This window comes from Pseudomonas sp. BP6 (genome assembly GCF_017875935.1).
Classification (GTDB): Bacteria; Pseudomonadota; Gammaproteobacteria; order Pseudomonadales; family Pseudomonadaceae; genus Aquipseudomonas; species Aquipseudomonas putida_Y.
On the sequence record NZ_JAGINI010000001.1, the window covers coordinates 2,103,950 to 2,160,745 of the forward strand.

Here is a 56,796-nt window from a genome sequence, read left to right on the forward strand (position 1 = left end):
TCGCCCACCCGCAGGCTGGCCTGCTCCAGGCCCTGCGCTGCTGCGTTGCCGAGCAGGCCACGGGCCATCCCCATGGCGGTAAGGATGGGAATTCCGCCTTGCAGCAGGATACCCAGCGAGCGATAGAAACGCGCCAACTCGTACATCATCAGGCGCTGATGCAATGCTGGCAGACGCCGCAGTTGGCAGGAGGCCCAGTGTCGTACACGCGGGTGCCGGCGCAGCAGCCAAAGTGTCGCCACCCCGACGACGGTGCCCAGCGCCAGCGGCAATTGCTGGGCATGCAGAAACAGGCCGACCTGCATCAGCACCCGTGACAGCCAGGGTAGCTCGGTGCCCATGCCCTCGAACACCTGGCTGAAACGCGGTACCACATAGCCGAGCAGGAACAGCACCACACCACCCCCCACCAGCAACAGCAGCAACGGGTAGACTGAGGCACCCACCAGCTTCTGGCGGACCAGGTCCAGGCGCTGGCGATAGCTGATATAGCGGGTGAGGGCGTCGCCCAGAGCACCGGTGCGTTCACTGGACTGCACCAGCGCCACATACAACGGCGGGAATACCCTCGGTTGCTGGCCCAGAGCCTGGGACAGCGAGCGGCCCTCGTACAGCTGGCGTACCAACTCGGCGAGCACCTTGCGCGCTGTCGCTGCCGGGCTCTTCTCTGCCAGGCTTTCCAGTGCGTCGATCAGCGGCAGGCCGGCATTGAGCAAGGTTGACAGTTCCTGGCTGAACAGCACCAGGTCGAACGCCGCTTCACGGCGCCAGGCCATGCCGCGCAAGGCGCCGCCGCTGCTGCGCAGGCTGAGTACACGCAGGCCTTGGTCTTCGGCCTGGCGGCGGGCGTGGTCGGCGTCCTCGGCGTCGATCTGCAACTGCACCACGCCCTGCCTACCCAGGGCCTTGAGGCTGTAGCGCATGGCCGCTCTCCTTACTGCCAACTGGTGATTTCGGCGTTTTCCCCATCACCACCCGGCTGGCCGTCCTTGCCCATCGACAGCAGGTCGTACTCACCGCCGTTCTCGCCAGGTTGCCGGTAGATGTAAGGGCGGCCCCACGGGTCTTGTGGCACGGCCTTCTGCAGGTACGGGCCGGTCCAGCGAGCCTCGCCACTGGGGGCGACCACCAACGCCTGCAAGCCTTGTTCGCTGTTGGGGTAGTGGCCGACCTCCAGGCGGTACAAGTCCAGGGCCTTGCTCAGCCCCTCGATCTGCGCCCGCGCAACCTTGGCCTCGGAGCGGCCGAGCTGACTGAAGTACTTGGGCGCGACGATGCCGGCCAGCAGGCCGAGTACCACCAGTACCACCAGGAGTTCAAGCAGAGTGAAGCCACGTTGCGGGTTGGTTCTGCGCTGCATGGTGAAGCCCTCCACTGCTATGGGGACACGCGTTGACATGCACCATGCAACAGCCGTGCACGTCTGCCCCGGGGCCTTGCGCCATGGGGCACAGGAAGCGGCACAGTGCTTGCGTCGTGGTGACTGTCCTCGGGTTTTCCGGGGCATTTCCCCCACTTCGGGGCCACGACGAAGAGGCGACCGGCATGCGTGGACTCATCCTCGGTTTGATCTGGCTGGCGGCAGGTGTTGCCCACGCCGATGTGTACATCTCAATCGATGCCAAGGGGGGCTACGTGCTGAGCAATGTCCATAGACCAGGGCGCCACTATGAGAGGGTGATCAACGAGCCGCTGGCCCAGGGTGGGCCGGTCAAGGCGCAAATGATCACTGGCCGCCCTTACGCCGAGGTAGTCGCCACGGCTGCGCGCATCCACAATGTGCCGCCGGCGCTGCTGCACGCGGTGATCAAGGCCGAGTCTGGCTACAACCCCAAAGCCCGTTCGCGGGCGGGGGCAGTGGGGTTGATGCAACTGATGCCGGACACCGCCCGCGAGATGGGGGTGCAAGACCGGCTGGACCCTGAAGACAATGTGCACGGAGGGGCGCGCTACCTCAAGCAGATGCTCACCCTGTTCGACAACGACATCACCTTGGCCGTGGCGGCCTACAATGCCGGCCCGGATGCTGTATTGCGGCGCGGTGCCGTGCCGCCGTTTGCCGAGACCCGGCGTTATGTGCCCACGGTGCTGCGCGAGTATCGCAAGTTGCAAGGGTTGAATGACGACTCGCCTTTGTAACAACTGGCTTGCAGCTCACGCATTCCCACAGGGGTCACACCATCCTCAGGCTGTATCGGGCAGGTGAAGTGGGGAGGGAATAAATACCCTTCGGCAGATGCCATCAATTTAATACTATGGTTTCCCCAAGTCTGGGCTATAACCTTCTAAAGGTGCCCAGCTGAGGTGTCCGTTATGGACGTCGCCCCTCGTTCCGACACTATTGACGTGCCTGCCGGTAGCGAGTTGGCCGCCCCGCGCAGGCCATTCAACCTTCTGCGCTGGTATGCCTGGGTCAGTCTAGCCATCATTCTCTCGGTGGCTGCCGGGCTGGGGCTGATTTCCAGCCGCTTCATCATCGACGAGAGCGTCGAGCGTGACGCGTTACTCACCGCACAGTTCATCACCTCCATCGCCGATGCCGAAGTGCGCCATGTGTCGATCCCCAATGTGCGTACCATGGGCGAACTGCTCGATCCGCGCACCGACCGCAATAACTTGCCCGACGTCGACCCGGATGCCCGGCGCAAGGCCCGCGGCGAGTTTCTTGACCATATCGCTCACCTGCCCGATATGCTGCTGGCCAATATTTATGCCTTGGACCGCACTGTGATCTGGTCCAGCAACCCGGCACTGATCGGCCAGTTGATCGAAGGCGATGAAGACCTGAATCGGGCTTTCGAGTACAAGATGCGCGTTTCGGCCAGCTACCACAGTTTCGAACATGCCCGCTCCGAGCAGAAGTTCATCACCCCGCCCAAGCAGCTATTGATCGAGAACTACATTCCGCTGTTCGATGCCGATGGCGAGCAGGTCACAGCGATGGTCGAGATCTATAAAGAACCCCATGACCTGATCGCACGCATCGAGCATGGCCTGATCCTGATCTGGTTGGCCATCACCGTCGGCGCTGCACTGGTCTATGTCGGCCTTTACGGCATCATGCACCGCGCCGCCCGGCTGCTGGCGGTGCAGCAGAAGCGGCTGATCAACAGCGAAACCTACGTGGCACTGGGTGAGGTGTCGTCGGCGGTGGCCCATAGCCTGCGCAACCCGCTGGCCAGTATCCGCTCAAGTGCCGAACTGGCACAGGCGTTCGACGAAGGCCCGGCGCAACGCCAGGTCAACGATATCATCAGCCAGGTCGACCGGATGTCGCAGTGGATCCGCCAGATGCTGCAGTCACTGCGCCCGCTGAACGACGAGGCATTGGCGGTGGACTTGCCGCAGGCGTTGCAGGAAAGCCTGCAGACCTACGCTGTGCCGCTGGCGCGCGGTGGAGTAAGCCTGGACTTGCAACCGTTACCGAGCGTGCAGGTGTTGGGGCACCCGGTATTGCTGCGCCAGGTATTCAGTAGCCTGATCGCCAATGCCCTGGAGGCGATGGAGCAGGGCGGGCGGTTGCGTATCGAAGTGGTGCGTCATAACCGACGCAGCCTGACCTTGCGCCTGTCCGACAATGGCAAGGGCATGAACGACGCGCAGCAGCGCATGGCCTTCCGGCCATTCTTCACCACCAAACAGGGTGGGCTGGGGGTGGGGCTGGTGCTGGTGAAACGCATCATGGAACGCTTCGGCGGTGCGGTTCGGCTCAGCAGCAGCGAGGGCCATGGCACGAGGGTCTCGTTAAGTTTTCGACTGGCTTGAACTCGTCAAACGACATTACTTAAGTGTTGTAAGATATTGATATTAAAGAAATTAACTTTTTGTGGGTGAAAATGCCCCAGTTGTGGGGGATATCCTTCTGATTGGGATTAATAAGTGCTTGTAACCTACTAAAAAATAACAGTTTTAATTTTTCAGATTCTGCTGGCTAAGTTTTTGCAGTGAAATGTGTGAAGCGCAATACGCTACAAATGGCAGCTGCGACTGCCCGGGTGGATTGCTACCCAGTGGCTACTGCCATTGGCCTTGATGCAGTTCTGAACGTACGCCCAGCGCGGGAACCACGCGATGCAGATGCTGGAAAACGAAGCGCCCGACAAGGTCAGTGCGACCGCCAGCGGACGGGTCTTACCTTTGCGTGAATTCAACTTGCTGCGCTGGTTCTCGGTTATCAGCCTGTTGATCATTACCTCGGTGGCAGGTGGGCTGGGGTACGTTTCGACGCGCTTCGTGGTGCGCGACAGTGTAGAGCGCGATGCCATGCTCACCGCGCAGTTCATTCAGGCAATGGCCCAGGCCGAAGTGCGTCATTCGCAATTACCGCCTGGCACCACCATGGGCGAGTTGCTGGACCCGCGACTGGACCTGCAGTACCGGCAGTTCACCCCGGCCTTGGCCGAGTCGACCCGGGTCGAGTTCCTCGATCATGTCGAGCACCTGCCGGACACCTTGCTGGCCAACGTTTATGCCCGCGACCGCACCATTGTCTGGTCCACCAACGCAGAGCTGATTGGCAAGCGGATAGAAGTTGATGGTGATCTTGAGCGCGCCTTCCGCTCGCGCAAGGCGGTGTCGGCCAGCTATCACAAGGTTGCGGATGATCGCGAAGAGCAGAAGTTCCAGCGCGAACCACGCTACCTGTTTATCGAGAACTACATCCCGCTGTTCGATAGCCAGGGTGAGCAGGTACTGGCCATGGTGGAAATCTACAAGGAACCGCAGGATCTGATCCGGCGCATCCAGCGCGGCTATTTGCTGATCTGGGCCTCGACCCTGGTAGGTGGCGCGTTAATTTACTTCGGGCTGTTCTGGATCGTGCGCCGTGCGGCGCACATGCTGCACCTGCAGCAGGAGCGGCTGGTGGCAAGCGAAACCTATGTGGCGCTGGGTGAGATGTCTTCGGCAGTGGCTCACAGCATGCGCAACCCGCTGGCCAATATCCTCTCCAGCGCCGAACTTGCCCAGGAAACCGCCAACCCTGCTGCGCAGAAGAACATCACTGACATCATCAGCCAGGTCGACCGCATGTCGCGTTGGGTGCGCGACCTGCTGGTGTCGTTGCGTCCGTCCAGTGAAGAACCCGAGGCCGTGGACCTGGTGGCGGCCATCGAAGACACCCACCTGGCCTTCGCCCAGCAGATCGAACGCAACGGCGTGCGCTTCCATTTCGAAGGGCCTGACGTGCAGTGGGTGGTCAGCCAGCCGCTGCAGCTCACGCAGATTCTCAACAGCCTGTTTTCCAATGCCTTGGAGGCCATGCCCGCTGGCGGGATGCTCAATGCCCAGGTCAATGTGCAAGAAGGCCTGCGCGCCGAGTTCGTGCTGACCGACACGGGCAAAGGCATGAGCCAACAGCAGGAACGGATGGTGTTCAAGCCGTTCTTCACGACCAAACAGGGTGGCCTTGGCGTGGGGCTGGCCCTGGTCAAGCGCATCATGGAACGTTTTGGCGGCTCGGTCAGCCTGAGCAGCCGCGAAGAGGAAGGAACCCGCGTCAGCCTTACATTCAATATTGCAGCGGGAGGGGAACATGGAGCACAGCATCCTGGTCGTCGAGGATGATGAAATCCTTGCCGACAACATTCGCACTTACCTCAGCCTCAAGGGCTACGATGTCATCGTGTGCCACAGCGCGGAACTGGCGCTGGAGCAGATCAAGCGGGCGCAACCTGACGCGGTGCTGACCGACAACTCGCTGCCAGGCATGAGCGGGCATGACCTGCTGCGTACCCTGGTGGCCCAGGCACCGGACCTGAAGGTGATCATGATGACCGGCTACGGCAATGTCGAAGATGCCGTGCAGGCGATGAAGGAGGGCGCCTTTCATTACCTGACCAAACCGGTGGTACTGGCCGAGCTCAAGCTGACCCTGGACAAGGCCCTGGCAACCGAGCGTATGGAGCGCACGCTGTCGTTCTACCAGGAGCGCGAGGCGCAGAAGTCCGGGTTGCAGGCATTGATCGGCGAGTCGCCGGTGATGCTCACCCTCAAGCACACCCTGCGCCAGGTGCTCGATGCCGAGCGGCGCATGGCCAGTGACGACCTGCCACCGGTGCTGATCGAAGGCGAGACCGGTACTGGCAAGGAGCTGGTGGCCCGTGCCCTGCATTTTGATGGTTCGCGCAGCAAAGGGCCGTTCATCGAGTTCAATTGCGCTTCGATCCCTGCCAACCTGCTTGAGGCCGAACTGTTTGGTCATGAGAAGGGCGCTTTCACCGATGCCAAGGAGCGCCGGGTGGGGCTGGTGGAGGCTGCCGATGGCGGCACCTTGTTCCTTGACGAGATCGGCGAAATGGACCTGGTGCTACAGGCCAAGTTGCTCAAGTTGCTGGAAGACCGCAGCATCCGCCGGATTGGTGCTGTGAAGGAACGCAAGGTCGATCTGCGGGTGATCAGCGCCACCAACTGTAACCTGGAACAAATGGTGCAGCAGGGCAAATTCCGCCGTGACCTGTTCTTCCGCCTGCGCATTATCGCCCTGAAGGTGCCGCGCCTGTATTCCCGTGGGCAGGACATACTGCTATTGGCGCGGCATTTCCTTGCCCACCATAGCCGCCGTTATGGCAAGCCGAACCTGCGCTTTTCGGCCGAGGCCGAAAGCCTGATGCTCGGTTATAGCTGGCCTGGCAATGTACGAGAATTGCGCAACATGCTGGAGCAGACCGTGTTGCTGGCGCCGAACGAGGTCGTGCAGGCGCATCAGTTGAACCTGTGCATGACCTTGGTTGACGAGCCGTTGGCGCAACAGCCGATGGCGGCCATGTTCGAAATGCCGCGGCACGAGCCAGAGCCGGGTACAAGTCTGCCTGACATGGAGCGTGACCTTGTCTGCAAGACCCTGGACCGTACCGACTGGAACGTGACCAAGTCGGCACGGATGCTTGGGTTGTCGCGGGATATGCTGCGTTACCGGATCGAGAAGCTGGGACTGACCCGGCCTGACAAACGTCAGTGGTAGTACAGGCAGGGTCGTCAGGGGTTGCCTGTGCCCGTGCTGCCTTCTCCTTGCCGTCCGGTACCTTCCGACCTGCTGCCATCCATCCCCGGCAGATTGCGGTTGTCATTCTGCATGGCTGGCGGGCTTTGTGGTTCGTTGCCCTGTATGCGCGGGTCGGTATCCCGCGGCAAGGGCTTCTCGATCGGGTTGAGGGTGCTGTCCACGCCTGGCTGTGGCGCTGTATTGTGCGGGTCGTCGGGGTAGGTCGGGCCTGTGCCGATAGCAAAAGCCAGCGGCGAGGCGAGCAGGGCAATCGACAGGATGATTGAGCGGGGCATGGCAGGCTCCTTTGCTATACGGGTAGGGCTCATACATCCCTTTGGCCTTACCCGAAACGTGAAGGTGCCATTACCCCGATCAACGGTCACACCACCAGTGACAGCAACATGATGAAAATGATGCCGACGATGGACAGGATCGTCTCCATCATGCTCCAGGTCTTGAAGGTTTCTGCAACGGTCATGTTGAAGTACTGCTTCACCAGCCAGAAGCCGGCGTCGTTCACATGGGACAGGATCAGCGAGCCGGCACCAGTGGCCAGTACCAACAGTTCACGGTTCACCCCCGGCACCAGGTCGATCACCGGGGCCACGATGCCCGCGCCGGTAATGGTGGCGACCGTGGCGGAGCCGGTTGCGATGCGGATCACCGCCGCCACCAGCCAAGCCAGCATGATCGGCGAAATTTCCGCCTGCACGGCCATTTGCCCAATCACGCTACCCACACCGGTGTCCACCAGCATTTGCTTGAAGCCACCGCCAGCGCCGACGATCAGCACGATGGCGGCAGTCGGTGCCAGGCTCTGGTCGAGCATCTTCATGATCTGTTGGCGATTGAAGCCGCGGGCCGAGCCGAAGGTGTAGAAGGCCAGCAGCAGGGCGGCGAGCAGGGCGGTGATCGGGTGGCCGATCAGGTCCATCCACTGGCGCACGATGTGCTCGGCAGGCAGCACCACGTCGGCGAACGTTTTCAGCAGCATCAACGCGACCGGCAGCAGCACGGTGATCAGTGTGATGCTGAAGCTTGGCAGGTTGCCCTGGTCGGAATCCTTGGCGATCTGGTCCATCAGTTCCTGGGACGGGTTGCCCGGGATGTAGCGGGAAATGAAGTTACCGAACAGAGGACCGGCGATGATCGCGGTGGGCAGTGCAACGAGCAGGCCGTAGAAGATGGTTTTGCCAATGTCAGCGTGGAAAATGCCGATTGCCAGCAAGGGGCCCGGGTGTGGTGGCACCAGGCCGTGCACCACCGACAGGCCGGCCAGCAGCGGAATGCCGATTTTCACCAGCGAGACGCCAGAGCGCCGGGCGACGATGAACACCAGTGGAATCAGCAGCACAAAGCCGATTTCGAAGAACAGCGGGATGCCCACCAGGAAGGCGGCGAACATCATCGCCCAATGCACGTTCTTCTTGCCGAAGGCGCGGATGAGGGTTTGCGCGATCTGGTCGGCACCGCCGGAGTCGGCCATCAGCTTGCCGAGCATGGTGCCGAGGGCGAGCACGATCCCGACGAAGCCCAATACGCCGCCAAAACCGTCCTGGAACGATTTCATGACCTTGGCCACCGGCATGCCGGAGGTCAGGCCCAGGAAGCCGGCCGCGAGGGTGAGGGCGACGAAGGGGTGAACCTTGAAGTGGGTGATCAGCAGGATCAGCCCGACGATGGTAACCAGCGCGTCGAGTAGCAGGAAGGTATCAGTAGCCAGTCCGAACATGGTTTGAAGGCCTCGGTCTTATCGTTGTTTTGGGCGTAGCTTTATGGAGTCTTTGCCCGCTTTACGGGTCGGGGTAGCGCTGTCTTTGGTGAGACGGAAAAACCGCCGAGGTCAGGCGGTTTGCGCCAGGCCCGACTCACCGCAGCGCTTTAGCCAGCGGTCCACCGCTTCGGCCAGTGCTTCGATCGGTTGGGTGGCGTCCAGTGCAAGTGTCAGTGGTTCGCCGCGTGGCGATTCCAGGGCAGCGAACTGGCTGTCGATGAGGCTGGCCGGCATGAAGTGCCCTGGGCGAGCCAGCACGCGTTTTTCAGCCTCGGCAGGCGACAGTTCGAGGAACACGAACACCAGCCCGGGCATGGCATCGCGCAGGGTATCGCGGTAGCTGCGCTTGAGTGCCGAGCAGGTCAGGATCGGGCGTTCCCCGGCCTGGGTGGTGGTTTGCAACTCTTCACCAAGGCGGACCAGCCAGCCGGCTCGGTCGCTGTCGTCCAGCGGGATGCCAGCGCTCATCTTGCGGATGTTTTCGGCAGGGTGGAAAGCGTCGCCTTCGATCAGGCGGCCGCCGCTTCTGGCAGCGATGGCGGCGCCGATGCAGCTTTTGCCACAACCGGCCACGCCCATCACCACAATGGCGGACAGGGGAGAATTCATCAGTACCTCCTGCGGGTGAGATAGCGCTGTCTCGCCGTTGACGAACAGCCACCTCCCCGGTGTTATTGGTCTTGTCCTTACGCAGTATGGACGCCTGGTGGCAAGCGCGTGGTGGCTGCTACCAAAGATTACATTGCCTGCATCCTGAGACAGCGCTACCTTAGTGGCCGTTCCCTATCCTTGCAAGTAGTAAAATTACAACATTCATGTCCCGCATCGGCTCCCGTACTACAGGTCGTCCCACCCTGGCTGAAGTTGCCAGGCTTTCCGGGGTTTCCCCAATTACCGCTTCGCGCGCTTTGCGTGGGGTCAGCACGGTTGCGCCCGCCCTGGTGGAAAAGGTCATCGCCGCGGCGGCGAGCCTCGGCTATGTGGCCAACCCGGCCGCCCGGGCGTTGGCCTCGGCACGCAGCCAGTCGGTGGTGGTATTGATCCCGTCGTTGTCCAACCAACTGTTCATCGACACCCTTGAGGCCATTCACGAGGTCATGCGTCCGCGTGGGCTCGAGGTGCTGATCGGCAACTATCACTACGACCTTGCCGAAGAAGAGAACCTGATCCGCAATTACCTGGCCTATCAGCCTTGTGGCATTTTGTTGACCGGTTTCGAGCGTAGCGATGCTGCCAGGCAGATGCTGGCTGCCAGCGGTGTGCCGTGTGTGCACATGATGGAGCTCAACGGCGAGACAGGGGCTTTGTCGGTCGGTTTCTCGCAGCATCAGGCCGGACGTGCTGCTGCACGGCACCTGATCGAACGCGGGCGCAAGCGTCTGGCATTCATTGCTGCGCAGCTGGACCCTAGGGTGATGCAGCGTGCCGAGGGTTTCCGTCAGGCGCTGGCAGAGGCCGGTTTGCAGGCCGCCGAGCTGGAAGTGTTGGCGCCGGAGCCATCGTCGATTGCCCTGGGCAGCGCGCTGTTCAGCCAGCTGATGCAGCAGGCGCCGGATGTCGACGGCATCTTCTTCTGTAACGACGACCTGGCCCAGGGCGCGGTGCTGCAGGCCTTGCGTCAAGGGGTGGAGGTGCCACGTCAGGTGGCGATGGTCGGTTTCAACGATTTGCCGGCCTCGGCGCACATGGTGCCGCGCCTGACCTCGATTCGTACACCACGGGCTGCGGTGGGTCGGGGCGCAGCGCAAGCGCTGCTGGCGTTGCTGGATGGCAAGCGGGTGACGAATGCGCAGCAGGATCTGGGCTTTGAGTTGATGGTGCGCGAGAGCACCTGAGAGTGCCCGCCAAGGCCTTCTCGCGCGACTTCCACAGGAATGATTGGCCCAAAACAGATGTGGAGCGGGTTTACCCGCGAAGCCGGCGACGCGGGGCATGGCACCGGCTGTGCCGGTGTTCGCGGGTGAACCCGCTCCTACGGGGGCGCTAACGGATGGATTTTGGTAAGCGTCCGGCGAACACTCAGCAGAGCGGAACCTGACGCATAGCGTACACGTGAGTCAGTTTCGCGTGCTTTGGCATGACTGAAGGAATGCGAGGCATGGACATTTTTCGAATCCATGCCAAGAATCAAGTCAATCAGGCATGCACACTCGTAGTCGATGGCCATCCGGATCGAGTGCCACGAATGTCAGACCAAACACTGCGTGGTGAAGCGCCTGCTCAATGTGGACGCCTTCAGCCGTCCATTTTTGATGAAGATCTTCTACCTGCGTTTCCGTCTCAACCAGAAAGGCAACCTCGGTACGATGACCGCTACCTCCGCTTTTGTAATCCTTGGCATTGGTCGACCAGAGGCCCAAGGCCGTACCATTATCAAGCAAGAACGAAACATAACTGGGGAATGCCGACTGCGGCTTCCGTTCAAGCAACTTTTCATAAAAGTCACAGCTTTTCTGAGGGTCTTTTACGTACAACAGGAATAGGTTTGGGCTTGCCATGAAATATCCTCGAACATTGAGGCTCAGATGCTATTCGACTCTGCTGACAAAAAATGTCAGCATTGACGCATGACCCGTACTCAACGACTTCTTTCTCTCGTACAAATTCTGCGCGCGCGCCGTCATCCAGTGACTGGACAGAGGCTTGCGGAGGAGATGTCAGTAAGTCTGCGCACTGTGTATCGCGATATTGCTACATTGCAGGCTCAAGGCGCCGACATTCGGGGTGAGGCTGGTATCGGCTACATACTCCGTCCAGGATTCGTTCTCCCACCTCTTATGTTCAATGAGCAAGAGCTTGATGCACTGATGCTTGGCATGCGTTGGGTAGCACAGCAACCTGACGCGTCGTTGGCTCAAGCAGCGCTCGACGTATTGTCAAAGGCAGAAGCGGTACTACCATCAGCTGTTGCTGGTAGATTGTTCAAGACGCCATTATTCGCTGCATCCTCTCAATCTCGTGGTGCATATGGATTTGACGCCAAGTGCTTACGCGATGCCATACGGCTGGAGACGAAAATTCGCTTAGTCTATGTGAGTGAAAAATCCGTAGAGACGGAGCGTACCGTTTGGCCGCTGGGAATTGGATATTTTGAAGATATGGAAATCCTAGCTGCATGGTGTGAATCTCGCAGGGACTTCAGGCACTTCCTATTAAATCGAATTCAATCCCTAGTACTCCTCGATGCTGACTTCAAAAACCAAGGAGGGTGGCTGCTGGCCAAGTGGCGAGGCTCGCGTTTGGATGTAGTTCCATGAACTAATTTCAATGGGGCAGGCATAGATGAATCAGGCCAGCCTCCACTGGTGAGGCAGCAGTTGCCCGATCATACTGGCCCGCTGCGTCGGCAGCCGCGTCAGCACATCTTTGAGATAGGCATACGGATCATGCCCATCGCAAGTTTCTAGGTCGGGATACCTTTGTCGATGACCTGCGTTGGCACTGGCGAATGAATTAGGGTTTCGCACTGACGGCGGGCCTACTTACCACGCTTATGTTGCTCGACGGTAAATACGCCCGGCGTGTAGTCCAGCTTCTTGCTGACGTCTTCACCAATGCGTTGAAGTCGGTAGCCACAGGCGCACAGGGTGTTTTCAGGGTCGTGACGAATTAGGTTACGCGGCAACTGCCTGAATCTTCTTGCTCATCGCCTCGACCTGAGACTGCAACTGCAACGCCTGTGCTACCTAGGCACGAAGCTGTTCCGGGGTCATCTGGTCGAGGTTGGGCAAGGAAGTCATGCCGCCGATTGTTCCAGAGCAGGTACTGGACGACGACATGTAGAGCGGCCAAATGGCCGGCGTTTACAGCATGCTGATCACACCGCCTGCACCGAGCAGCCTTCGGGATCTGAGGCTGGCCATTTCACCGTGATCATTTGCTCGGCCATGGGTAACTCGATGATCACTGACGCCTCAAGGGTGATCGCGTCCGCTTAAAAAGACGCAGACACCATCGCCCTTAATGCTGGAGTCCGGAAGGTGAGCTCCCCGGGCGCTGCGGATTTTTCGCCTTGCAAGTGATCGCAAGGAAACCGGCCTGCCTAAAGACAGGCGCTGTAGGTGTAAGAGCGAGCTTGTTCGCGATGCGCCGCGCGAACGGCGCTGGATCTATCAGGCGCCACAAATGCCACGACTTGCAAACGGCGATCTATGCTCAGAAAACCGCGCATAGGGAGCCCCGTGTCATGTTCGATTTCCATCGCAAGTCTGATTTGGCAGAAATCCAGCGCAGCCGCCAGGCGTTGGCCGATGCGCAAAGCAAACTGGCTGCTATCAGCCGTGCCATGGCGATGATCGAGTTCGCCCCCGACGGTACTATCCTCGACGCTAACGAGCGTTTCTGCCAGGCCATGGGCTACAGCGCCGACGAGCTGCGTGGCAAGCACCACCGGCTGTTCTGTGAGCCGGACTATGCAAAAAGCGCCGAGTACCAGCAACTGTGGCGCGAGTTGGGGCAGGGCAAGGCAATCAGTGGTACGTTCGAGCGCATCGACAAGGCAGGGCGCGAGGTCTGGCTGGAAGCCAGCTACATGCCTGTGCTGGACGAGCACCGGCAAGTCACCAGCGTAATCAAGGTGGCATCGGACATCACCCAGCGGGTAATGCTGGAGCACGAGAGCGAAAGCCTGCTCAAGGCCATCAGCCGCTCCATGGCGGTGATCGAGTTCACCCCGCAAGGCCGGGTGATCAAGGCCAACCAGAATTTTCTCGACACCATGGGCTACCGCCTCGATGAAGTGGTTGGCCGCCACCACGGGCTGTTCTGCCTGGCGCATGAACGCGAATCGGCCCAGTACCGCGAGTTCTGGGCTTCTCTGAACCGTGGCGAGTACCATTCACACCGCTTCGAACGCGTCAACAAGCAAGGCCAGACCGTTTTCCTGGAGGCCTCCTACAACCCGATCTTCGACAGCAAGGGCCGCCTGTGCAAAGTGGTCAAGTTTGCCAGCGACATCACCCAGCAGGTCTGCACCCAGCAAAGCGCCGCCCATGCTGCCCATGCCAGTTCGGTGCAGACCGATGCCTGCGCGCGCAAGGGTACCGAAGTGGTGCAGCAGGCAGTACAGGTAATCGAGCAGATTTCCCAGGAGCTTAACGACGCAGCGCGCAGCATCGATGCGGTAAACAAGCAGTCGGATGTGATCGGGCAGATTGTGCTGACCATCCGTGGCATCGCCGACCAGACCAACCTGTTGGCCCTTAATGCAGCTATCGAGGCAGCGCGTGCCGGCGAGCACGGGCGCGGCTTTGCCGTGGTGGCCGATGAGGTGCGCAACCTTGCCGCGCGAACCAGCAAGGCCACCTTGGAAATTGTCGATGTGGTGCGGCAGAACCACGACCTGTCGCTATTGGCAGTGGCCAGTATGCAATCGAGCCTCAACCGCACCGGTCACGGCGTGGCGCTGGCCAATGAGGCGGGCACGGTGATCATGGAAATCCAGCAAGGCTCACGGCACGTCGTGGATGCCATCAGCCAGATCAGCTCGACGCTGCAATTGCATTGAGCGCCTCGCGCATCTCGTCAAGCAGTGCCTGCAGGCTGACTTGCAATTGCGCGCGTTGTTCGGCGGTCGGCAGTCCTTTCGCGTGGGCGTGTTCGATAGCTTCACAGTCTTTGACCACGGTGCGCACCCTGATCATTTTGGCGCCACCCTTGATGCGGTGGGCCAAGGCACGCACTGCGTCATCAGGGGCGTCTGTTGCCAAGGCGCGCAGGGCGGCCAGGTCTTCACCGACGCTGATCGACAATTGCTCCAGCAAATGCCGCGTCAACTGTTCGTCGTCTTGGGTCAGGTGGCGCAATTCGGCCAGGTCGAACCCACTATGGCAGGGGCCCGGTGACGGCTGCTGAGGGCGTACCTGTGGCAGATGGGCCTTGAGCGTGCGCAGGCCAATCGGCTTGAACAGGCATTCGTCCATACCACTGGCCAGGCAGCGAGTACGCTCCTCGGCCTGGGCGTTGGCGGTCACCCCAAGAATACGGCCTGCCGGCAGGCCGCCCTCGCACTCCAGGCTGCGAATGCGCCGGGTGAGCTCATGTCCGTCCATGACCGGCATGCTGCAATCGGTGATCACCAGGTCGAAGTGCGCGTCCTGCCAGCGCGCAAGGGCGATTTCGCCATTCTCCGCCAGTGTCACATGGTGCCCCAGGGTTTGCAGTTGCCTTTCCAGCAATAACAGGTTGGCCGGGTAGTCGTCGACCACCAGGATATTGAGCGGGCCGCTGCTGGTTTCATGTGTCGTGAGTTGCTCTTCCGCTTGTGTCGGTGCTGCGCAGACGGGCAACTGCAGGTTGACTTGTACCCGGGTGCCAACGCCCTCGACGCTCTGAAGGGTCAAGGAGCCGCCCATCAGTTCGGCCAGGGTGCGGCTGATGACCAACCCCAGGCCTGCGCCCTGACGTGCCCTTGGGCCATCGGCCTGAACGAAGGCACTGAACAGCCTCGCCTGGTCGGCGGGGCTGATGCCGATGCCGGTGTCGCGCACATTCAGCTCGATAGCCAGAACGCCCTGGCCGGCAACTTTGGGCAGCAGCAGGCATGCCTGCACTTCACCACGGTCGGTGAACTTGATGGCGTTGCTGATCAGGTTGGACAGAATTTGCTTGAGTCGCAGTGGATCGGCCAGCACCCATACCGGCTCCGCAGGCAGCTCGCCGTGCAGATGCAACCCTTTGGCCCGGGCATTGCCTTCGAACACCCGCAGCGTGGCGCGCACCAGTTCGACCAAGTTGGTAGGCACAGGCTGTAGGCTGATGTGCCCGGACTCGATGCGGGAAATGTCGAGAATATCGCCAATCAGCTCAAGCAGGCCAATGGCTGAATCATGGGCGGTCTGTAGGGTCTGGGCGTCGCTGCGGCCGCTGCGGCTATCTTCCAGGGCCAGTTCCAGCAGACCGATCACGGCATTCATCGGGGTCCGGATCTCATGGCTCATGGTGGCCAGGAAGGTGCTTTTGGTCTGGCTGGCCTGTTCGGCATCGTCCTTGGCCTGGCGTAACTGCTCCAGCAGCCCGCGACTGAGCGCAAGCTGTGCCTGCAGCGCGTGCTGTGCCTCGGTTCGCTGGTTGATCAGCTTGCGTAGGTAGCTGTTCCAGAACACCACCCCGGCCAGCAGCAGGGCCGACAGCACCAGTACCTGCAAGGCCAGGGTGCGGTAGTCGCGCCATGGGCTGTCGCTCACCAGTGTGCTGGTACGCCAGCGGTTGATCAGCTGGTCGAGTTCTTCAGGTGGAATGCTTAGCAGCGCCTTGTCGAGAATGGCCTGCAACTGGGGCTGGTCGGCGGCTACGGCAAAGGCGGCAATGGCCGGGGCGTCGTCGAGCACGCCGGCGATGCGCAAACGTTCCTTGAATACATGGCTGATGTAATAGGTAGCATTGATATGGCTGCTCAGGGCTACGTCTGCAACACCGTTGGCCACGGCCTCCATCTGACCGAGTGGGTTGTCAACTTCGACTATCTCGGCCTGCGGGTATCGCTGTTGCAAAACGGCCTGCTGCGGTGAGCCGCGCACCAGGGCGATGCGCTTGCCATCCAGGGCCTTGGCCTGTGCAGATGATTCGCCTTCGTTGCGGGTGACAAGCACGCGCGGGCTGACCAGGTAGGGGCGGGTGTAGCGCAGTTGCTTCAAACGGTCGGCGCCATAGCCCAGCGCTCCGATCATCTGTGCCTCGCCGTGTAACAGGCGGTCGATCATGACCTGCGATGAAGCACTCTCGACGGGTTTGAACTGCAGCCCCGTGCGCAATGAGATCTGCTTGAGCAGGTCCAGGGTGATACCGCTAGGGCGGTGTTGAGCATCGTTGAACGTCAGAGGTGCCAGCGAGGTATTGACCAGTACACTGATAGTGGGGTGGTCGGTGATCCAGGATTCTTCTTCTTCGCTCAAGGCAGTGAGGTGGCGCTGCAGCAGCAGGCTGGTATTACCACTGCTCCAACGGCGCAGAATGTTCAGACGTTCACTTTCGCTTATGCGTGACAGCGCCTTGTCCACCAGCCGATGCAAGCGCGGGTTGTCGCTGGCGATGGCGAAGGCAAAAGCCTCTGGGGCCAGTTGGGAAAAATGGTCGATTTTCAACGTGCCCTGAAAACTTTTGCCGATCATGTAGTCGGTGCTGATGGCATCGCCCAGATAGGCGTCTGCCTCGCCCAGCACCACGGCAGCGAGCCCGGCCAGGGTCGAGCGGTACAGGCTCAGTTGCGCCTTGGGGTACTGGGTACGAACGCTGACGGCCGGCAGGTAGTGATCGACCATCGCCAGGCGCAGGCCGGCGAGGTCGGGCGTACTTTTCAAGCTGTGCCCCTCACGGGTGACGATTACGGGCAGGTCGTCGGCATAAGGGGTGCTGAGGCTAAGCTGGGCGTCCGCCGCTTCGAAGGCGTTGGAGCTACCCAGCAGGTCAATACGGCCATCACGCAAGGCAGTGATGGCCTCGTGACGGCTGTTAAAGCGGCGAACTTCAATAGGTATGTCAAGCTGTTCGCCGATGATGCCGGCGTAGTCTGCGCTTAACCCCTCATAGTCATGCTGACTCACATTGATTTCAAACGGGGGGTAGTCGGGGCGCGCACTGCCCAGTACCAGGTGTTGGCGTTGTTTCAGCCAGTGGCGATCATCGCTGGACAACGTCAGCGGGGCAGAGGCGCTGATTGAGCGCGCCAGCAGATGGCGTGGCTCGCTGCTGGCCTGCAGCACCGGGGACTTGGCCAGAGCAATAGCCAGAAGGACGCTCGCCAGCAACTGTTTCATGGCAGCCGAGCGCTCAATAGACGTTGTTACGCTTGGCCAGGTCGACCATTTCCACCAGCGACTCGGTCTTGAGCTTTTCCATGATACGGCCCCGGTAGGTGCTGATGGTCTTGGCGCTGAGGTTCATGCAAGTGCCGATGTTCTTGTTGTTCTCGCCGCGCGCGAGGCGCCGCAGCACTTCCATTTCCCGGTTGGAGAGACTGGCCAGGCGCACTGGCTCGCTCTCCAGCGAGTTGCTGTTGACCGACATTTGCGGAAAGGTCGAATAACCCTTGATCAGGGCCTTGAGAGCGAACAGCAGTGCCTCGTGGTCCTCTTCCTTGGTGACGAAGGCGCCTATCCCGGCATCCAGGCAGCGGCGCACATACAGATCGGTGGCCTGGCCGGTCAGCACCATGATCTTCGGTGCCGGCTCCAGGCTCTGCAATCGCTTGATGACTTCCATACCGTCCAGGCCAGGCAGGCCGATGTCGAGAATGACCACGTCCGGGCGCAGTTCACGGGCTACCTGAGCCACTTCACTGCCATTGCCGACCTCGCCGACGACATGGAAGCGCTCGCGCTCGAGCAGTAGGCGCAGGGACAGCCGGACAATAGGGTGGTCGTCGACGATCAGCACGGTTGTCATGGGGAAAACTCCTGTAGGGATGTGGTCCGCTTCCTGGAACACTCAGGAATACGTCTGCAAGTGGGGTTATCGGAAGCGCTGCACGATACGACCATTCCCGAGGTTTGGTAATGCCGAGTATAGAAGTGTTGAAATCCCTATTACTTATTGTTGAGAAATCCTACAAGAAACAGGAAAGGCATCACCCTGAAACAGCGGTGATGCCGGTTCTTTGCAGTTATTCAGGCGCAGGCAGCGTGCGGTTTGTGTATACGCAGTGTGGAGGCAGGGTTGTTGGTCAATGCCTGCCCGACCCGCGTCGGGCGGGCCACCAACTGCCCGGTACAATTCGGGCAGCGGCCTTGGAAGCGGATTTCGGCACAGGCACGGCAGAACGTGCATTCGAAGGAGCAGATCAGGGCGTCGGGGCTGTCACCCGGCAGGTCGGCATCACAGCACTCGCAGTTGGGGCGTAACTCCAGCATGGGCATGGCTCCTGTTCGCAGGCGGGAACCCGGAGTCTGCTATGCCCGAGGCAGCGCTGGCAATGCTCAGTCGCCAGGACGGTACAGGTGGGCATGCCCGGCTCGGTACAAGGCCGACTCGGCGAACGGCGTATCCCCCAGTACGTGGCCTACCAGGATCAGCGCCGTGCGGCGGAAATCCTTGGCCGCTACGCGTTCGACAATATCACCGAGGTTGCCGCGCACCCAGTCCTGGTCTGGCCAGGTGGCCCGATGCACCACCGCAACCGGGCAGCTCGCGCCGTAGTGCGGCACCAACTCATCGACAATGCGCGACAGGTGCTTGACCCCCAGATGGATTGCCAGTGTGCTGCCATGGCGCGCCAGGTCATCCAACTGCTCACCAGGCGGCATGGGCGAGCTGTCGCCATAGCGGGTGAGGATCACCGTCTGCGCCACTTGAGGCAAGGTCAGCTCACAGCCGAGCAGGGCGGCGCTCGCTGCCGTGGCGGTAACGCCGGGGATGATCTGGTAATCGATGCCCAGCGCCTGCAGGTGGCGGATCTGCTCACCGATGGCACCGTAAAGGCTGGGGTCGCCGCTGTGTACCCGCGCCACATCCTGCCCTTGTTCGTGCGCGCTGCGCATGGCGGCGATGATCTGCTCCAGATGCAGTTCGGCGCTGTTGATCACGGTTTCGGCCTGGTGGCCTTCGAGCACGGCGGCGGGTACCAGTGAACCGGCATAAATGATCACCGGGCACTGACGAATCAGCCGTTGGCCCTTGACCGTGATCAGTTCCGGGTCGCCGGGGCCGGCACCGATAAAGTAGATGGTCATGCTAAGTCCTGGCAAGAAAGAGGGTACGAAACGCTCAGCAGGCCAGGGCGAGCGTCGCCGGGCCCAGTACCTGGCGCGTCAGCAGCAACCTGGCCGTACCCTGCCGCTGGCTGGCCAGGGCCAGTGCGGCGCTCTCGGCGACGCCCCAGCAGCCACTGTGTTGGTGGGCAGCGGCGGAACGGTGGCTGAGCAGTGGTTCATAGAGTTGCAGTTGCGCGCCATGGTACAGCACCAAGGGCAAGCCGAGGTGCTCTGCCAGTTGTTGCAAACCCGGTTCGTCGGCCTTCAGGCTGATGCTTGCGATGCCGCGCAGGTCGGCCAACGCCAGGCCCTGGTTGTCCAGTGCCTGGCACAGCAAGCGTTGCAAGGTATCCGCCGGGCAACCCCGGCGGCAGCCAAAACCGGCGTAGAAGGCAGGCATCAAGCCTGGCTGGAACGGCGGAACAGCCAGGCGCTGAGCAGGCCCAAGGCCAGCCAGAAGGCGGCGTTGGTCAGCCAGGAGGCTACTTTGAACTGGGTTTCCAGTGCTTCGGGGGCGAGGCTTTCGTGCACCTCAGGTTGCGGTGCACCGATCACATGAGGAATGACCAGCAGCACGGCGCCCAGTGCCTTCAGCAGCCAGTGGCGAGCGAACACCAGCAAGGCCAGGCCCAGCGCTGTGGCACTGGCTGTACCGACCCACCAGGTCTGGCGTTGCCCCAGGTCGGCGGCTGCAGTACCTGGCAGTTCTGGTGGCAAGCCCAGGGTTGGGGCCAGGCAGAACACGGCGAAGCCAGCCAACCCCCACAATGCGCCAGTGGCGGCGCGTTTGGGCTCGCGAAGGCTGTACAGGGCGGCGAGGATCAGGGCGAAGCCGACCGCGACCACCAGGTTGCCGCCTGTAGTGGACAGCACGCGCTGCCAGCCGTCTTCCGGCGACCAGGCTTCGGCGCTGTGTTCATGAGCGACCACTTCGCTACCGTGTTCGTGGTGTGCGGCCGGGGCTGAGGACTCGTAGGTTTCCGCCTCCAGAATCAGCGGAGCAACCCAGAAGCTTTGCAGCAAGGTCAGCAACAGGGCTGCAAGGAGCCCGCTGAAGCCCGCAGTACGGGCAATGCGCGTGATCATCAGGCGTACTCAGTGGCAGGGGAAGGCGGCGCTGTGGCGGGTGTCGTGGGCGGCGTTGTGCACGGCCTCGATGTGCGAGAAACCGGCAAAGTACACCAGGCACAGGCCCAGCAAGCTGGCACCGATGGCGATGGTTACACGCTGGCTGAGGGTAACGGGGGTCGCAAGGCTGTGTTGTTTGGCGCTGGTGACGGGCATGACGCGGTCCTCTGCTTTTTTGTGGGCAATGGGCGAGCGCGGCAGCCCCGGGCGTGGCCGCCCAAGGGAATGCAACAGCGCCCGCCCACCGCGGGGTGTTCATGAACGTCAGGCCGGTCTCCGGGCTTGCGAGGAAGAGCTGGGCTCCTGGAACGCGTCACCTTCCCATGCCGTACTACAAGGCACAGTGGTACAGACGCTTCACTCGCTTACCGTTGCGGGGGCAGCACCGGCATTGTCCGGCCCTGCTGAAGGGCCTGGGACGCACCGGTTTCCCGTTTCACCCCCTGAGGGGCACCTGAACGCGAGGCATAAGGAGAGCATGGGGCGGGCTTGGCGTCAATGTCATACAGAGCGCGAGGCTGTCGAACAGCAGGTACCACCGCCTCGCGCCTGCGGTGTTCGTCCAGCAGGCAGAAGTGCAGGCGCCGGGCGATCACCCGCGGGCGAATGCCGCCAGCTTGTCGCCATCCAGCCGGTAGCGCACCCACTCATCCTGTGCTTCGGCCCCTAGCTTCTGGTAGAAGCCGATCGCTGGCTCGTTCCAGTCCAGCACGCTCCATTCCAGGCGCCCGCAGTTGTTCGCCACCGCTTCGCGGGCAATGTGCTGCAACAACTGCCGGCCGGCGCCATCGCCGCGTTGTTCGGGGGTCACGTACAGGTCTTCCAGATAGATGCCATTGCGCCCGAGCCAGGTCGAGTAGCTGTAGAAGTACACGGCAAAGCCGATTGCACGACCATCACGCTCGCACATCAGGGCGCGCACGGTGCTGCCTTCGTCGAACAGGCTGTGCTCGATGTCGGCAAGGGTAGCGACCACCTCGTGGCGGGCGCGTTCGTACTCGGCCAGTTCGGTGACGAAGGTGAGGATCTGCGCGGCATCGGTACGCACGGCAGGGCGAATGGTGAGGCTCATGGTGACAGCTTCCTTGGTCCGGATTGGCGATACAGTGATGTGTATCTGCATAATTTAATCAAACTGTACCGGTCGCTGGGGAAGGCGACTCCGGTAGTGTGACAGCACCTATAAAGAAAGTGGAATGCCCGCCATGCTTGCCTCTGCCGACCTGCTGACCGCCTTTGTGCTGTTTGCCTTCGTGTCTTCCATCACGCCTGGCCCCAACAACACCATGTTGCTGGCCTCGGGGGTGAACTTCGGCGTGCGCCGCTCGGTCCCTCATGCCTTGGGTATCAGCTTTGGCTTCATGATGATGGTGCTGGCCGTCGGCCTGGGGCTGGGTGAGGTATTCAAGGCCTGGCCACCACTGTATACGGTGCTGCGCTACACTGGCGCCGCCTACCTGCTGTACCTGGCCTGGAAGATCGCCACTTCCGGGCCGGTCGGCACGGCCTCGTCCAGTGCCCGCAAACCGCTGGGCTTCTGGGGAGCAGCGGCGTTCCAGTGGGTCAACCCCAAGGCCTGGGTGATGGCGGTGGGGGCGATTACCACCTACACGCCCGCGCAAGGCTATGTAACCAACGTGATCGTCATTGCGGCCTTGTTCGCTTTGGTCAACCTGCCGAGCGTGGGGGTATGGGTGATGTTCGGCAGCGCCCTGCGCAACCTGTTGCAGCATTCGCGCTGGCTGATGCTGTTCAATGTCGTGATGGCCCTGTTGCTGGTGATTTCACTGTACCCGCTGCTGTTTGTAGAATCAGCGTTTTCCTGACCCCGAGAGTACAGTAAGCCGATGCAGTTGATTCCCTGGTCCCACGAATGCGCCGAAGGTTTCACCCTGCGTGGCTGGCGAACCCCGGCCAGTGGCAAACCGCTGCTGCACTTCCTGCATGGCAATGGCTTCTGTTGCCTGACCTACCAACCGCTGTTGATGCACCTGGGCAAGCATTTCGACTTGTGGCTCTGCGACGTTCAAGGCCATGGCGACAGTGACCATGGCGGGGTGTTTCGCGGCTGGAACCGCACCGCCGCCTTGGCGGTGGAGGCCTTTCAGGGCGGACGTGGCGAGTATGGCGACGTACAGCGGTTTGCCGCAGGGCACAGCTTTGGTGGCGTGCTCACAGGGCTGATCCTGAGCAGTGAACCGCAACTGTTTGCACGCGCCGTGCTGCTCGACCCGGTGTTGTTCAGCCGACGCATGATCGGCGTGATGGGGGCAGCAGCCTTGGTCGGCCTGCATCAGCGCCACGCCCTGGCCCGCAAGGCTGCCAGTCGTCGCAGCCACTGGCCCGATCGCGAGTCAGCTTTGGCCTCGCTGCAAGGGCGTGGCATCTTCAAAGGCTGGACCCATGCGGCGCTGCAGGCCTATGTCGAGCATGCCATCGGGGATTGTGGCGAGGCCGTGGTGCTCAAGTGCCGGCCCAGCCGTGAAGTGGAAATCTTCAGCTCGTTCCCTAAACGTATGTGGGCCAGCCTGACAGCAATCAGGACGCCGACACGGGTGTTGTATGGCGAGGACACCTATCCCTTTGTGCCACACTCGGTGAATCGCCTGGCGCTGCTAAACCGCAATGTGACCGCACGGCAAGTGCCCGGTGGGCACTGTTTCATGCAGGAAGACCCGGCCATGGCGGCCGAGCAGGTGCTCGGTTTCTTGCAGGGCTGACTGTTCTGCAGGTGGGACGATGCATGTCATTTCAGCCGTCTACCGCTTGATTGGCATCATTGATAAGGTTATCTCAACCAAGAGAGGAGCCTTCTCATGAAAAAGATTCTGGGTATCCACCACAGCCCTCACGCCCATTGGGTGGGGGATGGTTTCCCGGTGCGCAGCCTGTTCACCTACGACAACCTGGCCAGCCGGATCAGCCCATTCCTGCTGCTGGACTACGCCGGGCCGCATGATTTCGCCCCAACCCAGGCACGACGCGGTGTAGGCCAGCATCCGCATCGCGGCTTCGAGACGGTGACCATCGTCTACCAGGGTGAGCTGGAGCACCGTGACTCTACCGGGGCTGGCGGCTTGATCGGCCCAGGTGACGTGCAGTGGATGACGGCTGCCAACGGCATCCTCCATGAGGAGTTTCATTCCCCGGACTTTGCACGCAGTGGTGGCACACTGGAAATGGTCCAGCTGTGGGTGAACCTGCCGGCGCGGGACAAGCGTGCAGCGGCCGGCTACCAGACGCTGCTGGCCGGCGACATTCCGGTGCTAGCGCTGGACGGTGATGCCGGGAGCTTGCGGGTAATTGCCGGTGACTATCATGGGCACCAGGGGCCGGCTCGGACCTTCACCGCGATGGATGTGTGGGATCTGCGGCTCAACGCCGGCGCTGTCTTGCAGTTGCCGGTTGCTGCCGGTCGCACTGCGGCGCTGGTGGTGTTGCGTGGAAACGTTCGAATCAACAGCGAACGCGAAGCAGGTCCGTCCAGCCTGGTGCTGCTCGACCGGGAGGGTGTAGATGTAGCGGTCGAGGCGCTGGAAGGCGCCAGTGTGCTACTGCTCAGCGGTGAGCCGATCGATGAGCCGATCGTCGGCTACGGTCCGTTCGTGATGAACAGCCAGGCGGAGATTGCCGAATCGTTCGATGATTTCCATGCCGGGCGGTTTGGGCAGATGCAGAATGAGAGGGGAGGTGCCGCGCACTGATCCTGTTGATTGGGTGGCCTTGCTGTCCAAGACCACTCGTCGTCAAGTCTGCTAATGCATTCGAACGCTCGGCCCACGCAGGGAATCTTCCACTAAGGTGCTAGAGGATTCCCCGCAAGCTCATTGCCCGGGCGCATGGACTGCTGCCCGAGCATGCGCAATATCAATTGGCGCCCCGCCCGACAAAGGCGTACTTCCAAACAACAGGCCATCCCACAGAGAGGGTCGTACCATGTCGTTGATAGGCGTTTCGATACTAGAGATGCGGCAAATGATCGAACAGGCCTGCTTGCCAGATCGCTGTGAGGTCAGCTGCCCGGACGGCGCCAACCTGACCATCCGCCTGGGCCAGGGCCAGGATCTCGATCAAGGCGTGACCCTCAGCGGGGTCGCCCTGCAAAATCTCAACAGTTGTCGTGATCTGGTCAACCTGGTGGAGCAGCTGCATGCGCTGCGTGACAGCCACCCGGCGCCGCTCAAGGCGATTGCCTGAGCGCACCTGTCGTGCCCCGGTCAGCCCAGGCTGGCCGGGTTCATGCATTCTAGCCGCTGACTAGCAATGCGCAGGTATCAGCCCTGGCAGCCTTAAGTGCGGCCGCAGCTGCCGCTGATCGGCTTATTGCAGTTCCAGCAGCAGGTTCAGGCCACCGTCGCCGCATTTACCCTTGTCGCGGACCACGCCATGGTAACTCTGCCCATCCCAGACAAAGGCCACACTGTGAGCGCGGTCGATCTTGTCGGGCAGTGGGGGGCAAATGTGCAAGCGCAGCCCTGGGCGGCCTTGCAGGTTGAGGGCGGCGAGCTGGCATTGGCATTCCACACTTTGCGCCACGGGGCCGAACAGGGTGTCGCGTACGTAGTCGAGCTGCAGCGAGGCATTGGGGGCGCGGCCAGGCATCTTCATCGGTACATGGCTCCGGTGCAACGGCTCGAAGAACCAGGCGGGTTTGGCATGGCAGGCTCCAGACAGAAGTAGGCGGCTTATCATTCGAAGCTTGCCTGGCCAAGATGTTCAATGTGTTTCATGTGGGTTCATCTTGTTCTGCACTGGGCGGCAGAGGAGTGACCCTGTTCAGGCACCTGCCTTACGCAAGGTCAGGTTGATCCGCCGTTCGCCCAGGCGCGGATGAACACCGGGCTTGATCGGTAGCACGCCGTGGAAGCGCAAGCGGTCTTCGCCGCCCCAGACCAGCACATCGCCGTGGCTCAGTGCAATGCGCTGAGCCTTGTCGGCACGCTGCAGGCCGCCAAACAGGAACACCGCCGGTAAACCCAGCGACACCGACACGATCGGTTGGCCGAAATCCTGCTCGTCGCGGTCCTGGTGGAGGCTCAGGCGTGTGCCTGGCAGGTAATGGTTGACCAGGCAGGCATCCGGCTCGAAACCGTCAAACCCGGCTATGGCTGCCGCGTGGGCGGCCAAGGCGAGCAGGACCGGGGGCAGGGCAGGCCAGGGCTGGCCACTGAGTGGGTCGCTGGGGCTGTATCGGTAGCCGTGTTGATCACTCACCCACCCCAACGTACCGCAGTTGGTCAGCCCTACCGCCATGCGCAGCCCTCCTGGGGTGTACATGTGCCGGAACGGCGCGGCACGTAGCACCGGGCGCAGGGCATCGAGCAGCGCCTCGGTTTCGGCCAGGGCGAAGCCGGGCAGCAGCACGGTATGGCTGGCCAGGCGTTGCGGCTGGGGGCCGAACAGGTCGAGGTCGGACTGGATCATGCTGCTGCACATCTTTGATCGGTTTGCCATTGTACCCCGACAGATACACTCCAAGGGCTTGCACATGCCGACCGGATCGAAAGACTGCAGAGGGAGGGGCAACAGAAAAAGGAACCGCGGCACCAGGGAGAGGAGCACCGCGGTTCAAGGGGGAGCGGTTTACTGCTGGGTCACAGTGGCCAGGTTCGCGCTGCCCAGCTGGGTGATGGTGGCGGATTGGGCGACACCGCTCTGGTCGACGAACGCCATGTTGCCCTGGCCTCCCTGGGTCACGTAGGCGACGTTGATGTTGTCAGTCTGTTTGATGGTGGCTTCGTTGCCGCTTCCGTAAAGTTGGTTGGTGTAGCTCTGGTTGCTATAGCCGGACTGGTCGAGGGTGATGGTATTGCCGGTGCCCTGGCTGCTGCCGTAGGCATAGTTGTCGGTACCACGCTGGTCGGCGATCAGAATGTTGTCAGTGCCGTTCTGTTCGAAGTACAGCTCGTTGCTGACGTCATCCTGCTTGGTCGACATCTGGTTGCCTTTACCTGTCTGGGTCAGCGTGGCCAGCTGGTCAGCGCCCTTCTGGGTCAGGTTTACGCCGTTGCCATTGCCGGTCTGGTTGATGGTGGCGTTCTGGTTGGTACCGAACTGGCCACCCATCTTGGCGCCTTTCCAGTTACTGGCGGTGATGCTGTTGCCATTGCCTTGGGTGTTGATGGTGAGGTTGAGGTTTTCACCATTCTGATAGGTGAAATGCAGGTTGTTGTTGCCGGTCTGGGTGATGCTGGTGGTTGAATTGTTGGTCTCGAACTGGTCCGACCAACTGGCGTTGGCATTGCCTTGCTGCGATAGGCTGACCTTGTTGCTGACGCCGAAGCTCTGGTCGATATAGCCTTCGTTCAGCTGGCCGGTCTGGACCACGGAGGCCTGGCTACCCACCTGTGTGTCCTGCCACACTTCCACCGAGTTGCCACCCCCGTATTGACCAATGGCAATGGTGCCACCGGTGCCGTCACGCTGGTCGCCATAGGCCCAGTTGTCGTGGCCATCCTGGTAGATCTGGATATCGCCATCGACATGGTTCAGGTGCTCGGTGGTGCCATAGTTGTCCTGGCCGGTCTGGTTGACGGTGCTGCGATTGTTGCTGCCACCGAAGGTCTGCTCGATGAACGCCTCATTGCGCTGGCCGGATTGCCAGCTGGTGGCTTTGCTGCCTTCCTGGCTGTCCTGCCACACGGTGGATCTATTGCCGACGCCTTGCTGGGTTTGCAGCGATTCGTTGTTCGCCCCTATCGACTGGCTGGCGAAGGCATCGTTGTAACTGCCTGCGGCCTGTTGGGTGATCTGGCTGCCGTTCTCGAACAGTTGCTCAGCGTAGCCGGCGTTGTACTGGCCGGTGGCGCTCTGCTGAATATCGCTGGTGCTTTCGGCCTGCACGGCGAGGTGGTTGTGGCCCTTGCCAGTCTGGTGCTGGGTGGCCGAGGCGAAGGGGGCCTGAGCCTGAAAGACTTCGGCGATGTTTTCCTTGCCGTCCTGGGTCTGGGACGAGGTGCTGTCAGCAGCCATGGCCTGACCTGCGAGGGCCAGGACGATAGCGGCACTGAGCGGAGCGAGCTTGTACATGGTGGTGCCTCCAGGTCTATCGGTATTGGGTGATCTGAACATGCTGGCCATTGCCAGCCTGGGTAACGGAGCTGTTGAGCCCCGAGCCGGACTGCACGATGCTGGCGCTGTTGTCGTTGCCGATCTGCTCGATGGCGGCGCTGTTGCTGCTGCCGCTCTGGCGAATCGACGCGCTGTTGCCATTTCCCTGTTGGCTGATGATGGCCATCAGGTCACTGCCTTCCTGCAAGATGTACGCTTCCTGAGCACCGCCAGACTGGACGATACGGCCCAGCAGAGCCTGACCGTTCTGGTCGAGGGCGGCGCGGTTGCCTGACCCTTGTTGCTCGATCACCGCAGCCTGGCCGGCACCGGCCGGCAGCAGGCGGATGATCACTGGTTCACCGAGGTCGTTGCCGGGTGCGAGGTCGGCATTGTCCATCAGGTCCTCTGCCCAGCAGGCCTGGCCCGCCAGGGCCAGGCAGAGCAACAGGGAGTACAGCCGTTTCATCGAAGCCTCCGGCTTTTACTGCACGATGACGTTGACGGTGCGCGTGGTGCCTTGGCCGGTGGTGATCGTCGCCGTCGGTGCCGCAGTCGGGATGATCGTGGTGCTATTGCCTACCACCAGGCGCCAGCGGCCGGTCAGCGCTACCGTGGCCGTACCCAAGGTCTGGACACCGGTAGTAGTGGTTACCTGCACGGTCACGGTATTGCCGGTAGTCACCGACGAGGTGCCACTGATGTCCCAGTTGTAACGGTTGTTGGAGCGCGCCGTTACTGTGGCTGTCGTGACAGCGAAGGTTTCAGCGGCAGGCCGAGGCGACACGTTGACGGTGACCGTACCGGGGGTGGACAGCCCCCCCAGCGAGTCACGTGCCTGGTAGGTGAAGGTGGTGGTGAAGGCTGTGGTTACAGTGGCCGGTGGGGTATAGGTTACGGTCGTGCCGTCGGTGCTGACCGTGCCGCGGCCGGCGGCTGGCTGGGTGATGTTGGCCACGCTCAGCGGTACGTTGCCTTCCGGGTCGGTGTCGTTGGCCAGCACGTTGATGGTCAATGGCACGCCCAGGGTGGCGACGGTCTCCGGGTTGGCAGTCGGTGCCTGGTTAGGCGCGACGTTGATGGTGACCGTGGCCGGTTCCGACTTCAGGCCCTTGGCATCCATCGCCCGGTAGCTGAAGGTGGCTACCAGCGGTTGTGTGGCCCCGCTCGGCGGCGTGTAGGTCACCGAGGTGGTGCCGTTCATCACGACGCCGCCAAGGCCGGTCCCGGGTTGGGTCAGGTCGCTGATGGTCAGCGGCACGTCGCCATCCGGGTCGCTGTCGTTCAGTAGCAGGTTGAGTGTGATCGGGACACCGACACTGGTGTTGCCGACATCGGCCTGGGCCAGCGGTGGCTGGTTGGCGGCCTCGACCGGGGCGTTGCCGACCACGATCACCGGCTCCACATCGCTACCGCCATGGGCAGACTTGACCGTGACGGTGGCGGGCGGTTGAGCCAGGTCGTTGACCGTGATGCTTTGCAGCGTGCCCGATTTCGACATGCGGCCGTAGCCTTGGGCGAGCAGGTCGGGGGCCACGACTTCATCACTGGAGCTGGCCTCGATCAACAGACGTTTGTTGGCCCAGTCATAGCGTGCGGTGCTGACTTTGACCACGTCGCTGAGCTTGCTCGAGAGTGCAGTCGGCTGGGTGCCGCCGACTGCATTGCTGGCGGTGACAACCACCACCGCTGGCGGCACCGACTGGTTGAACTGCTGGCTGAAGAACAAACCGTTGTTGTCCGAAGTCAGGGTGAACTGACACGGCGAAGGCGGCGTGCCGATCAGTGCCAGGCCATTGCGCATACACAGGCTGGCCTCATTCGGGGCCTTGGCGAACACTTCCACGCGGGTGCCGCTGCCGTTGCGCGAGTACGTGGCTCGCTCCAGGGTGACCGGGGTTTGTGCCCGCTGGTCCAGCACCTTGCCAGACACTATGAACGTGTTGGTCTGAATGGTGCCAGCGGGCCCTTCGATGCGCACGAAGTTGGTATTGAAGGGGCTACCGGTTACCGCTTCGTTGATATTGGGGTCGCCGATGTAGGTTTCGGTGGTGCCAGTGTCAGGATTGACCTCTGTATACGGCCCGCCAACCCCCTTCAGCCAAGGGCCGATCGCACCCTCCAGCGCCCCCTGGAAGTTGCCCGGAGCGCCAATGCCTATGTCCCGGGTGATGTTGATCGCACGACGTCCTGCCGTGGTGACGTTGACCGTCTCCACCCCGTAAGGGTGCGTGATGGTGTAGGTGCCGGTGCGTGGGACCGAAGCACGGATACGGATGCGCGCGAAACTTTGCTGATCACCGTCTACCGGGTTTTCAGCAGCGAAGGCTGCCTCTAAACCGGCAACGTAGACCTCCAGCTCATAACCGCTGTTACCTACTTGTGGTATCGAGGTTTCGGCCAGGAACCAGAACATCTCCGGTGGCCAGTTATCTGGAAATACCAGCGGCAGGGCATCGTCATAGACACCGGGCTCGGGCAACAAGGTGCACATGTAGGCCGGCGCCCCTGGCGCGCCTGGCGCACGGGTGCTGGTGGCACGTGACTGGCACAGCTCCAGGGATTGGTCGAGGCTGTCCTTGTACCACATCGGATAGCCACCTGTGGCGAAGGTGTAGGGCCCCGGGTCGACATCAGACAGCGCGGCGAATGCGGCGCTGGTAACGGTAAGAGAGAAACCGGCGGCCAACAGCGCACGGCGCGACCAAGTGTTCATGCTGCCTCCTTGAAGGCTGAGCCTTTGTCTGTTCATGGCACCAGCACCACGTCTTCGGTGTCGCTGCCACCGTTGGCGCTGGTGACCTGCACCTTGGCCGGCGGAATGGGCGAGAAGGTCATGCTCAACGTCTTCACGGCGCCGGTACCGCCCAGGTTGCCGATCAACGTGCCGTTGCCGGTATGTGCGGTAAGTACTGGAGGGGTGGTTTCGTCACTCGTGTTGGCCACCAAGGTCAGCTCGCCGGTGGACAAGCGGTACTGGGCCTGTGTGATGGTGACCAGGTCGGTCAGTGGCATGTTGCTGGTGGTCAGGCTGCTGGTGGGGACCGCCACGCTGTTGTCAGCGGACAGTGTCACGATGGTTCCGGCCGCCGGGTTGAGGGCTGACTGTGCGTACCAGGCGCCGGTGCCGTTGGCCTCGGTGAGGCCAAGGTTGGGCGTTTGGCTGGTCAGGGTGACGCTTGCCGGTGGCGGCGGGGCCAACACGAATATGTCTTGCTGGGCGATCAGGTCGCCGTTCTCGGTATGCCTTGAGTAAGTGCTGCGTTGTGGCATCAGCGGGGTTGGCAGGGCCACTTCGGAAAGCTTGCCGGAGACAGCGAACAGCTCGGTGCGCAGGTCGATGCCACCAGGGCCTTCGATGCGTACGTAATTGGTGTTGAATGGGCTGCCGGTGACCTGCTCTTCCAGGTTCGGGTCGCCGATGAAGCGCTCGTTGCCTTCGGTGTAGGGGCCGTTGACACTGCGCAGGAACGGCCCGACATCGCCCTTGAGTGCGCCGGTGAAGTCGCCTGCGCCGGCGATGCCGATGTCGCGGGTCATGTTGATCGCCCGGCGTCCTGCAGCGGGTACATCGAACACTTCAACGCCATAGGGGTGGGTGACCACGTAGGTGCCCGCGGTGGGGACGTCGACCCGAATACGGACTCGGGCAAAGCTGACCTGGTCACCCTCGACAGGTTCCTCGGCGGCGAATGCCGCTTCGATCGCCGTGCCGTAGCTGAGGTCGATGCCACGGGCGGCGTCGACGATTGCAGCGTCGGCAGTGAACCAGAACGCTTCGTCAGGGAAGTTGGTGGGGAAGACGATGGGTTGGGTATCGTCGAACACACCAGGCGTGGGCAGCAGCGTGCACATGTATGAGGGTGCGTCAGGCGCGCCGGCGACCCGGGAGCTGACGGCCTTGGTCAGGCACAGGTCGAGGGTTCGACCGTGGCTGTCCTGGTACCAGGCGGGGAAGCCGCCGTTGGCAGGAACGTAAGCGCCTGGATCGACAGCATTCAAGGCGGCCTGCGCGGGAAGCTGGAGAATGCCGGCGAAAATCGCCACTGCCAGCGGGTGGGGTATCGGTCGGTGCATGAGTCAATTCCTCCTGCAAACGGGCCCATGGACTTGGGGCGTCTGGGAGGAGATCGGCAAGAGCTGTGCCAATATCTGAGGTCTGCGTTGCAGGCCTTGTGGGGCAAGGGTTCGAACCTCTCAGCAGGGGATTTCGCGAGCGGCTGGCGGTGGGCTGCGTTCCCCCAAGGTTGGGGGATTGGGGGGCGGTAATTTCAACCCGATTTGCGGCGCAAAGTCGAGTTCTGAACTCAGATCATGCAGTAGGCGCGGCCGGTTATTCTTGCAATCTGGAACCGCGTCCTTGGAGGTTAAGCCGGGTGGGAAGGTAAGAATGAAACCGGTTTCAAAACCTTTCTGAACGCGCTAGATTATTCGGCTGTCTCTTGATGGCCTATCAAGATCACCTCTCAATTGAAAATCAGATGGCGCTTGTCAAGGCCGCCCCACAGCCGATGAGGATTCGCAATGCCTGAGCATGCCCCAGACAACCCGCGCAGGGATTTTCTGCGCAAGACCTTGACCCTGATCCCTGTCGTTACCGTGGCCAGCACGGGCCTTGGCGCAGGCGCCAGCCAGCTGCTTGCGGCCCCGCAACAGCAACCGAACGTGCCCGCCACGCCACCTGCGGGCGACTATCGACCGACATTCTTCAGCGCCGAAGAGTGGGCTTTTGTCCAGGCTGCCGTGTCGCGCATCATCCCGGCCGATGAGCTTGGCCCAGGGGCACTCGAAGCGGGTGCCGCCGAGTTCATCGACCGCCAGATGAATACCCCCTACGCGACTGGCGCACAGTGGTACATGCAAGGGCCGTTCAACGCTGACGCCGCGCCCGAACTGGGCTATCAGCTGCAGCTCAGCCCGCAACAAATCTACCGCCTGGGCATCGCTGCCGTGGATGGCTGGTGCAAGGCCAATGGCGGACAGGTTTTTGCTGCGCAAGATAGCGCTACCCAGGACCGTATTATCAGCAAGTTGGAGGCAGGAGAGCTGGTTTTCGAAACCGTTCCGGCCAAGGTGTTCTTCAGCCTGCTGGTGCAAAACACGCGCGAAGGGTTCTTCTGCGACCCGATTCATGGCGGCAATAAAGGCATGGTCGGCTGGACCCAGATCGGCTTCCCCGGCGCCCGCGCCGACTTCATGGACTGGGTCGAGCGCAACGAGCCTTACCCGTTCCCGGCTGTATCGATTCGCGGCGAGAGGGCCTGAGGCATGGCGACGGTGTTGAACAAAGTGGATGCGGTGATCGTCGGCTTCGGCTGGGCCGGTGCGATCATGGCCAAGGAGCTGACCGAGGCCGGGCTGCACGTGGTAGCCCTGGAGCGGGGGCCGATGCAGGATACCTACCCCGAAGGCAGCTACCCGCAGGTGATCGATGAGCTGACCTACAGCGTGCGCAAGAAGCTGTTCGTCGATGTATCGAAAGAAACCGTCACTGTCCGTCATAGCGTGCATGATGTGGCATTGCCCAATCGCCAGCTGGGCGCATTCCTGCCGGGCAAGGGCGTGGGGGGCGCGGGCCTGCACTGGTCGGGTGTGCACTTCCGGGTCGACCCCGTCGAGCTGCGCCTGCGCAGCCACTATGAAGAGCGCTACGGGCGTACGTTCATTCCCGAAGGCATGACCATCCAGGACTTCGGGGTCAGTTACGAAGAGCTGGAGCCCTATTTCGACTTTGCCGAAAAGGTCTTTGGCACTTCAGGCCAGGCCTGGACCGTCAAAGGCCAGGTGGTCGGTGAAGGGAAGGGCGGCAACCCCTATGCGCCGGACCGTTCCAACCCGTTCCCGCTGCCCGCGCAGAAGAACGTTGTATCGGCAAGGCTGTTTGAAAAGGCTGCCACCAACCTCGGCTACAAACCTTACAACCTGCCGTCAGCCAACACCTCAGGGCCATACACCAACCCCTACGGGGCGCAGATGGGGCCGTGCAACTTCTGCGGTTTTTGCAGTGGCTACGTGTGCTACATGTACTCCAAGGCCTCGCCCAACGTGAACATCCTGCCGGCGCTGCGTCAGGTGCCCAACTTCGAGTTGCGGCCCAATGCCCATGTGCTGCGGGTGAACCTGGACGACCGCAAGCGCAAGGCCACCGGCGTGACTTACATCGATGCCCAGGGGCGCGAGGTGGAGCAGCCGGCAGAGCTGGTGATTCTGGCGGCTTTCCAGTTCAACAACGTGCGTCTGATGCTGCTTTCCGGCATTGGCAAACCTTATGATCCGGTGAAGAACGAGGGTGTGGTCGGGCGTAACTTCGCCTATCAGAACATGGGAACAGTCAAGGCGTTCTTCGACAAGGACACCTACACCAACAACTTCATCGGCGCGGGTGGCAATGGCATTGCCATCGACGATTTCAACGCCGACAACTTCGACCATGGCCCGCACGGCTTCGTCGGCGGTTCGCCAATGTGGGTGAACCAGGCCGGCAGCCGGCCGATTGCCGGTACCTCCAACCCGCCGGGCACGCCGGCCTGGGGCAGTGCCTGGAAGAAAGCCACGGCCGATTACTACACCCACCAGGTGTCAATGGACGCCCACGGCGCCCATCAGTCCTACCGTGGCAATTACCTGGACCTGGACCCCACCTACCGCGATGCCTACGGTCAGCCGCTGCTGCGCATGACGTTCGACTGGCAGGAAAACGACATCAAGATGAACCAGTTCATGGTCGACAAGCTGAGCAAGATCGCCCAGGCGATGAACCCCAAGGCCATTGCCGTGCTGGGCAAGCAGGTCAAGGACCACTTCAACACCACCCGTTACCAGACCACCCACCTGAACGGCGGGGCGATCATGGGCACCGACCCCAAGACCAGTGCACTGAACCGCTACCTGCAAAGCTGGGACGTACACAACGTGTTCGTTCCGGGGGCTTCGGCGTTCCCGCAGGGGCTGGGTTACAACCCGACCGGGTTGGTGGCCGCGCTCACGTACTGGTCGGCCCGCGCCATCCGTGAGCAGTACCTGAAAAACCCCGGTCCGTTGGTCCAGGCTTGAGGAGCGATGAGCATGAAGACACTGTTGATCGCCACCCTGGTGCTGGGTGCCGGTGCGGCTGCACAGGCCGTAGCGAATGACGATGCGCAGGTACGCCTGGGCGAGTACCTGGCCCGCGCCGGTGACTGCGTGGCCTGCCATACCGCCAAAGGCGGAAAACCCTTTGCCGGCGGGTTGCCGATGAAAACGCCGATTGGCACGGTGTACTCCACCAACATCACCCCGGCGGCCAGTGGCATTGGCCAGTACAGCTTCGAAGACTTCGACAAGGCCGTGCGCAGGGGGATCGGCAAGGACGGCAGTACGCTCTATCCGGCCATGCCATACCCGTCGTATGCGCGGGTCAGCGAGCAGGACATGCAGGCGCTCTACGCCTATTTCATGAAGGGCGTGGAGCCTGTCGAGCAGGCGAACAAGGCCTCTGACATTCCCTGGCCGCTGAGCATGCGCTGGCCGCTGGCAATCTGGCGCGGCCTGTTCGCGCCAGAGGCCAAGCCCTGGCAGGCATCAGCGACAGCCGACCCTGTTGTGAGCCGCGGTGCGTACCTGGTCGAGGGCCTTGGGCATTGTGGCGCTTGTCATACGCCGCGGGCACTGACCATGCAGGAAAAAGCCCTGAGCGCGGCTGATGGCGAGCAGTTTCTGGCCGGCAGCGCGCCGCTGGAAGGCTGGGTTGCCAAGAACCTGCGTGGCGATCACAAGGACGGCCTGGGCAGTTGGAGCGAAGCGCAGTTGGTGCAGTTTCTCAAGACTGGGCGCAGTGATCGCAGCGCCGTGTTCGGCGGCATGAGCGATGTGGTCGAGCACAGCATGCAGCACATGAGTGATGCCGACTTGACCGCTATCGCCCGCTACCTGAAAACCCTGCCGCCAAGCAATCCGGATGACCAGCCGCATGTGTACGACAAGCAGGTAGCCGATGCGCTATGGAAGGGTGACGACAGCAAGCCTGGGGCGGCGGTGTACATCGACAACTGCGCGGCCTGCCACCGCACCGACGGGCAGGGCTACACCCGCGTGTTCCCGGCCTTGGCCGGCAACCCGGTGGTGCAGACTGCGGATGCCACGTCGCTGATCCATGTGGTGCTTGCCGGTGGCACGGTACCGGCAACGCACACTGCGCCGTCGAACTTCACCATGCCGGCTTTCGGCTGGCGCCTGAGCGACCAGGAGGTTGCCGAGGTGGTGAATTTCATTCGCAGCAGTTGGGGTAACCAAGGCAGTGCCGTCACGGCCGGTGACGTGAAGTCGCTTCGCTGACGTGTTTTTCTGCGCCCTCGCCCGTAGGAGCGGGTTTACCCGCGAACACGGGCGAAGCCCGTGCCATCCCCTAACGTAATCAGATTCCGGGGTAAGCCCTGTCCCACATTTATAAATCTATAACTATCAATGATCTATGCAATATTTTTAATGCGATTTAACATTTCCTGACTTCGTGCCCGACCAACGGCCTGTTGACGAACCCGCGCATTTTTGCTGTATTGAAACCGGTTTCATCACCATTAAAACAATCATAAGGAAAACCCATGGCCGACGCGCCTGCCCATACCCGCGAACGGGTCACCATCAGCGAAGTGGCGCGTGTTGCTGGCGTTTCCAAAGCCACCGTCTCCCGTTACATCGGTGGCGACCGCCAATTGCTGGCCGAAGCCACGGCCAAGCGGCTGGAAGAGGTCATCGAACGCCTCGGCTATCGCCCCAACCAGATGGCTCGCGGCCTCAAGCGCGGCCAGACGCGACTGATCGGCATGCTGGTGGCCGATATCCTCAACCCCTATTCAGTGGCCGTGATGCACGGCGTGGAAACCGCCTGCCGTCAACATGGTTACAGCCTGGTAGTGTGCAACACCAACCGCGACGACGAGCAGGAGCGTCACCACCTGGTGGCCCTGCAGAGCTACAACGTCGAAGGGCTGATCGTGAACACGCTCGGTCACCACCCCGGCGAACTGCTCAACCTGCAGCGTGACATCCCCATGGTGCTGGTCGACCGCCAATTGCCCGAGCTGAATGTAGACCTTGTCGGCCTGGACAATGCCGACGCAGTCGAGCAGGCCCTCGACCACCTGCAGGCCCAGGGCTACCGCGACATCCTGGCGGTCAGCGAACCCCTCGATGGCACCAGTTCACGCCTGGAGCGGGTGCAGGCGTTCGGCGCGTCGATCAGCCGCCGGCCAGGCATGCGTCAGCAGGTACTTGAAATCAGCGCAGGGCTGCAGGGCCAGTTGGCTTCGTTTCTTGCCCACAGTGGCCATGGTCCGCAAGCCATCTTCACCTTCAACGGCGTTGCCACCTTGGCGGTGACCCGGGCCCTGCTCGAGGCCGGGCGCAACCTGGTTGCCGATGTCGGGCTGATCGCCCTCGACGACCTCGACTGGTACCCCTTGGTTGGCAAAGGCATTACCGCACTGGCCCAGCCCACCGAGCGTATCGGCGTGGCGGCATTCGAAAGCCTGCTCGGTCGTTTGCGCGGCGATAGCGGCGCAGCCCGGCGCATCGACTTCAAAGCCAACCTCATCATTCGCGGTTCAACCCAACCCCAGTAAGAAACAGCAGGTTTGTGCCTGCTGCTGTTGATCAAAAAATGAAACCGGTTTCATAAGGACAAGAACAATGCACGCGAACCCCGTTTCCATCAGTCTCTCCAGCTACGGCGCCGACTTTGTGCGCCAACGTGGCCAGGAGCAGTTTCTGGACCTGCTGGCCGCCGCTGGCGTCAGCCGCGTCGAACTGCGCGAAGAATTGTTCGCCAGTGCACCGGACGCCGCTGCGCTGGGTAGGGTCATTGCCGCGCTGCGCCTGGAATGCCTGTACTCCACCCCCCTTGAACTGTGGACCGCGCAAGGCGTGCCCCACCCGCTGCTGGTGCAGAAGCTGGAAATTGCCCGGTCGCTTGGCGCGGTGGCGCTGAAGGTTTCCCTGGGGCACTTCGATGAGCACTGCGATGTGACGGCCCTGGCGTCGCTGCTGCCTGCGCATGGGCCTCTGTTGCTGGTGGAAAACGATCAGACCGCACAAGGTGGCAGGCTCGAACCGATGCTGCAGTTCTTCCAGCGTGTCGACCCGCTTGGGCTGCGCCTGGGTATGACGTTCGATATCGGTAACTGGCAGTGGCAGGGTGAGCCTGCGCGGCAAGCTGCAAGGCAGCTAGGCCGTTGGGTGCGCTATGTGCATTGCAAGGCTGTGCAACGTCGGGCCGATGGCCGTCTGGTTGCCATACCGCCGCAAGCGGCGGACCTGCAGGAGTGGGCAGCGCTGATGGCCGAGTTTGCGCCGGGCGTGGTGCGCGCCGTCGAGTACCCCCTGGTGGGCGATGACCTGCTGGCGCTGACCCGGGTCCAGGTACGTCACCTGTCTGCACTGGGCGCGGCGCAGGAGCTGGACCATGCATGAACATGACGTGCTGTGTTTTGGCGAGACCATGGCCATGTTCGTTGCCGAGCAAGCCGGCGACCTGGCCGCTGTCGGCCAGTTCGGCAAACGCATCGCCGGCGCCGACAGCAACGTGGCGATCGGCCTGGCGCGGCTGGGTTTCAAGGTACGCTGGCTGAGCCGGGTTGGTGACGATTCGCTGGGCCGTTTCGTGCTCGACAGCTTGCGCGGCGAAGGCCTGGACTGTGCCGGCGTCGAGGTGGATGCCAACTACCCGACGGGTTTTCAGCTCAAGGCCCGCAGCGATGATGGCAGCGACCCGGCAGTGGAGTACTTTCGCCGCGGTTCGGCGGCCAGCAGGCTGTCACCTGCGATGTTGAGCCCCGTTTGGCTGCAGGCTCGCCACGTGCACGCTACCGGTATTCCACTGGCGCTGTCGGACAGCTGTCGGGCGCTTTCCCACGCGCTGCTGGATGAGATGCGCGCAGCCGGGCGAAGCCTATCGTTCGACCCCAACCTGCGTCCCTCGCTGTGGCCCGATCAAAGCAGCATGGTGCGTGAAATCAATGCCCTGGCGGCCAAGGCCGACTGGGTTTTACCGGGGTTGGAAGAGGGGCGGTTGCTGACCGGTCAGCACACCCCGGCCGATATCGCCGCGTTCTATCTGGACCAAGGGGTGGAGCTCGTGGTGATCAAGCTGGGCGACGCTGGCGCCTACTTCCGCAGCGCCAAGGGCGAAGGGCAGGTAGCCGCCGTGCCAGTCAGTCGCGTGGTGGACACCGTCGGTGCAGGTGATGCCTTTGCCGTCGGTGTGCTTAGCGCGCTACTGGAGGGCCGTCCGATAGCCGAGGCGGTAGCGCGTGGCAACTGGTGCGGCAGCCGTGCCGTGCAATCGCGGGGCGACATGGAAGGGTTGCCGCTGCGCCATGAACTGGAGGCCTACGACCTGCGCAGAAGCGCATGAGCCGACCCCGAATCACCTGTTGCAACAAAAACAACAAGCTCAGGAGAAACAAACCATGCAAAGCCAAAGCCTGGCACCTCGCCGCTGGTGGTACATCATCCCGATTGTGTTCGTCACCTACAGCCTGGCGTACCTGGACCGCGCCAATTACGGCTTCGCCGCTGCCTCCGGCATGGCCGAAGACCTGCATATCACCCCGGTGATGTCTTCGCTGTTGGGGGCGCTGTTCTTTCTCGGTTACTTCTTCTTCCAGGTGCCTGGTGCCATCTACGCTGAAAAGCGCAGCGTGAAGAAGCTCATCTTCGTCTGCCTGATCCTGTGGGGCGGCCTTGCCACGCTTACCGGCATGGTCAGCAACGTCTACATGCTGATCGGCATCCGCTTCCTGCTCGGGGTGGTGGAGGCTGCGGTCATGCCGGCCATGCTGGTGTACCTGTGCCATTGGTTCACCCGGGCCGAGCGTTCGCGCGCCAACACTTTCCTGATGCTGGGCAACCCGGTGACCATTCTGTGGATGTCGGTGTTGTCGGGTTACCTGATCAAGCATTACGACTGGCGCTGGATGTTCATCATCGAAGGCTTGCCCGCTGTGATCTGGGCGTTCTTCTGGTGGCGCCTGGTGGATGACCGCCCGGCCCAGGTGAAGTGGCTGAGCGAGCAGGAGAAGGCCGCCCTGGCGCAGGCGCTGGCTGCCGAGCAGCAGGGTATCAAGCCTGTGAAGAACTACCGCGAAGCGTTTCGCTCGCCGCAGGTGATCATCCTGGCGCTGCAGTACTTCTGCTGGAGCATCGGCGTGTATGGCTTCGTGCTGTGGCTGCCATCGATTCTCAAGCAGGCGGCGAACGTCGATATCGTGCAGGCCGGCTGGCTGGCCTCGGTGCCCTACCTGGCGGCGGTGCTGGCGATGGTGGGCGTGTCCTGGGCGTCGGACCGCCTGCAAAAGCGCAAGCGCTTCGTCTGGCCGCCGCTGCTGATTGCCGCCGTGGCGTTCTATGGCTCTTACGCCTTGGGCAGCGAGCATTTCTGGCTGTCTTATGCATTGCTGGTGCTTGCTGGTGCCTGCATGTACGCACCTTATGGCCCGTTCTTCGCGATCGTGCCCGAAATCCTGCCGGCCAACGTCGCAGGCGGCGCCATGGCGCTGATCAACAGCATGGGGGCGCTGGGCTCGTTTGGCGGTTCGTGGCTGGTGGGTTACCTCAATGGGGCTACGGGCGGGCCCGGCGCCTCTTATCTGTTCATGTGCGGTGCGCTGCTGACGGCAGTGGCGCTTACCGTTGCGCTCAATACTTCCCAGACCTCTGGCCGGGCAAAGCGCGATAGCTCGCGTCTGGCCATGAACCATTAGGAAACCCGCAATGAAGAAGCGAATCGTCCTGTATAAACGCCTGTCCGGCGAACTGATGGCACGCCTGCAAGATCGCGTCGAGGTGACCTGGGTGGATACTACCCAGCCCGATGGCCTGGCCCGCCTGCGCGATGCGTTGCCGGGGGCGCACGGGTTGCTGGGGGCCAGCCTGCGCCTGGATGCCAGCCTGCTCGACCTTGCCCCGCAACTGGAAGTGGTGTCGAGCGTTTCGGTAGGCGTAGACAACTACGACATTGCTGAACTCAGCAGGCGTGGTGTGATGCTCACCAACACGCCCGACGTGTTGACCGAAACCACCGCGGACACAGGCTTTGCCTTGATCCTGGCTACCGCCAGGCGGGTGGTGGAGCTGGCGAACTGGGTGCGTGACGGCCGCTGGCAGGCCAACCTGGGGCCAGCGCATTTTGGCAGTGATGTACACGGCAAGACGCTGGGCATCGTCGGCATGGGCCGCATTGGCGAGGCCCTGGCCCGGCGCGCGGCCGCGGGCTTTGGCATGCGCGTGCTGTATCACAGCCAGCGTGCCAAGCCCGAGGTGGAAGCGCGCTATGGCGCATGCCAGTGCAGCCTGGATGAGCTGTTGCAGCAGGCAGATTTCGTTTGCCTGACGGTGCCGTTGAGCGCCAGCACCGAAGGGCTGATAGGCGCACGGGAACTTGCGTTGATGAAGCCAGAGGCAATTCTGGTGAACATCTCACGCGGGCGCGTGGTGGATGAGCAGGCGCTGATCGATGCGCTGCGGGCCAGGCGCATCCGCGGTGCGGGGCTGGACGTGTTCGTGCATGAGCCGCTGCCGGCCGACTCGCCGCTGTTGCAGTTCGATAACGTGGTAGCGACCCCACATATCGGTTCGGCGACCGAGGAAACCCGCCAGGCCATGGCGCGTTGCGCGGTGGACAACCTGCTCAGCGCGCTGGCCGGTGAGCGGCCGGTAAACCTGGTCAACGGCTGACGCGCGCCCCTGCCACAGGGGCCGCGCAGCCCTTTGAGACGATCAGCGGCAGTTACCTGCCTTGCGATAGCCCGCTGCCTGCGCTTCACCTTCGTTTGCGAAGGTGACCTGGTTCTTCGCTGCAACCTGGTTGTAGCTCGGGCAGCCGACTGACAGGTGATAGACGTGGCTGTTGCGGTTGCCAAGCACGGCGCCGACCGAACCGGCGCTGGCGAGGCTTGGTTTGGCCTCAGGCTTGGCCGCTTTTACCGGCACCGTCTGTGCCACGCCGCTGCCAACCGGCTTGTAGCCGGCAGTCCACTTGCGTTCGCCGCTTACAAACGGGTTGCCATGGCCCATGATCGCGGCAATGCGCCGGTCGCGTTCTTTCTCCCAGGCCGACACCGGGTGTTGCTTGTCCCAGGCCATCAGCAACTGTTGCTGTTGGCGCGACATGTTCAGCTTGTAGCGGTCGAACATGTAGAAGGTGGTGCGAGCCACCAGGCCTTTGACTTCGTCACGCGGTTCGGCGGTGCGCTGGACGAAATCGACCTTGGTGGTGCATTGGCCGTATTCGCCGGCATTGCCAGTGACCATGCCGTAGTTGAAGTTGCTGCGGTCACCGTTGACCTCACCCACGGCCGGGTAAAGGTTGAACAGGTCGGCCTCCATGGCGCGGAATACCGGGTCGTTGTCCACGCAGTGCTCACGGCCGCCGTTCTTCCAGCACTGGCGCTGGTTGCCGAAGGTATGGGCGGGCACGATGTGTTCCCACTCGGTGCGTTTGGCGCGGTTCTGCTGCTTGCGCGTCTGGTAACCACACGAGGCGGCATCGATGCGCCCGCCAGACTTGCCCACCCAGGTCCATTTGCAACCGCAGTACAGGTCACCCATGGCACTGCTGGCCTGGTCCAGATAAACCTTCTGCTTGGCCACCACCTTGGCTTCGGTGAAGGTGGCCGGCGGGTTGGCCAAGGCGGGGAGGGTAAAGGAAAATAATAAGGTTATGGCGTAAAGCAGTGATTTCATGGGGAAAACATATTTCAGGTTGGGCCGGGCATTGTAATGGTTTCCGCGAGGCTGACCAGCTCGCGGACCCATACCAACTGCCGCAAGCCCGCGCTATTTGAAGCCGGTGACCGCGTGGGGAACGTAAGGGGCCTGCAAGCGCACCACCTCGTCTTCGCTCAGCTGCAGTGACAGTGCGCCCAGGGCATCGTCCAGGTGGGCGGGCTTCGAGGCGCCGACGATAGGGGCGCTAACACCGGCCTTACCCAGCACCCAGGCCAGCGCAACCTGGGCCATCGGCACCCCCCGTTCGCTGGCAATCTGTTCGACCACATCGATTACCCGGCCGTCCTCCACCTCGGTCTTTTCATAGAACGACTGCCCGGACATATCGGTGCGCGTGCGCTCGGTCTGCTGCCCATGCGGCCGGGTCAGCCGACCGCGCGCCATCGGGCTCCAGGGCATCAGGCCGATGCCTTGATCCAGGCACAGCGGAATCATCTCTCGCTCTTCTTCGCGGTAGATCAGGTTGAGGTAGTTCTGCATCGACACGAAGCGGCTCCAGCCGTGGCTGGCGGCTACCTGCTGGGCCTTGGCGAACTGCCAGGCATACATCGACGATGCGCCGATGTAGCGCGCCTTTCCGGCCTTGACCACATCATGCAGGGCTTCCATGGTTTCCTCGATGGGAGTGTGGTAGTCCCAGCGGTGGATCTGGTACAGGTCGACGTAGTCTGTGCCCAGGCGGCTGAGGCTGGCGTCGATGTTGGCCATGATCGCCTTGCGTGACAAGCCTTGCTCATTGGGCCGGCTGGCGCCTTCCCACATGTTGGCAGGGAAGAACACCTTGGTGGCGATCACGGTTTCTTCGCGGCGGGTAAACTCCTTCAGGAGTTTGCCGAGGATGATTTCCGAGGTGCCGGCGGAATAGCTGTTGGCAGTGTCGAAGAAGTTGATGCCTTGCTCGACGGCATGGCGAATGATTGGCCGGCTGGCGTCTTCGCCCAAGGTCCAGGGATGAGTGCCCGCGTCGGGTTCACCGAAGGTCATGCAGCCCAGGCACAGCCTTGAAATGTCCAGCCCGGTGCTACCCAGCTTTACGTACTGCATCGTCGTCTCCTTCAAGGGCGTGAGTGATGGAGTTAGCCTAACGTTGGCAGGCTTGGGCGAAAATTCCGTATTGATGCATTTGCCATCTGCAAGAATTCACAAGCGCAGCAGCGGCCGCACCTGCTGCTGAAGGAAGTCGGTAACCGCCTTGATCCGCGGTGTGGCGCGCACGTCTTCATGCACGGCCAGCCAGATTTCGATGCTCATGGTCTGTTCGGCGCTGCCTGCTTCCTTCAGGCCGTGTTCCTGTGCCATGAACGCGGGCAGGCAGGCGATACCGATGCCGCCGGCACAGGCTTGGGCCTGGATGCGCAGGTCATTGCTGTGCAATGCGAACGGCTGTTGGCCGGCCTGGAGGTTGAGCCATTGCTGTTGTGGTGAACGGGCCTGGGACTCGTCGTAGCCGATGTAGCGCCTTGCCGTTGCGCTGGCCAGGTAACCGGGCGACGCGTACAGCCGGTAATCCAGGTGCCCCAGCAGGCTGACCACCAGGGTTGGCTCTGTCGGCCTGGCCAGGGCGATGCTGATGTCCGCTTCGCGGCGGGCCAGGGATGCCCTGGATTTGCTGCCTACCAGCTTCAGGCGCAGTTGTGGGTAGCGCTGGTACAGCTCGCCCAGACGCCGGGCGACGATACTGCCCAGCAGCGCCGGTGGTGCCGAGAGCACCACTTCGCCTTCCACTGCCTGTTGGCCGGCGCTGGCGAAATGCTCCAGGGCAAAAGAGGACATGGCCATCTGTTCGGCGAGTTCCGCCACACGCTGGCCTTCGTGGGTGAGGGCATAGGCGCGGGGGCGCCGGTCGACCAGCTTGAGCTTGAGCGAAGCTTCGAGCGAGGCGATGCGCCGAGCCACGGTGGCGTGGTCGACACCCAGGGTCTTGGCGGCGGCCGACAGCGAGCCGGCCGAGCTGAAGGCGGAGAAATGGCGCAGGTCTTCCCAATCGAACATGAATGACTCGGCAGTGGCGGGTGCATAACGGGGTAGGGTAACCGTTTATTACCAGGCCGGCTTCAATGCCCGCCTTTCATCCGCCGCGCCACCAGGTAGATGCCCAGGCCAACCAGCGCAGTCGCGGCGCCGATGTACCCGGTGCTGGTCCAGCCCATGCCGGCAGTGATCGCCATGCCTCCCAGCCATGGCCCCAGGGCATTGGCCAGGTTGAACGCCGCATGGTTCGACGCCGCTGCCAGGCTTGGCGCTTCATGGGCAATGTCCATGAGGCGAATTTGTAGCGGTGCCGCCAGGGCGATCATGGTGCCCACCAGGCCGATGCCGAGTAGCAGGCTCCACAGCGCCTGGGCGGCGAAGGTAAAGAACAGCAATACGGCAATCGACCACATCAGTACCAGCCCCACGGCGCGGAACTGCAGGCGGTCGAACAGCTTGCCGCCCGCGATGTTGCCGACGATGCCGCCCACGCCGAACGCCGCCAGCCCGAACGGAATCCACTGTGGCGACACCTGGGTCACTTGCAGCATGGTCGGTGCCAGGTAGCTGAACACGCAGAACATGCCGGCAAAACCTATCGAGGCAATGGCCAGCGCCATCCATACCTGTGGGAGGGCAAAGGCCTGTAGCTCCTTGCGCGGGTCGCTGCGTGTTTCGTCGTGGCGCTGGGGCACGAAACGCCAGACCAGGGCGATGGTGCACAGGGCGATCGCGCCGACCAGCACGAATGCCGAACGCCAGCCGAAGTACTGGCCCAGGAAAGTGGCAACCGGGTTGCCGAGCAACATGGCCAAGGTCAGGCCCATCATCACCCGGGCAACCGCCCCCGCGCGCTGATCCTTGGCCACCATGCTCGAGGCCACCACTGCGGCAATGCCGAAGTAGGCGCCGTGGGGCAGGCCGCTGATGAAACGGAATGCGACCAGGCCACCGAACGAGGGGGCAAAGGCAGTGGCCAGGTTGCCCACGGCATACAGCAGCATCAACAGCAGCAGCATGTGCTTGCGCAACAGTTTGGCACCGAGAATGGCCAGTGTCGGGGCGCCAACCATTACCCCCAGCGCATAGGCGCTGATGGCATGGCCTACCTGCGGCTCGCTCAACTGCAAATTGCTGGCAATGTCGGGCATCAGGCCCATGATGGCGAATTCGCCGGTGCCGATGGCAAAGCTGCCCAGTGCCATGGCAGCTTCCATCTTGGCGACGGTGCTTTTACTGGGTAGCGGGGGGCGTTCCTGGACTGACATCTGTATCCCTATTGAAACATGCTGAAACGTTCAAGGCGGGATAATAGTCAATCGATGGCTGCAACGTCGAGGATGCTGCCCCCGATTGGCCCTCAGCGCTCCAGGTAATGCGTCTGTGCAGCAAAGTCGATGAACCGCTTGCTCGCCAGCGACAGGTATTCCCCCGAGCGCCAGCACAAGCGGAAACTCATTTGCTGTGCCGGCCGGAAGGGCACACCGACGATACCTGGCGTACGTTGCTGCACTGAGCGCAACAGGGTCGCCACCCCCATGTTGTCCAGCGCGGCCTGCACCACCAGCGAGACGAAGTTGCTCTGTAGCGCCACCTGGTAAGTGATCCCATGTTCGGCGAAGAACGCATCCAGAAGATGGCGTTGAACGAAGGTGCGATCGAACACCACCATGTCGGTATTGCGCAGGTCTTCGGCGGTGAGGAAGGCTTTGCCGGCATAGGGATGATCAGGGTGCATGCACGCCAGCATCTCGTCGCTGCCCAGCAGGATCGACTCCTTGTCGGGCGGCACACGCCGGGACTCCAGCAGCGCCAGGTCGATTTCCCGTTGCTCCAGGCGGTGGCCAATGTCTTCGGCACTGCCTTCGAACACGGTCATGGCAATGCCCGGGTACAACTGGCGGAAGGCGTTCATCAACCCGGGGACGTAGTGCAGGCCGAACATCGGCGGAATACCCAGGCGAACTTCACCACGCTTGAGATCGGCCATGTCGCGCAGTTCTTGCCGGGCAATGTCCATTTCGCGCAGGGCGGAGGCAATTCGCGGCAAGAACTGCTCGCCCTCTGCCGTGAGGATCACTTTGCGCGTGGTGCGGTTGAACAGGGTGACCCCCAGTTCTTCTTCCAGCCGGGTAACGGCCATGCTCAGCGCTGGCTGGGCGATGTGCAGGTGCTGCGCGGCCTTGGTGAAGCTGCCTTGGCGGACGATTTCGACACAGCAACGCAATGCCTTGAGGTTCATTGAGGGGTGCTACCTTTCATGCGGGATGCATTCATAACGAAATGTGATGCTAAGCATCATAACAATATATTTATTATTATTAACCAGAGGGCCTACGATGCGCGCCACTGAGACATCCTGCAACATCTCAGTCACGCAGCTTAATAAATCTGCAATCCCACAAAGATTTTGAGGTAGTACCCCAAATGGCCAAGGCCGCCGATGTCGTTGTGCAATGCCTGGAAAATGAAGGTGTCGAGTATGTATTCGGCATCCCCGGTGAGGAAAACCTCGACCTGCTCGAATCCCTGCGCAAGTCGAAGATCAAGCTGGTACTGACCCGTCATGAGCAGTCTGCAGGTTTCATGGCTGCCACCTACGGTCGTTTGACCGGCAAGACCGGCGTCAGCCTGTCGACCCTCGGCCCTGGTGCCACCAACCTGGTGACCGCCAGCGCCTACGCCTACCTGGGCGGCATGCCGATGATGATGATCACCGGGCAGAAGCCGATCAAGAAGTCCAAGCAGGGTCGCTTCCAGATCATTGACGTGTGCGGCATGATGGACCCCATCACCAAGTACACCCACCAGTTCGCCTCGGCCGACAACATCCCGGCCCGCATGCGCGAAGCCTTCCGCCTGGCCGAAGAAGAAAAGCCGGGCGCGGTACACCTGGAGCTGCCGGAAGACATCGCCGCCGAGCAGACCGACGCGCTGCCGATCCCGCGCAGCCTGCACCGCCGCCCGCTGGCCGAGCACGTGGCTATCGAAGCAGCCGTCGAGAAACTGCAGAACGCGCGTAACCCGATCCTGGTGATCGGTGCCGGTGCCAACCGCAAGATGACCGCCAAGGTCCTCAAGCAACTGATCGACAAGACCGGCATCCCGTTCATCACCACCCAGATGGGTAAAGGTGTGGTCGACGAGCGTCACCCGCGCTTCCTCGGCAACGCTGCACTGTCGTCGGGCGACTTCGTTCACCGCGCCGTAGAAGCCGCCGACCTGATCATCAACATCGGCCACGATGTGATCGAGAAGCCGCCATTCTTCATGGTCCGTGGCGGCACCGAAGTCATCCACATCAACTTCCGCTCTGCCGAAGTCGATGCCGTGTACTTCCCGCAAGTAGAAGTGATCGGCGACATCGCCAACGCCGTGTGGCAGATCAGCGAAGCGCTGAATGACACTTCGCACTGGGACTTCACCCGCCTGATGGCCATCCGTGAAGCCAACGAAGCACAGATCGCCGAAGGCGCCGACGACGACCGCTTCCCGGTCTACCCACAGCGCATGGTTGCTGACATCCGTCGTGTACTGCCGTCCGAAGGCATCGTCGCCCTGGACAACGGCATCTACAAGATCTGGTTCGCCCGCAACTACAAGGCGCACAAGCCGAACACCGTACTGCTGGACAACGCCCTGGCGACCATGGGCGCCGGCCTGCCATCGGCAATGGCTGCGCACCTGGTGCACCCGGACCGCCCGGTAATCTCGGTGTGCGGCGACGGCGGCTTCATGATGAACAGCCAGGAACTGGAAACTGCAGTACGTCTGGGCATGCACATCACCGTGGTGATTCTGCGTGACGACGGCTACGGCATGATCCGCTGGAAGCAGGCCAACATGGGCTTCACCGACTTCGGCCTGGACTACGGCAACCCGGACTTCGTCAAATATGCCGAAGCCTACGGCGCCAACGGCCACCGCGTGGAAAGCGCCGAAGGCCTGCTGCCGCTGCTGGAGCACTGCATCAAGACCCCGGGTGTGCACGTGATCGACTGCCCGGTCGATTACAGCGAGAACGACCGCATCCTCAACAGCGAGCTGCGTGAGCGCGCCCTGGCGGTGTAAGCCCTGACAGGCCGGCGCCGTCCTTTTTCAGGGGCGGCATTGCGCTGCGAAAAGGCCCGTATAGCTGACAGTGATATGTCGGCGTTACGGGCCTTTTCATGACACAAGACTGCCTCTGTATCCCACTCACCCCATATCAAGCAGGCCTTGCAGGCTGGCCAGAATGGCATTGGCGTCATAAGGCTTGCGCGCGACGGGCACATGCTGCAAGTGCTCGGGAATGCTGATGCCTTCGCCGTAGCCGGTGGCAAAGAGGAACGGAACCTGCCGGCGAACCAGCTCATCCGCTACGGAAATGGAGGTTCCGGTGCCCAGGTTGACATCCAGTATTGCCGCGTCCGGTGTGTGGCTGCCAAGCAGTTGCATGGCTTGGTCCTCGGAGCTGGCGGTGATCACGTCCTTGATTTGCGCATCATTGAGGATTTGCTCCAAACCTACTGCAATCACCAGTTGATCCTCGAGTATCAGTACACGCAAGCCCGAGCGTGCTGCAAAGGCACCGCGTTCACGCGCCAAGGGCGTGGCCGGGAGAGCGGTTTCTGCCGCTTCGGCTACGGAAAGGTGCTTGGCCGGGATTCTGAAAAAGCCTTGCAGGCCTTCGGGGTGATATTCCACCGTGCTGGTGCCACCCAGATCGAACGGGATGCTGCGGTCGATCAGCACCGTGCCGAAGCCGCTGCGGCTGGGCGGGCGTACCGTTGGCCCACCACTTTCACGCCAACTGATGGCACAGGCGTGGGTGGCGTCGATTGCCCAGCTCACCGAAAGCTTGCCGCCGGCCCGCGATAGTGCACCATACTTGGCCGCGTTGGTGGCCAGTTCGTGCAGCACCAGGGCCATGACCGAGTAAGCGCGCGCATCGAGGATGACGTTCGGGCCCTGCAATTCGATCACGCTGGCAGCCGTGCGATAGGGCGAAAGCTCGGCCTCCAGCAGGTTCGTCAGGCGCCCGCCACCGTCACCGCGCACCACCTGGTCGTGGGCCAACGACAATGCCTGGATACGCCCTTTCAGCGTTGCCACATAGTCCTGCAGGGTCTGGCTCTCCGGGGTCGGATGGGCAACCAGCGCACCAATCAGCGACAGGATGTTCTTGACCCTGTGGTTGAGCTCTTCGTTGAGCATGCGCTGGCGTACTTCAGCCTTGGCGCGTTCACTGGCGAGCAGCTCGCTGTTGTGCAGCACCACTTCTACGATAGCGGTACGGATGGCATCGCCAAACTGGCGGTCCTGCTCGGTCCAGGGTAGCGACTGCTGGTGAACGGTTTCTTTCCAGATGGCGAAGCTTTTGCGGGGCGTCAGGCGGTCGCCCAACGCGCCGCTGTCATAGGTCTTGTTCGGGTCCCCCGCCCAGTCGAGTGTCTCGACCACCTCCTTGCGGAAGAAGATCAAGTAATCCCTTGGGTGTTGCGACATCGGGATGATCAGCACACCCGACACATCATTAAAATACGCCTGGGCCGACGGGAGCACTGTCGACAGGCGATTGGACGCCCAGATTCGGCCTTCGCTGACCATGTCTGCCAGGCGCAGCAGATCAGGCACGGCCGTTTGGGGCGGCGCCAGCCCTGCGCACGACCAGCGGCCTAGCAGCGACATGCCGATGCCGTCGCAGGGAATCAGCGACATCAACCGGGGCAGGCGTGCATGGAAGAACCCATCAATGTCCGCCGTCTGATTGGCGTCGCGCAGCAGGCTGTCCAGCGCTTTGTGGATGCGCACGGCGGCTTCGAGTTTTTGCCGGCTACGCAGGGTCTCGATATGCAGGGAGAAGAACTCACCGAACATCTCGGCGGCCACACGTTGTCCCATGGCCAGCGTGCGTGGTGCGTAGTGATGGCAGGCAATCATTCCCCACAGCTCGCCGTTGACGATGACGGAAATCGACATCGAGGCGCCTACGCCCATGTTGCACAGGTATTCGCAATGGATCGGCGAGACGCTGCGCAGGTGCGCGTAGGACAGGTCAAGCGGTTCGCCCGAGGGGTCGAGCACCGGGTTGATGGCGACCGTTTTGAACTGGGCGTCGGAGATTACCCGGATCGGGTTGCGCAGGTAGAGCGCGCGGGCCTGCTGGGGGATATCGGAGGCAGGAAAATACTGGCCCATGAAGCTTTCGAGGTCGCCACGCTTGGCCTCGGCAACCACCTTGCCGGCGCCGTCTGCTCCCAGCTGGTAGATCATTACTCGGTCGTAACCGAGCACCGCCCGGACAAAACGGGCGGCGTCGCGGAACAGCTTGCTGGTCTGGTCGATTTCGCGCAGTTGGGCAATCAGCGTGCGCGCCAGCTCGATCGGCTCGGCGATGCTCGCGCCGGCGGGTTCGAATTCGAGGATTGCCGTGCCTTTGTACAAGTGGGCGGCGATGTCGACGGCCTCGCCGTTGGGCAGCGTCACGCCGAAACTGAGCGCGGGTCGCGAGGCATCCCGGGTACGGGCGAGTGCGTTGCGAAGCGTATGCGCGACCTCGTCGCCCAGCACCGCGTGCAGTTTCTGACCATTGATATCGTTTGTTACACCCAGCACTTGTGGGGCGTTGATCGAATGGCGCAGCACCACGGTCGCTGAGGCATCACAGGCCAGCAGGCAGCCATGGGGCTGGATGCTCCCGGGAATCTGGATGGGCTCCCGGTCGCAGTTGGTCAGGTTAACTTGGGGGTTGTAGGTCATCGGCCCGTGCCTGTGGGTAAGGGGAGGCGGGCAGCAGGTCCGCCATCGTCCGTCAGCCTAGCAGGCATTGAACGCCTTGGGGATGGTGGGCCGCTCCATTCCCAGGGCGGTGCGCTGCTGCTGATCAGTCAGCTTTGGAGTACAGATGTGCTCTTGTCGAGAATCGCTTGAAGGCAGCTGTGATCAATGGTCTCATCCCGCGCTTGAGCCAACTGGTATTGCAAGATGAACCGCCCACTGTTTATTTCCATCGATGGGCCCAAGGGTACCGGCAAGACCACGCTGCTGGAGGCCGTCACTCAAGCGTTGCGGCTGGACGGGAACAAGGTGATCCGCCTCTGCGAAAGAAAGAATGACCCTCACCGGGGCGAGACCATGGCCCTGGTCAACCAGCTTTCCAGAAGCCCTTGCCAGGACCTTGAGTTCAAGGTTTGCGAGCGCTTCGCTGAAAGCCGCGCCTGGATTTCCCGGCATGTACTGCCCAGGCAGCCCGCTGACAGCATCATCCTGATTGATCGCTGGTACCCCTCTGACGCTGCGTTTCGCCGCACAGTGCCGTTTGACAAGATCCTGCGCCTGAACCTCGAACGGAACGTGCAAGTACCCGATCTGCATCTCGGGGTGGTCACAACGCCTGAAACCTCATGGGCAAGGGCCGCGGCGCGCACACGTGGGCTGGGCAGTACGGTGATCCATAACCTGGATGAACAGGTTGCCTGTACCGAGGCGTTCGAGCGTGCAGTTGCAGAGCAAGGCTGGGTGCTGTGCCGCAATGAAGGGACTGTCGACGAGGCAACGCGGCAGGTCGTTCGTGAGATTCAGGGCGTGCTTCGACACCTCTGAGGCAGGGGTGAATACTGCCTTTGCAGGTATCAGGCGCCCTGCCGGTCGATGTCACGGCGCAGGACTACCGACGTGGTGATGTCATCCACCGATTCGTGACGTGCCACGTTGTCGCGTACCTGGTTGAGGTCGTCGATCGTCCGGGTCTCCACTTCAACCACCAGGTCAAGCTGACCGCTCACCGACGAAACCCGCCGTACGCGCGCGTCCGTTGCCAACTGGTCGAGCAGCCCCATGGCAGGCGTGCGCTGCAACGTCACCAGCAAGATCGCGCGTATCACGTTGGCGTCTATTTCGCCGATGTCAGCGCGATAACCGCGAATGACTCCGCTGCGTTCAAGGTTGGCGACACGCTCGGTGGTAGCACTTCGGGAAAGGCCTATGCGGCCGGCTAACGCCTTGAGCGCAATACGCGCGTCCTTCGAAAGTACCTCAAGAATCTCACGATCTTTAGCGTCCAGGTCACGCATTCCACCTCCTTGATATGCTTGCCGTCATTATGCCGGCCGGTACCGGCATAATGCCTGTTGCGCCCGACCGTATGCAGGGTGTCCGTTTCGGCGGTGCATGACAAGCTATTGCAAAAACAATTCGCGCGCTCGGAACCTGATGATATGACAGACCTTTCCCACCCGGCACCTCGGTTTTCGGCAAGCGATGCAGAGGGCCTTGCAAAAGATTTCTTCGATGTCACCGGCACTGCAACGCCCCTGGATGGGGAACGTGATCGCAATTACCGGCTGGATACGGGCGTAGATGCAGGCTGGATACTGAAAATCGTCAATGCCAGCGAGCCCAGGGTAGAAAGCGAGTTTCAAACCGCGCTACTCGATCATCTGGCCGTGCATGGCGCGCATTTGGGCGTGCCACACCTGCGGGCCAGCGTGACTGGCGACTACCTGCCGTCTGTGGCCAGCAGCACCGGTGAAAAGCACGCTGTGCGCCTGGTCAGCTGGCTGGCCGGCACACCACTTGCCAAGGCCAGACGCTCCCTGGCGCTGATGAGAAACTTCGGCCAGGCACTCGGTGAACTTGACCGTGCCCTGCAGGGCTTCATGCACCCGGGCGCAGTCCGTGACCTGGACTGGGACTTACGCCACGCTGCGCGTTCCCGCTCGCGGCTGCACTGCATCAAGGACCCTGATCGCCGGGCCATTGCCGAGCGCTTCATCGCCCGGTTCGAACAGACTGTACAGCCGAAGCTGGCGTCCCTTCGGGCCCAGGTGATCCACAACGACGCCAACGACTGGAACATCCTGGTCGATGCCGAAACGGCCGGTAACGTGACTGGCTTCATCGATTTTGGCGATGCCGTGCACACCGTTCTGATTGCCGAGGTCGCGATCGCCAGCGCCTACGCCATTCTCGACATGGACGACCCGATCGGCGCTGCAGCTGCGCTGGTGGCCGGCTTCCATGAGAAGTACCCGTTGCAAGCGCAAGAGCTTGATGTGCTGTTCAACCTGATTGCCATGCGCTTGGTCATCAGCGTCACGTTCTCCGCTTCCCGGCAGGATCAGACAGACGACAACCCCTATCTGGCGATCAGTGAAGCGCCTGCCTGGCGTCTACTGGAACAGCTCGATTCGATGAACCCACGGTTGGCCACCGGCATTTTGCGCAAGGCCTGTGGTTTCGATGCCATCGAAGGTGCGGGGGAAGTCCGCCGCTGGATTGCCGACAACCACAAGTCGTTTGCCGACCTGGTGCGCCCGTCAGCCGCCATTCTGGACAAGGTCATCGCGCCGTTTGGCGATGCCAGCCATGCGATGACCATTGCCTCGGCCCAGCAGCGCCCTGCAGATGCGACGCGGTGGTGGAATGAATTCTCTGCCGCGCACAAGGCCCCGCTGGGCATCGGCCCATGGGGCGAGGTACGTGCCGTCTATACCGACAGCGCCTTTGAGTCTCGCTTCATCAAGGGGCAGTACCGGACCCTGCATGTGGGGGTAGATTTGCTGATGCCAGCGGGTACGCCGCTGTACGCACTGATTGCCGGCACCGTCAGAAGCGTCGAGGTCGAGCCAGGCCCGCTGGGTTATGGCGGCCTGGTGATGCTTGAGCATACCCCACCCGGTTGCCCGCCCTTTCTGACACTCTGGGGGCACATGGCCCACGAGGCGCTCAGCCGTTTGCAGGCCGGTGACAAGCTTGAAGCTGGCGACCTGGTCGGCTACATGGGCAGCGATCACGAGAACGGCGGCTGGATTCCCCACCTGCATCTGCAGGTGGTCACCGATACCCGGCTGAGCGCGTGCGAGGTCATTGGCGTGGGTGAGCCAGCGTACCGCGACGCGTGGGCCGACCTGTTCCCCGATGCCTCGGCCCTGGCGGGTATCCCGCCAGAGACCTACAGCCAGCAGGGGATGACCAAGGCCCAGATCATTGCCAGGCGCAAGGAACTGCTGCTACCCAACCTGTCCATTTCGTACACCGACCCGATCAAGTTCGTGCGCGGGGATGGCGTATGGCTGATCGACAACTTCGGGCGGGCCTACCTGGACTGCTTCAACAACGTCTGCCACCTGGGCCATGGTCATCCCGACGTGGTCGAAGCCTTGACCCGCCAGGCTGCGCTGCTCAACACCAATACCCGCTACCTGCACGACAACATCGTCGAATACGCCGAACGCCTGACCGGCACTTTGCCAAAGGGCCTTTGCGTAGCGTCCTTTGGCTGCTCGGGGAGTGAGGCCAACAGCCTGATGCTGCGTATGGCGCGCAACTACACAGGCAGTGATCAGGCGATCGTGCTGGACTGGGCCTACCACGGCACCACGCAGGAACTGATCGATCTGAGCCCTTACAAGTACAAGCGCAAGGCGGGCAAGGGCAGGGCGGCGCATGTTTACGAGGCCGTAGTCCCGGACAGCTACTACGCCCCCGAGCACTGGCCCGTGGAAGCGCACGGCAAGCGCTTTGCCGAGTCGGTGGCAGAGCAGCTGGACGCCATGCGCAAGGCAGGCAAGCGCCCCGGTTTTTTCATTGCCGAGTCGATCCCGAGCGTGGCGGGGCAGGTGTTTTTGCCCGAACACTACCTCAAGGAGGTGTACGCCATGGTGCGAGCCGAAGGTGGGCTGTGCCTGGCCGATGAGGTTCAGGTGGGGTTTGGCCGGGTCGGCAGCCACTGGTGGGCATTCGAGACCCAGGGCGTGGTCCCGGATGCCGTCAGCATGGGCAAACCCATTGGTAACGGCCACCCGATGTCGGCGGTAGTGACTACGCGCGAGGTTGCCGATGCTTTCAACAACGGCATGGAGTATTTCAACACCTTCGCCGGTAACCCGGTGTCATGTGCGGTAGGCCTGGCGGTGCTCAATGCAATCGAGCGCGACCGGTTGAAAGAAAACGCCTTGAATGTCGGCCATTACCTGCTCGATGGTTTGCGCAAGCTTCAGCAGCAATTCGACGTGATTGGTGATGTGCGCGGATTGGGCCTGTTTCTCGGCGTCGTGCTGGTCACCGACCGCCAGTCGAAGGCGCCAGCCACGGCCCTGGCCAGAAAAGTGGCGGATGGCGCCCGGGAGCGCGGCGTATTGATCGGCACCGAAGGCCCGCATGACAACGTGCTGAAAATGCGGCCCTCGATGATTTTCAGCCGGGCCAATGCGGACTTCCTTCTCGAAGTGCTGAAAGACAGCTTCATCGCGGCGCTGAAATAGCGTTCAGGGTGGGCAGGGCGCGTCCATGAGCACGCCCTGCGTCGCGCCTGTCTGGCGCTCTGGGCAAGTTGACAGATTCAAGCCCCTCTGAGGCCCAGGCCTTCGCGAGCCTGGCCATGCAGGCCGGAGGCTTCTGGCAATGCCGTGACCTTGATCGCACGCACCGGCACGGCGAACTTGGCTCCGATCTTCGAGAACCGCTCCAGCAGCCTGAAGTTGATCGCCTGCTGAATGTCCATGTACAGGTTGTACCCTGGGTCTTGGACGATATAGACACACTCGAACTCCAGCGCCTCTTTGCCGAAGCCGCGCAGGTGAGCGCGATCGAAACGCGCCTGCTCCTGGGTCTTGATGGCGTCTTCTACGATGCCTGGCGCTTTCTTCACAGCCTCGGTGGGCGTGTCGTAGGAAAGCCCGAACTCAAACACGATGCGACGTTCCTGCAGGCGCTTGTAATTCTGGATGGTGCTGCTGATCATGCTGGCATTGGCCATGACGATCTGTTCGCCGCCGAGGCTACGGATGCGTGTAGTCTTCAGGCCGACGTGTTCAACGGTACCCGCCAGGGGCCCGATGACGATGAAGTCACCGATCTCGAACGGCTTGTCCACGGCGATCGACAACGAAGCGAACAGGTCGCCAAGGATATTCTGCACAGCCAGCGCCACTGCGATGCCGCCCACGCCAAGGCTGGCGACGAAGGCGGTGATGTTCACCCCCAGGTTCGACAGCATCGCCAGCACCACCACAGACCACAGCAGTACTCGCGCGCCCCAGGCCGAAAGGGTAGCCAGCGCGCTGCCCTGGTTCAGGCCGTCGGTGCGGTGGCGGGCGAAGTAGCGGCTCAGGCCCAGGCCGATGGCGCGGTTGGCCCACAGGCCAATCTGCAGGGCCGCGACCACGAACCACAGGCTGCTGACCCTGCTCAGCCAGCGCTCGGGCAGGTCGAGCATGCTCAGACCCACCAGCAATGAGGCCAGTAACAACAAAAAGTTGCTGGTGCCGGAAAGCACCTTGGCCATTACCTGGCTCAATGGGCCTTCGTGTTCGGACCACCGCCGTATCCGGCGTATCAGGAAACTGATTGCGGCACGAGCGACCAGGAAGGTCACGATGGCGACTGTCAGCGCCACCAGCAGATTGAGAATGGAGATGCCAAATACGGTGGTGTCGCTGAAAAACGCGATGATGCGG

50 protein-coding genes, 1 pseudogene and 1 riboswitch (2 of these 52 only partly in view) are annotated in these 56,796 nt (G+C 61.9%); of the genes and pseudogenes, 22 read left to right on the forward strand and 29 right to left on the reverse strand.

What is annotated here, in order from left to right; genetic code table 11:
• Both J3A98_RS09590 and gspG read right to left on the reverse strand, forming a co-directional pair.
• Positions 1-923, reverse strand: partial view of a type II secretion system F family protein gene (locus tag J3A98_RS09590; protein ID WP_176683410.1) — the 5' portion only. The gene continues 268 nt to the left of window position 1, outside the view; 923 of the gene's 1,191 nt are visible here — the first part of the coding sequence; the start codon lies at positions 921-923; the stop codon falls past the left edge of the window.
• 11 nt (positions 924-934) lie between these two features.
• A complete protein-coding gene (gene gspG, locus J3A98_RS09595; protein ID WP_003253843.1) occupies positions 935-1,360 on the reverse strand; it encodes a type II secretion system major pseudopilin GspG in 426 nt (141 codons plus the stop codon).
• 185 nt (positions 1,361-1,545) lie between these two features.
• On the opposite strand from gspG, the gene J3A98_RS09600 reads away from it, so the two are divergent.
• The 4 genes from J3A98_RS09600 (at position 1,546) to J3A98_RS09615 (ending at position 6,961) form a co-directional block, all read left to right on the forward strand.
• Entirely contained in the window at positions 1,546-2,139 is a 594-nt protein-coding gene (locus J3A98_RS09600; protein WP_176683411.1) for a lytic transglycosylase domain-containing protein, read from the forward strand.
• A 174-nt stretch (positions 2,140-2,313) separates the two neighbouring features.
• On the forward strand, positions 2,314-3,765 hold the full coding sequence (locus tag J3A98_RS09605; RefSeq protein WP_176683412.1) for a HAMP domain-containing sensor histidine kinase: 1,452 nt from the start codon (positions 2,314-2,316) through the stop codon (positions 3,763-3,765).
• Between the two features lie 306 nt (positions 3,766-4,071).
• A complete protein-coding gene (locus J3A98_RS09610; RefSeq protein WP_209965602.1) occupies positions 4,072-5,565 on the forward strand; it encodes a HAMP domain-containing sensor histidine kinase in 1,494 nt (497 codons plus the stop codon).
• On the forward strand, positions 5,534-6,961 hold the full coding sequence (locus tag J3A98_RS09615) for a sigma-54 dependent transcriptional regulator (RefSeq protein WP_176683414.1): 1,428 nt from the start codon (positions 5,534-5,536) through the stop codon (positions 6,959-6,961). The genes J3A98_RS09610 and J3A98_RS09615 overlap by 32 nt, the downstream gene beginning before the upstream one ends.
• 14 nt (positions 6,962-6,975) lie before the next feature.
• On the opposite strand, the gene J3A98_RS09620 is transcribed toward J3A98_RS09615, so the two are convergent.
• The 3 genes from J3A98_RS09620 to J3A98_RS09630 form a co-directional block, all read right to left on the reverse strand.
• Positions 6,976-7,278, reverse strand: a complete 303-nt coding sequence (locus tag J3A98_RS09620) for a hypothetical protein (RefSeq protein ID WP_209965605.1) — start codon at positions 7,276-7,278, stop codon at positions 6,976-6,978.
• Between the two features lie 86 nt (positions 7,279-7,364).
• Positions 7,365-8,717 carry a GntP family permease gene (locus J3A98_RS09625; protein ID WP_176683416.1) on the reverse strand — a complete coding sequence of 451 codons (1,353 nt, stop codon included), beginning with the start codon at positions 8,715-8,717 and terminating at the stop codon, positions 7,365-7,367.
• Between the two features lie 111 nt (positions 8,718-8,828).
• Positions 8,829-9,368 carry a gluconokinase gene (locus J3A98_RS09630; RefSeq protein WP_209965607.1) on the reverse strand — a complete coding sequence of 180 codons (540 nt, stop codon included), beginning with the start codon at positions 9,366-9,368 and terminating at the stop codon, positions 8,829-8,831.
• 206 nt (positions 9,369-9,574) lie between these two features.
• Between J3A98_RS09630 and J3A98_RS09635 the strand changes: the two genes are divergently transcribed.
• On the forward strand, positions 9,575-10,594 hold the full coding sequence (locus J3A98_RS09635) for a LacI family DNA-binding transcriptional regulator (RefSeq protein ID WP_209965610.1): 1,020 nt from the start codon (positions 9,575-9,577) through the stop codon (positions 10,592-10,594).
• Positions 10,595-10,891: 297 nt separating this feature from the next.
• On the opposite strand, the gene J3A98_RS09640 is transcribed toward J3A98_RS09635, so the two are convergent.
• A complete protein-coding gene (locus J3A98_RS09640; protein WP_209965612.1) occupies positions 10,892-11,257 on the reverse strand; it encodes a VOC family protein in 366 nt (121 codons plus the stop codon).
• A gap of 69 nt (positions 11,258-11,326) precedes the next feature.
• On the opposite strand from J3A98_RS09640, the gene J3A98_RS09645 reads away from it, so the two are divergent.
• Complete coding sequence (locus J3A98_RS09645; RefSeq protein WP_209965614.1) at positions 11,327-12,016, forward strand: YafY family protein; 690 nt, start codon at positions 11,327-11,329, stop codon at positions 12,014-12,016.
• 149 nt (positions 12,017-12,165) lie between these two features.
• Here J3A98_RS09645 and J3A98_RS09655 read toward each other — a convergent pair.
• A pseudogene (locus J3A98_RS09655) lies at positions 12,166-12,499 on the reverse strand (IS66 family transposase zinc-finger binding domain-containing protein); the annotation flags it as partial.
• Positions 12,500-12,945: 446 nt separating this feature from the next.
• Between J3A98_RS09655 and J3A98_RS09660 the strand changes: the two are divergent.
• Positions 12,946-14,265 (forward strand): PAS domain-containing methyl-accepting chemotaxis protein, encoded by a 1,320-nt coding sequence (locus J3A98_RS09660; protein WP_209965619.1) that lies wholly within the window; start codon positions 12,946-12,948, stop codon positions 14,263-14,265.
• Here the strand turns inward: J3A98_RS09660 and J3A98_RS09665 are convergent.
• From J3A98_RS09665 to J3A98_RS09700, 8 genes are all read right to left on the reverse strand, one after another.
• Positions 14,240-17,512 (reverse strand): transporter substrate-binding domain-containing protein, encoded by a 3,273-nt coding sequence (locus tag J3A98_RS09665; protein ID WP_209965621.1) that lies wholly within the window; start codon positions 17,510-17,512, stop codon positions 14,240-14,242. The two genes, J3A98_RS09660 and J3A98_RS09665, sit on opposite strands and share 26 nt — an antisense overlap.
• Positions 17,513-17,525: 13 nt before the next feature.
• Positions 17,526-18,140, reverse strand: coding sequence for a response regulator transcription factor (locus J3A98_RS09670; RefSeq protein WP_176683438.1), 615 nt, complete (start codon positions 18,138-18,140; stop codon positions 17,526-17,528).
• Positions 18,141-18,361: 221 nt separating this feature from the next.
• Positions 18,362-18,604 carry a DUF1272 domain-containing protein gene (locus tag J3A98_RS09675; protein WP_209965624.1) on the reverse strand — a complete coding sequence of 81 codons (243 nt, stop codon included), beginning with the start codon at positions 18,602-18,604 and terminating at the stop codon, positions 18,362-18,364.
• Positions 18,605-18,670: 66 nt separating this feature from the next.
• The gene (gene cobM, locus J3A98_RS09680) at positions 18,671-19,423 is read right to left on the reverse strand and encodes a precorrin-4 C(11)-methyltransferase (RefSeq protein ID WP_176683440.1); all 753 of its coding nucleotides are present in this window, start codon (positions 19,421-19,423) and stop codon (positions 18,671-18,673) included.
• Positions 19,424-19,457: 34 nt separating this feature from the next.
• Positions 19,458-19,844 carry a cobalamin biosynthesis protein gene (locus J3A98_RS09685; RefSeq protein ID WP_209965626.1) on the reverse strand — a complete coding sequence of 129 codons (387 nt, stop codon included), beginning with the start codon at positions 19,842-19,844 and terminating at the stop codon, positions 19,458-19,460.
• On the reverse strand, positions 19,844-20,530 hold the full coding sequence (locus J3A98_RS09690; RefSeq protein ID WP_176683442.1) for a CbtA family protein: 687 nt from the start codon (positions 20,528-20,530) through the stop codon (positions 19,844-19,846). The genes J3A98_RS09685 and J3A98_RS09690 overlap by 1 nt, the downstream gene beginning before the upstream one ends.
• Positions 20,531-20,539: 9 nt before the next feature.
• Entirely contained in the window at positions 20,540-20,728 is a 189-nt protein-coding gene (locus J3A98_RS09695) for a CbtB domain-containing protein (RefSeq protein WP_176683443.1), read from the reverse strand.
• 93 nt (positions 20,729-20,821) lie between these two features.
• Positions 20,822-21,045: riboswitch (cobalamin riboswitch) on the reverse strand.
• Positions 21,046-21,164: 119 nt separating this feature from the next.
• Entirely contained in the window at positions 21,165-21,644 is a 480-nt protein-coding gene (locus tag J3A98_RS09700) for a GNAT family N-acetyltransferase (RefSeq protein ID WP_176683444.1), read from the reverse strand.
• Positions 21,645-21,768: 124 nt separating this feature from the next.
• Here J3A98_RS09700 and J3A98_RS09705 point away from each other — a divergent pair, with 124 nt between their 5' ends.
• The 4 genes from J3A98_RS09705 to J3A98_RS09720 all read left to right on the forward strand — a co-directional run bounded on the left by J3A98_RS09705 (position 21,769) and on the right by J3A98_RS09720 (position 24,769).
• Entirely contained in the window at positions 21,769-22,398 is a 630-nt protein-coding gene (locus J3A98_RS09705) for a LysE family translocator (protein ID WP_176683445.1), read from the forward strand.
• Between the two features lie 21 nt (positions 22,399-22,419).
• A complete protein-coding gene (locus J3A98_RS09710) occupies positions 22,420-23,292 on the forward strand; it encodes an alpha/beta hydrolase (RefSeq protein ID WP_209965629.1) in 873 nt (290 codons plus the stop codon).
• A gap of 96 nt (positions 23,293-23,388) precedes the next feature.
• Positions 23,389-24,276: a pirin family protein gene (locus J3A98_RS09715; protein ID WP_209965631.1), complete on the forward strand. Its 888-nt coding sequence runs from the start codon at positions 23,389-23,391 to the stop codon at positions 24,274-24,276.
• A 232-nt stretch (positions 24,277-24,508) separates the two neighbouring features.
• Positions 24,509-24,769, forward strand: coding sequence for a DUF1652 domain-containing protein (locus tag J3A98_RS09720; protein WP_176683448.1), 261 nt, complete (start codon positions 24,509-24,511; stop codon positions 24,767-24,769).
• Between the two features lie 123 nt (positions 24,770-24,892).
• Here J3A98_RS09720 and J3A98_RS09725 read toward each other — a convergent pair whose 3' ends face one another.
• From J3A98_RS09725 to J3A98_RS09750, 6 genes are all read right to left on the reverse strand, one after another.
• Positions 24,893-25,180: a hypothetical protein gene (locus J3A98_RS09725; protein WP_176683473.1), complete on the reverse strand. Its 288-nt coding sequence runs from the start codon at positions 25,178-25,180 to the stop codon at positions 24,893-24,895.
• A gap of 168 nt (positions 25,181-25,348) precedes the next feature.
• Positions 25,349-25,996: a DNA oxidative demethylase AlkB gene (alkB, locus tag J3A98_RS09730; RefSeq protein WP_209965633.1), complete on the reverse strand. Its 648-nt coding sequence runs from the start codon at positions 25,994-25,996 to the stop codon at positions 25,349-25,351.
• Positions 25,997-26,155: 159 nt separating this feature from the next.
• A complete protein-coding gene (locus J3A98_RS09735; RefSeq protein WP_176683450.1) occupies positions 26,156-27,601 on the reverse strand; it encodes a curlin in 1,446 nt (481 codons plus the stop codon).
• 16 nt (positions 27,602-27,617) lie between these two features.
• A complete protein-coding gene (locus J3A98_RS09740; RefSeq protein WP_176683451.1) occupies positions 27,618-28,091 on the reverse strand; it encodes a curlin in 474 nt (157 codons plus the stop codon).
• 15 nt (positions 28,092-28,106) lie between these two features.
• Positions 28,107-30,338 (reverse strand): Ig-like domain-containing protein, encoded by a 2,232-nt coding sequence (locus J3A98_RS09745; protein WP_209965635.1) that lies wholly within the window; start codon positions 30,336-30,338, stop codon positions 28,107-28,109.
• A gap of 32 nt (positions 30,339-30,370) precedes the next feature.
• Positions 30,371-31,699, reverse strand: coding sequence for a hypothetical protein (locus J3A98_RS09750; RefSeq protein ID WP_209965638.1), 1,329 nt, complete (start codon positions 31,697-31,699; stop codon positions 30,371-30,373).
• Positions 31,700-32,146: 447 nt separating this feature from the next.
• Here J3A98_RS09750 and J3A98_RS09755 point away from each other — a divergent pair, with 447 nt between their 5' ends.
• From J3A98_RS09755 to J3A98_RS09790, 8 genes are all read left to right on the forward strand, one after another.
• Positions 32,147-32,887, forward strand: coding sequence for a gluconate 2-dehydrogenase subunit 3 family protein (locus tag J3A98_RS09755; protein WP_209965640.1), 741 nt, complete (start codon positions 32,147-32,149; stop codon positions 32,885-32,887).
• Positions 32,888-32,890: 3 nt separating this feature from the next.
• Complete coding sequence (locus J3A98_RS09760; RefSeq protein WP_209965643.1) at positions 32,891-34,675, forward strand: GMC family oxidoreductase; 1,785 nt, start codon at positions 32,891-32,893, stop codon at positions 34,673-34,675.
• 12 nt (positions 34,676-34,687) lie between these two features.
• Positions 34,688-35,935 (forward strand): cytochrome c, encoded by a 1,248-nt coding sequence (locus J3A98_RS09765; protein WP_209965645.1) that lies wholly within the window; start codon positions 34,688-34,690, stop codon positions 35,933-35,935.
• A 266-nt stretch (positions 35,936-36,201) separates the two neighbouring features.
• Positions 36,202-37,221 (forward strand): transcriptional regulator PtxS, encoded by a 1,020-nt coding sequence (gene ptxS / locus J3A98_RS09770; RefSeq protein WP_161775336.1) that lies wholly within the window; start codon positions 36,202-36,204, stop codon positions 37,219-37,221.
• Between the two features lie 67 nt (positions 37,222-37,288).
• A complete protein-coding gene (locus tag J3A98_RS09775) occupies positions 37,289-38,068 on the forward strand; it encodes an AP endonuclease (RefSeq protein ID WP_209965647.1) in 780 nt (259 codons plus the stop codon).
• On the forward strand, positions 38,061-39,011 hold the full coding sequence (locus J3A98_RS09780) for a sugar kinase (protein ID WP_209965649.1): 951 nt from the start codon (positions 38,061-38,063) through the stop codon (positions 39,009-39,011). Before J3A98_RS09775 ends, J3A98_RS09780 begins: the two co-directional genes overlap by 8 nt.
• A gap of 55 nt (positions 39,012-39,066) precedes the next feature.
• Complete coding sequence (locus J3A98_RS09785) at positions 39,067-40,359, forward strand: MFS transporter (RefSeq protein ID WP_209965651.1); 1,293 nt, start codon at positions 39,067-39,069, stop codon at positions 40,357-40,359.
• Between the two features lie 10 nt (positions 40,360-40,369).
• Positions 40,370-41,332: a D-glycerate dehydrogenase gene (locus J3A98_RS09790; protein ID WP_209965654.1), complete on the forward strand. Its 963-nt coding sequence runs from the start codon at positions 40,370-40,372 to the stop codon at positions 41,330-41,332.
• Between the two features lie 42 nt (positions 41,333-41,374).
• Here J3A98_RS09790 and J3A98_RS09795 read toward each other — a convergent pair whose 3' ends face one another.
• From J3A98_RS09795 to J3A98_RS09815, 5 genes are all read right to left on the reverse strand, one after another.
• Positions 41,375-42,340: an endonuclease gene (locus J3A98_RS09795; protein ID WP_209965656.1), complete on the reverse strand. Its 966-nt coding sequence runs from the start codon at positions 42,338-42,340 to the stop codon at positions 41,375-41,377.
• 93 nt (positions 42,341-42,433) lie between these two features.
• Positions 42,434-43,429, reverse strand: a complete 996-nt coding sequence (locus J3A98_RS09800; RefSeq protein ID WP_209965658.1) for an aldo/keto reductase — start codon at positions 43,427-43,429, stop codon at positions 42,434-42,436.
• 96 nt (positions 43,430-43,525) lie between these two features.
• Positions 43,526-44,377, reverse strand: coding sequence for a LysR family transcriptional regulator (locus J3A98_RS09805; protein ID WP_209965660.1), 852 nt, complete (start codon positions 44,375-44,377; stop codon positions 43,526-43,528).
• A gap of 62 nt (positions 44,378-44,439) precedes the next feature.
• Positions 44,440-45,624 carry an MFS transporter gene (locus J3A98_RS09810; RefSeq protein WP_209965662.1) on the reverse strand — a complete coding sequence of 395 codons (1,185 nt, stop codon included), beginning with the start codon at positions 45,622-45,624 and terminating at the stop codon, positions 44,440-44,442.
• Between the two features lie 92 nt (positions 45,625-45,716).
• Positions 45,717-46,598 carry a LysR family transcriptional regulator gene (locus J3A98_RS09815; RefSeq protein ID WP_021783794.1) on the reverse strand — a complete coding sequence of 294 codons (882 nt, stop codon included), beginning with the start codon at positions 46,596-46,598 and terminating at the stop codon, positions 45,717-45,719.
• 185 nt (positions 46,599-46,783) lie between these two features.
• Between J3A98_RS09815 and J3A98_RS09820 the strand changes: the two genes are divergently transcribed.
• The gene (locus J3A98_RS09820) at positions 46,784-48,427 is read left to right on the forward strand and encodes an acetolactate synthase large subunit (protein WP_004576806.1); all 1,644 of its coding nucleotides are present in this window, start codon (positions 46,784-46,786) and stop codon (positions 48,425-48,427) included.
• Positions 48,428-48,553: 126 nt separating this feature from the next.
• On the opposite strand, the gene J3A98_RS09825 is transcribed toward J3A98_RS09820, so the two are convergent.
• A complete protein-coding gene (locus J3A98_RS09825; protein WP_209965664.1) occupies positions 48,554-51,097 on the reverse strand; it encodes an HWE histidine kinase domain-containing protein in 2,544 nt (847 codons plus the stop codon).
• Between the two features lie 225 nt (positions 51,098-51,322).
• Here J3A98_RS09825 and J3A98_RS09830 point away from each other — a divergent pair, with 225 nt between their 5' ends.
• On the forward strand, positions 51,323-51,940 hold the full coding sequence (locus J3A98_RS09830; RefSeq protein WP_209965666.1) for a dTMP kinase: 618 nt from the start codon (positions 51,323-51,325) through the stop codon (positions 51,938-51,940).
• Positions 51,941-51,969: 29 nt separating this feature from the next.
• Here the strand turns inward: J3A98_RS09830 and J3A98_RS09835 are convergent, their stop codons facing one another.
• Complete coding sequence (locus J3A98_RS09835; RefSeq protein ID WP_004374903.1) at positions 51,970-52,410, reverse strand: Lrp/AsnC family transcriptional regulator; 441 nt, start codon at positions 52,408-52,410, stop codon at positions 51,970-51,972.
• Between the two features lie 144 nt (positions 52,411-52,554).
• Between J3A98_RS09835 and J3A98_RS09840 the strand changes: the two genes are divergently transcribed.
• Positions 52,555-55,602: an aminotransferase class III-fold pyridoxal phosphate-dependent enzyme gene (locus J3A98_RS09840; RefSeq protein WP_209965669.1), complete on the forward strand. Its 3,048-nt coding sequence runs from the start codon at positions 52,555-52,557 to the stop codon at positions 55,600-55,602.
• Positions 55,603-55,679: 77 nt separating this feature from the next.
• Here J3A98_RS09840 and J3A98_RS09845 read toward each other — a convergent pair whose 3' ends face one another.
• Positions 55,680-56,796, reverse strand: the 3' portion of a protein-coding gene (locus tag J3A98_RS09845) for a mechanosensitive ion channel family protein (protein ID WP_176684167.1). Its footprint extends 8 nt past the window's final position; only the last 1,117 of its 1,125 coding nucleotides appear in the window; its start codon lies beyond the right edge, outside the window; it ends in the stop codon at positions 55,680-55,682.

Coding starts and splice junctions, on each gene's coding strand:
- J3A98_RS09720 (WP_176683448.1), top strand. CDS start 24,509: ATGTCGTTGATAGGCGTTTCGATACTAGAGATGCGGCAAATGATCGAA.
- J3A98_RS09690 (WP_176683442.1), bottom strand. CDS start 20,530: ATGATCACGCGCATTGCCCGTACTGCGGGCTTCAGCGGGCTCCTTGCA.
- J3A98_RS09635 (WP_209965610.1), top strand. CDS start 9,575: ATGTCCCGCATCGGCTCCCGTACTACAGGTCGTCCCACCCTGGCTGAA.
- J3A98_RS09820 (WP_004576806.1), top strand. CDS start 46,784: ATGGCCAAGGCCGCCGATGTCGTTGTGCAATGCCTGGAAAATGAAGGT.
- J3A98_RS09745 (WP_209965635.1), bottom strand. CDS start 30,338: ATGAACACTTGGTCGCGCCGTGCGCTGTTGGCCGCCGGTTTCTCTCTT.
- J3A98_RS09705 (WP_176683445.1), top strand. CDS start 21,769: ATGCCCGCCATGCTTGCCTCTGCCGACCTGCTGACCGCCTTTGTGCTG.
- gspG (WP_003253843.1), bottom strand. CDS start 1,360: ATGCAGCGCAGAACCAACCCGCAACGTGGCTTCACTCTGCTTGAACTC.
- J3A98_RS09740 (WP_176683451.1), bottom strand. CDS start 28,091: ATGAAACGGCTGTACTCCCTGTTGCTCTGCCTGGCCCTGGCGGGCCAG.
- J3A98_RS09750 (WP_209965638.1), bottom strand. CDS start 31,699: ATGCACCGACCGATACCCCACCCGCTGGCAGTGGCGATTTTCGCCGGC.
- J3A98_RS09620 (WP_209965605.1), bottom strand. CDS start 7,278: ATGCCCCGCTCAATCATCCTGTCGATTGCCCTGCTCGCCTCGCCGCTG.
- J3A98_RS09755 (WP_209965640.1), top strand. CDS start 32,147: ATGCCTGAGCATGCCCCAGACAACCCGCGCAGGGATTTTCTGCGCAAG.
- J3A98_RS09685 (WP_209965626.1), bottom strand. CDS start 19,844: ATGCCTGCCTTCTACGCCGGTTTTGGCTGCCGCCGGGGTTGCCCGGCG.
- J3A98_RS09695 (WP_176683443.1), bottom strand. CDS start 20,728: ATGCCCGTCACCAGCGCCAAACAACACAGCCTTGCGACCCCCGTTACC.
- alkB (WP_209965633.1), bottom strand. CDS start 25,996: ATGATCCAGTCCGACCTCGACCTGTTCGGCCCCCAGCCGCAACGCCTG.
- J3A98_RS09615 (WP_176683414.1), top strand. CDS start 5,534: ATGGAGCACAGCATCCTGGTCGTCGAGGATGATGAAATCCTTGCCGAC.
- J3A98_RS09775 (WP_209965647.1), top strand. CDS start 37,289: ATGCACGCGAACCCCGTTTCCATCAGTCTCTCCAGCTACGGCGCCGAC.
- J3A98_RS09610 (WP_209965602.1), top strand. CDS start 4,072: ATGCAGATGCTGGAAAACGAAGCGCCCGACAAGGTCAGTGCGACCGCC.
- J3A98_RS09815 (WP_021783794.1), bottom strand. CDS start 46,598: ATGAACCTCAAGGCATTGCGTTGCTGTGTCGAAATCGTCCGCCAAGGC.
- J3A98_RS09725 (WP_176683473.1), bottom strand. CDS start 25,180: ATGAAGATGCCTGGCCGCGCCCCCAATGCCTCGCTGCAGCTCGACTAC.
- ptxS (WP_161775336.1), top strand. CDS start 36,202: ATGGCCGACGCGCCTGCCCATACCCGCGAACGGGTCACCATCAGCGAA.
- J3A98_RS09830 (WP_209965666.1), top strand. CDS start 51,323: ATGAACCGCCCACTGTTTATTTCCATCGATGGGCCCAAGGGTACCGGC.
- J3A98_RS09665 (WP_209965621.1), bottom strand. CDS start 17,512: ATGAAACAGTTGCTGGCGAGCGTCCTTCTGGCTATTGCTCTGGCCAAG.
- J3A98_RS09735 (WP_176683450.1), bottom strand. CDS start 27,601: ATGTACAAGCTCGCTCCGCTCAGTGCCGCTATCGTCCTGGCCCTCGCA.
- J3A98_RS09840 (WP_209965669.1), top strand. CDS start 52,555: ATGACAGACCTTTCCCACCCGGCACCTCGGTTTTCGGCAAGCGATGCA.
- J3A98_RS09715 (WP_209965631.1), top strand. CDS start 23,389: ATGAAAAAGATTCTGGGTATCCACCACAGCCCTCACGCCCATTGGGTG.
- J3A98_RS09765 (WP_209965645.1), top strand. CDS start 34,688: ATGAAGACACTGTTGATCGCCACCCTGGTGCTGGGTGCCGGTGCGGCT.
- J3A98_RS09675 (WP_209965624.1), bottom strand. CDS start 18,604: ATGCTGGAGTTACGCCCCAACTGCGAGTGCTGTGATGCCGACCTGCCG.
- J3A98_RS09660 (WP_209965619.1), top strand. CDS start 12,946: ATGTTCGATTTCCATCGCAAGTCTGATTTGGCAGAAATCCAGCGCAGC.
- J3A98_RS09800 (WP_209965658.1), bottom strand. CDS start 43,429: ATGCAGTACGTAAAGCTGGGTAGCACCGGGCTGGACATTTCAAGGCTG.
- J3A98_RS09760 (WP_209965643.1), top strand. CDS start 32,891: ATGGCGACGGTGTTGAACAAAGTGGATGCGGTGATCGTCGGCTTCGGC.
- J3A98_RS09640 (WP_209965612.1), bottom strand. CDS start 11,257: ATGGCAAGCCCAAACCTATTCCTGTTGTACGTAAAAGACCCTCAGAAA.
- J3A98_RS09605 (WP_176683412.1), top strand. CDS start 2,314: ATGGACGTCGCCCCTCGTTCCGACACTATTGACGTGCCTGCCGGTAGC.
- J3A98_RS09805 (WP_209965660.1), bottom strand. CDS start 44,377: ATGTTCGATTGGGAAGACCTGCGCCATTTCTCCGCCTTCAGCTCGGCC.
- J3A98_RS09600 (WP_176683411.1), top strand. CDS start 1,546: ATGCGTGGACTCATCCTCGGTTTGATCTGGCTGGCGGCAGGTGTTGCC.
- J3A98_RS09825 (WP_209965664.1), bottom strand. CDS start 51,097: ATGACCTACAACCCCCAAGTTAACCTGACCAACTGCGACCGGGAGCCC.
- cobM (WP_176683440.1), bottom strand. CDS start 19,423: ATGACCATCTACTTTATCGGTGCCGGCCCCGGCGACCCGGAACTGATC.
- J3A98_RS09810 (WP_209965662.1), bottom strand. CDS start 45,624: ATGTCAGTCCAGGAACGCCCCCCGCTACCCAGTAAAAGCACCGTCGCC.
- J3A98_RS09795 (WP_209965656.1), bottom strand. CDS start 42,340: ATGAAATCACTGCTTTACGCCATAACCTTATTATTTTCCTTTACCCTC.
- J3A98_RS09630 (WP_209965607.1), bottom strand. CDS start 9,368: ATGAATTCTCCCCTGTCCGCCATTGTGGTGATGGGCGTGGCCGGTTGT.
- J3A98_RS09625 (WP_176683416.1), bottom strand. CDS start 8,717: ATGTTCGGACTGGCTACTGATACCTTCCTGCTACTCGACGCGCTGGTT.
- J3A98_RS09790 (WP_209965654.1), top strand. CDS start 40,370: ATGAAGAAGCGAATCGTCCTGTATAAACGCCTGTCCGGCGAACTGATG.
- J3A98_RS09670 (WP_176683438.1), bottom strand. CDS start 18,140: ATGACAACCGTGCTGATCGTCGACGACCACCCTATTGTCCGGCTGTCC.
- J3A98_RS09710 (WP_209965629.1), top strand. CDS start 22,420: ATGCAGTTGATTCCCTGGTCCCACGAATGCGCCGAAGGTTTCACCCTG.
- J3A98_RS09700 (WP_176683444.1), bottom strand. CDS start 21,644: ATGAGCCTCACCATTCGCCCTGCCGTGCGTACCGATGCCGCGCAGATC.
- J3A98_RS09780 (WP_209965649.1), top strand. CDS start 38,061: ATGCATGAACATGACGTGCTGTGTTTTGGCGAGACCATGGCCATGTTC.
- J3A98_RS09785 (WP_209965651.1), top strand. CDS start 39,067: ATGCAAAGCCAAAGCCTGGCACCTCGCCGCTGGTGGTACATCATCCCG.
- J3A98_RS09835 (WP_004374903.1), bottom strand. CDS start 52,410: ATGCGTGACCTGGACGCTAAAGATCGTGAGATTCTTGAGGTACTTTCG.
- J3A98_RS09645 (WP_209965614.1), top strand. CDS start 11,327: ATGACCCGTACTCAACGACTTCTTTCTCTCGTACAAATTCTGCGCGCG.